Annotated in this window: 42 protein-coding genes and 1 pseudogene (2 of these 43 cut by a window edge); 20 read left to right on the forward strand and 23 right to left on the reverse strand. The window is 53.5% G+C overall.

The annotated features are described in order from the left end of the window. On the forward strand, positions 1-95 hold the 3' portion of the coding sequence (locus KOR42_RS09535) for a CDGSH iron-sulfur domain-containing protein (protein ID WP_146509147.1). The gene continues 178 nt to the left of window position 1, outside the view; the window shows 95 of its 273 coding nt (coding positions 179-273); the start codon falls outside the window, past its left edge; its stop codon occupies positions 93-95. A gap of 36 nt (positions 96-131) precedes the next feature. Here the strand turns inward: KOR42_RS09535 and dtd are convergent, their stop codons facing one another. From dtd to KOR42_RS09550, 3 genes are all read right to left on the reverse strand, one after another. Then, complete coding sequence (gene dtd / locus KOR42_RS09540; RefSeq protein WP_146509149.1) at positions 132-599, reverse strand: D-aminoacyl-tRNA deacylase; 468 nt, start codon at positions 597-599, stop codon at positions 132-134. 153 nt (positions 600-752) lie between these two features. Then, the gene (locus tag KOR42_RS09545; protein WP_146509152.1) at positions 753-1,673 is read right to left on the reverse strand and encodes a phosphate acyltransferase; all 921 of its coding nucleotides are present in this window, start codon (positions 1,671-1,673) and stop codon (positions 753-755) included. 140 nt (positions 1,674-1,813) lie between these two features. Next, complete coding sequence (locus KOR42_RS09550) at positions 1,814-5,170, reverse strand: PVC-type heme-binding CxxCH protein (RefSeq protein WP_146509154.1); 3,357 nt, start codon at positions 5,168-5,170, stop codon at positions 1,814-1,816. A gap of 397 nt (positions 5,171-5,567) precedes the next feature. On the opposite strand from KOR42_RS09550, the gene KOR42_RS09555 reads away from it, so the two are divergent. After that, complete coding sequence (locus tag KOR42_RS09555) at positions 5,568-7,133, forward strand: cation:proton antiporter (protein WP_146509156.1); 1,566 nt, start codon at positions 5,568-5,570, stop codon at positions 7,131-7,133. A 57-nt stretch (positions 7,134-7,190) separates the two neighbouring features. Here the strand turns inward: KOR42_RS09555 and KOR42_RS09560 are convergent, their stop codons facing one another. Further along, on the reverse strand, positions 7,191-8,156 hold the full coding sequence (locus tag KOR42_RS09560) for a cell division protein FtsQ/DivIB (protein WP_146509158.1): 966 nt from the start codon (positions 8,154-8,156) through the stop codon (positions 7,191-7,193). 129 nt (positions 8,157-8,285) lie between these two features. Beyond that, complete coding sequence (locus tag KOR42_RS09565) at positions 8,286-9,251, reverse strand: D-alanine--D-alanine ligase family protein (RefSeq protein WP_146509160.1); 966 nt, start codon at positions 9,249-9,251, stop codon at positions 8,286-8,288. Between the two features lie 273 nt (positions 9,252-9,524). Here KOR42_RS09565 and KOR42_RS09570 point away from each other — a divergent pair, with 273 nt between their 5' ends. From KOR42_RS09570 to KOR42_RS09600, 7 genes are all read left to right on the forward strand, one after another. After that, the gene (locus KOR42_RS09570; RefSeq protein ID WP_231740822.1) at positions 9,525-10,376 is read left to right on the forward strand and encodes a hypothetical protein; all 852 of its coding nucleotides are present in this window, start codon (positions 9,525-9,527) and stop codon (positions 10,374-10,376) included. Between the two features lie 47 nt (positions 10,377-10,423). After that, on the forward strand, positions 10,424-11,071 hold the full coding sequence (locus KOR42_RS09575) for a MotA/TolQ/ExbB proton channel family protein (RefSeq protein ID WP_146509164.1): 648 nt from the start codon (positions 10,424-10,426) through the stop codon (positions 11,069-11,071). 109 nt (positions 11,072-11,180) lie between these two features. Continuing rightward, positions 11,181-11,627: an ExbD/TolR family protein gene (locus KOR42_RS09580; RefSeq protein WP_146509165.1), complete on the forward strand. Its 447-nt coding sequence runs from the start codon at positions 11,181-11,183 to the stop codon at positions 11,625-11,627. Between the two features lie 22 nt (positions 11,628-11,649). Then, positions 11,650-12,363, forward strand: coding sequence for a biopolymer transporter ExbD (locus KOR42_RS09585; RefSeq protein ID WP_146509167.1), 714 nt, complete (start codon positions 11,650-11,652; stop codon positions 12,361-12,363). Positions 12,364-12,527: 164 nt separating this feature from the next. Beyond that, positions 12,528-16,184 (forward strand): outer membrane protein assembly factor BamB family protein, encoded by a 3,657-nt coding sequence (locus KOR42_RS09590; protein ID WP_146509169.1) that lies wholly within the window; start codon positions 12,528-12,530, stop codon positions 16,182-16,184. A gap of 49 nt (positions 16,185-16,233) precedes the next feature. Continuing rightward, a complete protein-coding gene (locus KOR42_RS09595) occupies positions 16,234-18,630 on the forward strand; it encodes an ABC transporter substrate-binding protein (RefSeq protein ID WP_231740823.1) in 2,397 nt (798 codons plus the stop codon). Next, positions 18,627-20,243 carry a hypothetical protein gene (locus tag KOR42_RS09600; protein ID WP_146509173.1) on the forward strand — a complete coding sequence of 539 codons (1,617 nt, stop codon included), beginning with the start codon at positions 18,627-18,629 and terminating at the stop codon, positions 20,241-20,243. Before KOR42_RS09595 ends, KOR42_RS09600 begins: the two co-directional genes overlap by 4 nt. 93 nt (positions 20,244-20,336) lie before the next feature. Here the strand turns inward: KOR42_RS09600 and larC are convergent, their stop codons facing one another. The 5 genes from larC to aroE all read right to left on the reverse strand — a co-directional run bounded on the left by larC (position 20,337) and on the right by aroE (position 26,021). After that, positions 20,337-21,659, reverse strand: coding sequence for a nickel pincer cofactor biosynthesis protein LarC (gene larC / locus KOR42_RS09605; RefSeq protein ID WP_146509175.1), 1,323 nt, complete (start codon positions 21,657-21,659; stop codon positions 20,337-20,339). Positions 21,660-21,802: 143 nt separating this feature from the next. After that, entirely contained in the window at positions 21,803-22,216 is a 414-nt protein-coding gene (locus KOR42_RS09610) for an acyl-CoA thioesterase (protein ID WP_146509177.1), read from the reverse strand. Between the two features lie 185 nt (positions 22,217-22,401). Next, positions 22,402-22,914, reverse strand: a complete 513-nt coding sequence (locus tag KOR42_RS09615; RefSeq protein ID WP_146509178.1) for a hypothetical protein — start codon at positions 22,912-22,914, stop codon at positions 22,402-22,404. 100 nt (positions 22,915-23,014) lie between these two features. Further along, the gene (locus KOR42_RS09620; RefSeq protein WP_146509180.1) at positions 23,015-24,457 is read right to left on the reverse strand and encodes an efflux RND transporter periplasmic adaptor subunit; all 1,443 of its coding nucleotides are present in this window, start codon (positions 24,455-24,457) and stop codon (positions 23,015-23,017) included. Beyond that, on the reverse strand, positions 24,444-26,021 hold the full coding sequence (gene aroE, locus KOR42_RS09625; protein WP_146509182.1) for a shikimate dehydrogenase: 1,578 nt from the start codon (positions 26,019-26,021) through the stop codon (positions 24,444-24,446). Before aroE ends, KOR42_RS09620 begins: the two co-directional genes overlap by 14 nt. Before the next feature lie 513 nt (positions 26,022-26,534). Here aroE and KOR42_RS09630 point away from each other — a divergent pair. The 4 genes from KOR42_RS09630 to KOR42_RS09645 all read left to right on the forward strand — a co-directional run bounded on the left by KOR42_RS09630 (position 26,535) and on the right by KOR42_RS09645 (position 31,076). Next, positions 26,535-27,848: a DNA-directed RNA polymerase subunit alpha C-terminal domain-containing protein gene (locus KOR42_RS09630; protein WP_231740824.1), complete on the forward strand. Its 1,314-nt coding sequence runs from the start codon at positions 26,535-26,537 to the stop codon at positions 27,846-27,848. Positions 27,849-28,092: 244 nt separating this feature from the next. Then, the gene (gene mqnE, locus KOR42_RS09635; RefSeq protein WP_146509184.1) at positions 28,093-29,217 is read left to right on the forward strand and encodes an aminofutalosine synthase MqnE; all 1,125 of its coding nucleotides are present in this window, start codon (positions 28,093-28,095) and stop codon (positions 29,215-29,217) included. Between the two features lie 93 nt (positions 29,218-29,310). Next, positions 29,311-29,907 carry a LutC/YkgG family protein gene (locus KOR42_RS09640; protein WP_146509185.1) on the forward strand — a complete coding sequence of 199 codons (597 nt, stop codon included), beginning with the start codon at positions 29,311-29,313 and terminating at the stop codon, positions 29,905-29,907. Beyond that, on the forward strand, positions 29,904-31,076 hold the full coding sequence (locus tag KOR42_RS09645; protein WP_146509187.1) for an aminotransferase class V-fold PLP-dependent enzyme: 1,173 nt from the start codon (positions 29,904-29,906) through the stop codon (positions 31,074-31,076). The genes KOR42_RS09640 and KOR42_RS09645 overlap by 4 nt, the downstream gene beginning before the upstream one ends. A 208-nt stretch (positions 31,077-31,284) precedes the next feature. Here the strand turns inward: KOR42_RS09645 and hisS are convergent. From hisS to KOR42_RS09660, 3 genes and pseudogenes are all read right to left on the reverse strand, one after another. Next, positions 31,285-32,526 (reverse strand): annotated as a pseudogene (gene hisS / locus KOR42_RS09650) (histidine--tRNA ligase); the annotation flags it as partial. 156 nt (positions 32,527-32,682) lie between these two features. Beyond that, a complete protein-coding gene (locus KOR42_RS09655; protein WP_231740826.1) occupies positions 32,683-33,132 on the reverse strand; it encodes a YkgJ family cysteine cluster protein in 450 nt (149 codons plus the stop codon). Positions 33,133-33,523: 391 nt separating this feature from the next. Then, a complete protein-coding gene (locus KOR42_RS09660; protein ID WP_197441016.1) occupies positions 33,524-34,018 on the reverse strand; it encodes a hypothetical protein in 495 nt (164 codons plus the stop codon). Between the two features lie 555 nt (positions 34,019-34,573). On the opposite strand from KOR42_RS09660, the gene KOR42_RS09665 reads away from it, so the two are divergent. Continuing rightward, positions 34,574-37,051, forward strand: a complete 2,478-nt coding sequence (locus KOR42_RS09665) for a helicase HerA domain-containing protein (protein ID WP_146509191.1) — start codon at positions 34,574-34,576, stop codon at positions 37,049-37,051. A 17-nt stretch (positions 37,052-37,068) separates the two neighbouring features. On the opposite strand, the gene KOR42_RS09670 is transcribed toward KOR42_RS09665, so the two are convergent. Beyond that, the gene (locus KOR42_RS09670; RefSeq protein WP_146509193.1) at positions 37,069-37,422 is read right to left on the reverse strand and encodes a hypothetical protein; all 354 of its coding nucleotides are present in this window, start codon (positions 37,420-37,422) and stop codon (positions 37,069-37,071) included. Between the two features lie 111 nt (positions 37,423-37,533). Further along, positions 37,534-37,665: a hypothetical protein gene (locus KOR42_RS27645; RefSeq protein ID WP_261342042.1), complete on the reverse strand. Its 132-nt coding sequence runs from the start codon at positions 37,663-37,665 to the stop codon at positions 37,534-37,536. Positions 37,666-38,218: 553 nt separating this feature from the next. Between KOR42_RS27645 and KOR42_RS09675 the strand changes: the two genes are divergently transcribed. From KOR42_RS09675 to KOR42_RS09685, 3 genes are all read left to right on the forward strand, one after another. Next, entirely contained in the window at positions 38,219-38,959 is a 741-nt protein-coding gene (locus tag KOR42_RS09675) for a hypothetical protein (RefSeq protein WP_146509195.1), read from the forward strand. Between the two features lie 145 nt (positions 38,960-39,104). Further along, complete coding sequence (locus tag KOR42_RS09680) at positions 39,105-40,895, forward strand: response regulator (protein WP_146509197.1); 1,791 nt, start codon at positions 39,105-39,107, stop codon at positions 40,893-40,895. Positions 40,896-41,174: 279 nt separating this feature from the next. Then, the gene (locus KOR42_RS09685; RefSeq protein ID WP_146509199.1) at positions 41,175-42,119 is read left to right on the forward strand and encodes a hypothetical protein; all 945 of its coding nucleotides are present in this window, start codon (positions 41,175-41,177) and stop codon (positions 42,117-42,119) included. A 45-nt stretch (positions 42,120-42,164) separates the two neighbouring features. Here the strand turns inward: KOR42_RS09685 and KOR42_RS09690 are convergent, their stop codons facing one another. Continuing rightward, positions 42,165-43,097 (reverse strand): bifunctional riboflavin kinase/FAD synthetase, encoded by a 933-nt coding sequence (locus KOR42_RS09690; RefSeq protein WP_146509200.1) that lies wholly within the window; start codon positions 43,095-43,097, stop codon positions 42,165-42,167. Positions 43,098-43,399: 302 nt separating this feature from the next. Here KOR42_RS09690 and KOR42_RS09695 point away from each other — a divergent pair, with 302 nt between their 5' ends. Then, positions 43,400-44,977 carry a sensor histidine kinase gene (locus KOR42_RS09695; RefSeq protein ID WP_146509203.1) on the forward strand — a complete coding sequence of 526 codons (1,578 nt, stop codon included), beginning with the start codon at positions 43,400-43,402 and terminating at the stop codon, positions 44,975-44,977. Between the two features lie 162 nt (positions 44,978-45,139). Here the strand turns inward: KOR42_RS09695 and KOR42_RS09700 are convergent, their stop codons facing one another. Further along, positions 45,140-47,959, reverse strand: coding sequence for a 2-oxoglutarate dehydrogenase E1 component (locus KOR42_RS09700; protein WP_146509205.1), 2,820 nt, complete (start codon positions 47,957-47,959; stop codon positions 45,140-45,142). A 457-nt stretch (positions 47,960-48,416) separates the two neighbouring features. Here KOR42_RS09700 and KOR42_RS09705 point away from each other — a divergent pair, with 457 nt between their 5' ends. After that, positions 48,417-49,445: a dihydrodipicolinate synthase family protein gene (locus KOR42_RS09705; protein ID WP_146509207.1), complete on the forward strand. Its 1,029-nt coding sequence runs from the start codon at positions 48,417-48,419 to the stop codon at positions 49,443-49,445. 157 nt (positions 49,446-49,602) lie between these two features. Continuing rightward, positions 49,603-49,965 (forward strand): 2Fe-2S iron-sulfur cluster-binding protein, encoded by a 363-nt coding sequence (locus KOR42_RS09710; RefSeq protein WP_146509209.1) that lies wholly within the window; start codon positions 49,603-49,605, stop codon positions 49,963-49,965. Between the two features lie 105 nt (positions 49,966-50,070). Here the strand turns inward: KOR42_RS09710 and KOR42_RS09715 are convergent, their stop codons facing one another. The 6 genes from KOR42_RS09715 to KOR42_RS09740 form a co-directional block, all read right to left on the reverse strand. Further along, a complete protein-coding gene (locus tag KOR42_RS09715) occupies positions 50,071-51,399 on the reverse strand; it encodes a TolC family protein (protein WP_146509211.1) in 1,329 nt (442 codons plus the stop codon). 499 nt (positions 51,400-51,898) lie between these two features. Then, on the reverse strand, positions 51,899-52,624 hold the full coding sequence (locus KOR42_RS09720) for a P-loop NTPase family protein (RefSeq protein WP_197441020.1): 726 nt from the start codon (positions 52,622-52,624) through the stop codon (positions 51,899-51,901). Then, positions 52,624-52,941 (reverse strand): hypothetical protein, encoded by a 318-nt coding sequence (locus KOR42_RS09725; RefSeq protein WP_146509213.1) that lies wholly within the window; start codon positions 52,939-52,941, stop codon positions 52,624-52,626. Before KOR42_RS09725 ends, KOR42_RS09720 begins: the two co-directional genes overlap by 1 nt. A 1-nt stretch (position 52,942) precedes the next feature. Continuing rightward, a complete protein-coding gene (locus KOR42_RS09730) occupies positions 52,943-53,908 on the reverse strand; it encodes a metallophosphoesterase (protein WP_146509215.1) in 966 nt (321 codons plus the stop codon). Beyond that, entirely contained in the window at positions 53,908-55,353 is a 1,446-nt protein-coding gene (locus KOR42_RS09735; protein ID WP_146509217.1) for an AAA family ATPase, read from the reverse strand. Before KOR42_RS09735 ends, KOR42_RS09730 begins: the two co-directional genes overlap by 1 nt. Before the next feature lie 411 nt (positions 55,354-55,764). Next, a protein-coding gene (locus KOR42_RS09740; RefSeq protein WP_146509218.1) for a right-handed parallel beta-helix repeat-containing protein crosses the window boundary here: on the reverse strand, positions 55,765-57,671 show its end. It continues 6,802 nt past the right edge of the window; the window shows 1,907 of its 8,709 coding nt (coding positions 6,803-8,709); its start codon lies beyond the right edge, outside the window — the gene reads right to left on this strand; its stop codon occupies positions 55,765-55,767.

The following is a 57,671-nucleotide window of genomic DNA, read 5'->3' on the forward strand; positions in this document are numbered from 1 at the left end:
AAGAAGACTGCTCTGTGATGATGTGCATGTGCAAGAAAACGGGGAATACGCCACGTTGTGACGGTGCTCACAAGCATCTCCCGCCGGAAGCTTAAGTCACTGGGAAACGCTCGCAGAGGGTTTTGATCAACTCAAAACCCTTTCGAGCTGTCCAGCAACAGCGTCACCGGGCCATCGTTCACAAGCTCGACTTGCATTTGCGCCTGGAACTGTCCGGATTCGACTCGAACACCGGTGCTTTCGAGACGTTTGAGAAATGTCTCATACAGCGGCTTTGCACTCTCAGGGGACGCAGCTGCCACAAAACTCGGGCGGCGTCCTTTTCGGCAATCTCCATATAGCGTGAACTGACTGATCACCAGCATCTCCCCACCAGTTTCTTCTATCGAGCGATTCATCTTTCCGTCATCGTCCTCGAAGACTCGCAGCCCGACGAGTTTATTCACGATGTAATCAAGATCGTCGCTTGTATCTTCGGAAGAGATTCCGACAAGAACGACGAATCCGCTACCGATCCGCCCTGAGACGAACGACGTCGCGTTCTCTTCATCAATCACCGTGACTTGTGCCGAACTGACTCGCTGAACCACCGCGCGCATTTCTTCTCCGCTACAAAATTCTGATTCCCGAAAACAATGGTGATGAACTCGCGGAAGCTCACAGCTTCACTCGCCTGCGCGGGTCAGCATCAACTCCAACGGACTTGCCTGTTCGTGGCTGTTCGTGCTTGCGAGCCCCTCTCGAAAACGGCTCTATCGGAGAGAACGGACACCCGCTTCACAAACATGAAGAGCGTAGGCGATCGAATTGAGGCGTGTTTCAACCGTATCGGCTCGCGACATGAACACAACAGGATGAGACGTCCCGGTGAGAATTCCCCCGAACTGGCAATCCGAAGTGTACATCATGCCCTTCACCGTCAGGTTGGCACTCAGCAGATTCGGAAAGACCATCGCGTCGACACATCCGGTCACCTCTCCGTCGATCCCCTTCTTGTTGCTCGCGTCTCTCGAATACGCCAGATCGAACGAAAGTGGCCCCTGAACAAGGCAATCACCGAAAGCTCCCTGATTGGCCTTCTCGACGAGTTCCTGCGCAACCACTGTCTCCGGCATCGACGGAACGACTTTTTCCGACGCAGCCATCAAAGCGACCTTCGCTTTGGGTTCGCCAAGTCGCTTCGAAATTTCGACAACACTTCGGATCAGATCTTCGAGTTGCTCTGAAGTCGGAGTGATCGAAATCCCGGTATCGGTCATCAAAAAACAGCGATTGTCCCGGAGAATTTCCATCAGCACAACCTGTCCGATGGTGTGTCCCGTTCGGAGTCCATTCTCTTTGTCGAGCACGGCTTTCATCAGATGCGGAGTCGAAATCTGCCCTTTCATGAGAAACGCAGCCCGTCCGGAAGTGACTTCGTTCACGGCAACCGCAGCGGAATCCGCAGCGTCTTCCAGAATAACGAACGGCTCAAGGTCGACTTCGATCGCGTCCGCACGTTCCTGAATCTGTTCACGATCTCCCGTCAGAATCGGGTGGACCCATCCGCGTCGGCGAGCGAGTTCGAGCGCCTGAATGACCGTTGCATCAGCCCCACCCGCTGCGACAACTCCAACTGGTGACGGAAGTTGATCGGCAGCCGAGAAAAGATCCTGAAAACTTGAGAGAGGCATTCTAAAAGACCTGTCTGAGAGATGTGTAACTTGAGCCTCAACCATTTTCATGGCCGTTCGAACTCACACGAATCGCTTTCCTGAGCGAGGAGATGCCTGCAGCTTCGGCAATCCATGGAGCGTCATTTCATCGGACTCTATTACTCGGACTCAGTTGCGTTTGAAGAAACGGTTCTTCTCCCACCGAGACTCTGCAAGTACGTATAAAGATGCGAAAGATCGTCATCGGAAAGATCCTTCAAGAGACCTTCCGGCATCAGTGACTGGCTGAGTCGACGGCGAACTTCGATGTCTTCGGTTTCGATCCGATACGTCCGGTTGTTCGAATCTCTGAGAACCAAACCATCCACAGATTCGTAAACAATCAGTCCAGTGTGAATCTTCCCGTTGACCGTTGCGATTTGAGTTGTCTGATATCGCGGAGAAACATCCAGATGCGGAAACGCAATCGCAGTAAACAAATCCTCACGAGAAAATCGCCCAGCTACTCCGCTGAGATCCGGACCGAGTGCACTTCGACCACCATGACACTGAATACAACCGCGTCCCCGGAAGAGTTTCTCGCCCGCCAGCGGGCTTCCTGAAGACCAGTCAATCGATGCCAGACGATCCTTCAACTCCTCCAGGCCGAGTTCTTCAGTCCCTGAACGCGAGGCGAACTCTTCGGGAAATTTCTTGGCGACGAACTCAGTCCAGGCCGCAATCTCCTCGGGCTGAGAATCTCCGTCCTTCCCCATGGCGTAATTGAAATTCATTCCATGATTTCTTCGCAGGAGTTCCACGATCTGGTCGCGAATCTGCCGTTCGACCCCACTGTCACCAAGCTGACGAAGAGCACGAACCAGCTCAACGTTTTCCGCCGGGTCCTGAGTTGGGGACAACAGTCCGAGAGAAGAAATACACTCTTGCAACGTCTCTTCACTCGCAGAATCAAGACTCTCGTAGAAATACTTCCGGTCAGCCTCAGTCGGATTGATGGACAGGCAGGAAATCACCGCAGAGCGGAGCGCGAAGTCCGAATACATTTCGCGAATTAACTCATGATCCTCCTTGTTGGGTGACTCCGACAAGAGAAACAGAACGTCGCTGTTCCACGGATAGTCGGGATCTTCACGAATGGTTTTCGAGAAGACTTGAATCGTCTCGCCGAACAGCTGAGGAGGAAACTGGCTCAAGAACTGGACATGCCCCGGATGGCCAAACCCGGGAGTGGCCAGAATCGCTTCGGGTAACTGACGATCCGGTTGGACGAGATTGGTGTAAATTTCAAGTGTTCGGTCTGCCCAGTTCGTATCTTGACGCAATTGAAGTCGATCAATTTTGTGATCGACATTGACGAGACATTTCGCAATCTGGAGACGCTGGTCACTTGTCCTTGGCACAGGCATCCGCGAAAGAACGATCAGTCGATGCAAATCTTCCACCGGATCGGAGTCATCCGTCAGTCGACTCAGCAAACGAGCAAAGAGTAGTTCACTGTTCGCAGAAACGATCGACATCGTTCGTTCAAGTTCACGATCGAGAAGCGGACTTCCGGTCGGATAGACCTTTTCAAGAGCCTTGACGATTTTCGATGTCTGCTCCGTCGATGATCTCAAATCTTGAGGCGATGCGTACCCATCGAAGACCGGAGCAATCTCCGGAGAATCAGGCACAAGATCTCCCAGCCCTAACTGAAGAACCCGAACCGCTTCGAGTTTCAATTCGTTGGACCGCGTCGATTGAAGGATCTGAAGAGCAATGTCGATGGGGTATTCATGAACCCCGTCATTGTTGAGGGCGAATGCGGCCGCGACGGGAATCGCTGCACTCCAACCTTTCGCAAATCCCTTGGCAGCCATCGCTCGAGATGTTTCCGGACGACATTTGACCAGCAACCGCATCGCTGTCTGTCGAACGTATCGATCGGGATGGGCAAGTTGTTCGCCGAGCGCGTCGACATACGAATCAAACACATTCTCTCCGGCTCCAATCAGCGCTTCCATTGCAGCTCGGACAACCTGAGGATTCGAATCTCCGAGATACCAGACAAGATCACGAACGCTGGGTGAAGCAGTTTCCGAACGGCCAACGGACCAGACAGCCCGAGCACGGATCACGGGATCCGGATCTGACGCGAGGCTGTAAAGCATGTCTCCATCGAGTCCCCCAAACTTCTCCGTGAGGATTTCGATTGCTCGAATCCGTTCTGGCTGCGGACGCTGTCGATCGAGCGCAGCATCAATAAACGGTTCGCTTGGAAGCTCAGCAACAAGCGGCTCCCAAATTCGGCGTGACCAGCTGCTCAACGGTTGAGGTGCCTGAAGGCAATGCTCGACACGTTTCGCTGCGCTGCCCGGGATCTCCGAGAGATATCGGAGCCCCGCTTCGGAAGATCGCTCCTTTGCGCGAATCCGATAAACCCCGCCACGAGTTCCCCGGCCTCCAACGCTGATGTACAAGGAACCATCCGGTCCCACTGCTGCATCTGTGGGAGCGAAGCCGTGTTGACCGATCGCACTCATGAAATCGATCGGTTCACTCGACCATGTCGACCCCGAAGGTTCGAGAGGCATTGCGAAGACACGTCCATAGGTCCAGTCCAACACGAAGAGAGCCCCCTGATACTCCTCGGGAAACTGAGAGTGGCGGTAACATTCAACTCCTGTCGGGGAGCCGCGTCCGAACTCGCCGACTGCGGGCGGCATGTCGAAGAACCAGTCGGGACGTTTCCAACTGCGTGTCAGCCAACCAGCATGAGAACCCGGCAACACATGAAACACCCGCGTCGGACGATACCACGGGAGACTGATGTCCCGTTCGCCGTCGCTGTCGAATGTGAAGACGTCGCCGGCAGCTCCAAAGTCGAAGTCGTAAGCGTTTCGAAATCCATCCGCATACACTTCTCCGGTGGAGAGATCGGGCTGAAATCGAAGCACCGCACCGGCCTGCGGATCCTGAACCGGAGTCGTCTCGAGTTTTATGTATCGTCGATCGATGTCAGCATTATTTCCGGCAATGACATACCACCATCCGTCCGGACCTTTGCGGATCGCATGCAGGTCATGTTCGCCACCAGTCTTGATCCGCCAGAACAGATCCGGTGGTCCATCCGCTCGATCGTCGCCATCGCGATCACGATAACGAATCAGTCCTCCTTCACCGGAACAGATCAAATCCCGCCCGGCGAAGTACATTCCCTGGACTCCCCGCTTGGGACCATCAACATAGAGCGATGCGTCATCAGCACGACCGTCGCCATCGGTATCGTGGAGAATCTTGATGTATCCAGCGCCTGACACGACGACTCGCCCAAACGAATCGACAGCCATTGAATAGATGTCGTGTGCGAGCTCGTCGTCCGCATAAAGCGTGACCTCAAACCCTTCGGGAACGCGAACTCCCAGCGACTCGTCGGCACTCGAAATTGAGAGATGTAACTGTGTCGTGAAGAGCCCTACCCCACACAGGAACAAGCATTTGCTCAACGTCGTTCGAAAGTAACCGCTTCGATCCATCAGAACTCTCGGATTGGAATTAGTTGAAGTGGAGCAGTAATTGCTTTGCCAAAGGCATTCTGTTCCTTGAAATCTCAATTGCCAAGGAGAGGCCGTTGCCTTAGTTCAGATTCCTGCTAATGTTCCGATCTTATCGGGAGTTTGGATTTTGCCGCAATGCGGGCTCGCTTCACACGCTGCCCCGGCAAAATACACAATTTGCACAAACAGAGAGCCGCGACCGTCGAGAAGGGGTCACTTCTTCGTCGACCTCTCGTTCCATTGTCAACACACCACACTCAGGAGCACAACTTTGTTCCGCCGAACTCAATCCCGAATCCGTCAACGTTCTCAGACTTCACTGAGTTCGGATCCTCTCGCACCGCCCAAAGCATCTCTTCGAAGAAACTGGTTGCTGATGGCCGTTGTTCTGGCTGCGGTGCCGGGACTTTTCCAGTTCATCAGCACCCCGACCGCGTTGGGCCAAGCTCCGAGTTCGGTTGTCGAGCAAGAATTAGCAACCCCTGATGCAACTTCTGACCAGAATGTCGAAGCGTCTTCGGACGAGTTTGAAGAAAGCCATTCGCCAGACGAAGGAGACGCTGCCGGAGAGCACGGAACTGAAGGGGAATCGCACGGGGAAGAACACGCCGAAGGAGAACACGGAGGCGGACACTCAAATGTCGCCGCCCCGCTGTTTGCCGCGATCGTCCTCATTCTCCTGCTCGCCAAAGTGGTCGGAGACCTGTTCGAAAGAGTCGGCATGCCTGCCGTTCTCGGAGAACTTTCCGTCGGAATTCTTCTCGGGAATATCGCCCTGATCACGACATCCTGGATCGGAGTCGATGGCTGGCACGGACTGGATTTCCTGCAAGCTCCGGAAGAACACTCCATCGGCGACGTTTACAGCACGGGTGCCGCGTTGAAGATGCTCGCAGAGATCGGCGTTGTGTTGCTGCTCTTCGAAGTCGGGCTCGAATCAAACGTCAAAGAGATGATGAAAGTTGGCGTCTCATCTCTGTTCGTCGCGATCCTCGGAGTCATCGCCCCCATGATTTTAGGAGTGGCAGTCGGCTGGTTTCTCCTGCAACACGAACCGTGGCAAGTCTCGCTGTTCCTCGGAGCTACACTCTGTGCGACCAGCGTCGGGATTACCGCTCGCGTTCTGAAAGATCTCGGACGGTCTCAGCAACGGGAGTCTCAAATCATTCTCGGAGCGGCCGTTGTCGACGATGTTCTGGGACTGATCATCTTGACAGTCGTATCCGGAATCATTGAGCAGGGCGATGCGTTCAATATTTCGAGCCTGATCGAGATTGTCGTCAAGTCCATTGGATTTCTCGCCGCTGCGATCCTGCTGGGAAGCCACCTGCTCGTGAAGCCGCTGTTTAAGGCTGCGAGCTTCCTTCGCGGTCATGGACTGCTCGTCTCGACCTCGCTCGTGATTTGCTTTGGCCTCGCGTTTCTGGCCAATCTCGTTGGCCTCGCACCAATCGTTGGAGCATTCGCCGCAGGTTTGATTCTTGAGAAAGCCCACTACCAGAATCTGGGCAAAAAAGAACATGTTGAACTCGAAGAGGCACTTGCCCCACTGACCGCGCTTCTCGTTCCAATCTTCTTTGTTCAAATGGGAATCATGGTCGACCTGTCGAGCTTCGGAAATTCCAGCGTCTGGATGCTGGCGGGAGCCATTACCGTCGCAGCTGTCATTGGCAAGCAGGTTTGCTCACTGGGTGTGGTCGAAAAGGGACTCAACAAAGTCGCCATCGGCCTCGGGATGATTCCTCGCGGCGAAGTCGGATTGATCTTCGCCAGCGTCGGTGCTGGCCTCATGGTGAAGGGTGAGAAAGTCGTCAGCGATGACACCTATTCCGCGATCATCGTAATGGTGATCATTACCACCATGGTGACGCCACCACTGCTGAAGTGGTCACTCTCCAAACCGTCCCCCGGAGCAGCGGACGGAGCGGCAGCCACTGAGTGATGATTCCCAACGAAAAGCAGGTTCTATCGCTGACTTGAGTCTTCCTCGGAAGCTCACTCAGCGATAGCGAAGCTCACCGAGCGGCTCGAGCGAAATGGCATCGAACAGACGAATGTCGATTCGATATGGCCCGTTCGGAGAATCAAAGTCTCCGAACCGCTCGATGTACTGTTCCATCCGACCAAGCTTTTGCTCAGCGGTCGGTTCAAGGTCATCAAATCCGATCGGTTTTCCCCACACAACGCGACTTCCCCCGACCGTGAGCAGTTCGAAAATCATCTCGTCCGGCTGAAGGTCTCGTGAATTCGGAGGAAGAATAATCCCCCGCAACTGGAAGTGATTCCAGTACACTTCCATGTTGTGTTTGGGAGTGAGAATCTCGGCGATCGTCGCTGCTGCTACCATCGCTGAGCCGGGCCACACATCCCCCGCTTCGGCAGATTCGGGGTCGACGGCATTCAAAATCCACGGAAACCGTGCGTAGTCATCTTCGGTGAAATCTTCGCGAGGAAGGATGACTCCCTCCACGTCAATTGCATAAATGTCCGTCGGAGTTCGCACGAAGGCGACCGGTTCTCGGTAGTCGATCAATGCCTGAATCGCGGGCTCATTGGTCAGTCGAACAAGCTGCGCCTTTCGGATCCACGGATGCCCAGCGAGTGCTTCGGAAACTTCGCGGCAGAGATTCGAATCCAGAAGCGATACGTTCTCAGTAAGCGAACTCTGTGCGAGGACGTCGTCAATCAATGTCGGCGGAACCCATTCATTCGGCGCATTGACGCGCATCTCATCGAGCGGGAATTGATATTCCTCAAGCTGCGAGAGATCGGGAAGCATCGCCGGTACACGCGGCGCCAGGACCGCAGACACAAGACCAATGGCCACAACCAGCAGAGTCACTGGTCGAAACACAAATTTCCGCAAGACAATTCCGATGAAAGACGGCTTTGGCGGCGCAGCTTCTTTGGCCGCTTTCCGCTTCGCCGGAGCTTTCTTCTTAGGTGTCTTGGCTGCAGTCGCCACGATTGTTTCCAGATACTTGAGTCAAAATTGAATGCAAACGCATCTTCTTGACTCTACACGCTGGAATGATCGGGGCAGAAAAACATGAAGAATCTTCACTGAAAAGCAGCTGGCACAACCAGACTCGCATCAGTCATGACTCTTAGGTTTAGTTTCCTGATTTGTGAAGCGAGTGAAAGCAGAGAGAATATTCCGCTCGCACAACTCTCCCAGATCCCATCCCAAAGCAGCTGCGGACATGGGGACGAGGCTGTGAGATGTCATTCCCGGAGAAGTATTGACCTCAAGAATCCAGCCCTGCCCAGCCTCGTCAGCGATTAAGTCGACGCGACAAACGCCGTGAGTCCCGAGCATTTCACACGCATTCTGACTGATCTCCGTGACATGTCGGGCGACGGGATTTTCGTCGACATTGATCACATTGTACCGAGTCGACTCATCCTCATATTTGGCTGAGTAGTCGAAAAACGGATGACTCGGCGCGATCTTGATCGGGGGAAGTGGAACGTGATCGAGAAACGGGACGGTCCATTCTTCTCCAATGATCGCTTTCTCCAGGATCACTGGGCATTCGTATTCACACGCAATTCCCCAGCCTTCGTACAAATTCTCGGGTGAGTACACGACCGAAACGCCCAAGCTGGAACCTTGCGCGTTTGGTTTCATGAATAGCGGAAACCCGATTTCAGAAGCAGCCTGAAGCACACTCGGCAGCTTCTCCTGATGATCGATCAGTCGAAATGGTGGAGTGGAAAGCCCTCGTTCAAGCAGGAAGTTTTTCGCCTGATCCTTATGAAAAGTGAGTTTCGAACACGCGGAGTCGCTGCCGGTGTACGGAATTTTCAATCGATCGAGCTCACTCTGCAAAGTTCCATCTTCGCCATACTCTCCATGAAGCATATTGAGGACGACCGGCTGTTCTGGCCAACTCATTTCTCCGAGAGAAACGTCTGCCGGATCGACTTCATGAACACTGTGGCCCCTTGCTCGCAAAGCATTCGCAGCGCATGCACCAGACTCGCAGCTGATCTCTCTCTCAGGGGATTCTCCTCCAGCAAGGACGACAATACTCACCTCCGTGGGAATACGATTCAAAGAGTGCTCCTCCTCAAAACTTCAATTTTGACGGTTCGGATGTTCAAGACGAGAAATCCGGTTGTTCTCGAAAGTGAAGGAATTGAGACCACGAACAACTGCCAGATGATGGCAACCATCAGAGAGATTGCATACTATCTTTGCAATAAGTGAGACGATAGAACGTCTTCTTCGGCTAAATCAGCTCTGAAAGTATCGCCTTATCTCATGCGATTTTCACCTCTCACTTCCACAATTTCGTCACCCGTTGCCTCCAACGTTCCTGAACCGGTCATGAAGTTAACCTTCTTCGACCGACTCAGTGCTGGAATGATTGCGTTCGTGCTCGGGCTCATTCTGGTCGTGATCGCGATTGTCATCTGGTGGGCAACGACTCGCCCTCCGAGGCAAACGTTTCTCGTCCCGATGGAGATGGTCGAAATCGCCGGAGGTGCTGAAGATGGGGCTCCCGACGAGACTCTGAAGGTCGAATCGCCCGAAGATCCGGCAGAAAACCCATCTCCCAACGAAGAAGTTCTCGACGAGCAGGAATTGACCGAAGTGGTCGACAATGTCGTCGAACTGGCCGATCAGGCCACACAACAAGCTCAGCAGGTCAATGCTGTCTCGACCGACGCATCCGGAACTCCGGGAAGTGCTGATGGAACGGGCCGCCGCGGATTAGGAAACGGCCCAGGAACGGGAGGAATTCCGAACGAACAGCGATGGTTCATTCGCTACTCCGACGAAGCTTCGATTTCTGAATACGCCAAACAACTCGATTATTTTGGAATTGAAATGGGCGCGCTGCTCCCCAGCGGACAACTCGTCCTGCTTTCTGGAATGAGCGGTACACCAAGAAAAGTGACCAAGTCTTCCGGAAAGGGAGAAACGCGTCTTTACATGACCTGGCAGGCAGGAAATCGAAAAGCTGCAGACGCTGAGCTGTTTAAGCGGGCGGGAGTGGACGTTTCTGATGCCATTCTCTTCCACTTCTATCCCAAGAAGACTGAACAGCTTTTGCTGCAGACTGAATACGAATATGCAAAACGGAACGCCAAAGAGATTCGACGAACCTACTTCGTCGTGACTCGAAAAGGTTCCGGGTACAATTTTGTTGTCACACGACAGACCTACTTGCGGTAACGTTCCCAGATCGTGACGATCGCAATTACTGAGTTGAAAGCAGGATTATGGAACTGATTCTGAGATGGTCAGGGCCGGTGATTTACATCGCCATGGCATTGGCTGCACTGTATGGGTTGTTCTGCGTGGTCTTGCTGATCCGCAAGATCAGTCAGAAGAGATTCTCCAGTCCGGCACGGTCGGCAGAGTTTCTCGAGGAAGTCCGCGATCGTCTTTATCGACGAGATTTCGACGGCATCGCCGAGCTCTGTGATTCGCCTCCATACTGGAGCAAAGCATTGGCTCAAATGATCCTGGTGGCATTGGCTCATCGCGATCGGGGTTTGTCGAAGCTGCGAGTCCTACTCGCTGAAAAGTACGAGCGTGACGTTCTCGCTGACCTGGAATATCGCTTTTCGTGGATCGGAACGATTGTCAAAACCGCTCCGATGCTGGGGCTGCTCGGAACCGTTTCGGGGATGATTCTGGCGTTCAAGAAAATCGCGGGTGCCTCAGAATCAGGTGTGAACCCAGCCGACCTCGCGGAAGACATCAGCTTCGCCCTGTTCACAACCGCCTGTGGTTTGATGATCGCCATTCCATTGACGATGCTGGCGTCGCTGGTGCAGGTTCGAAAAGGCAAAATGACCGACGCTGTTCAGGAAGACCTAAGTGAGTTTCTTCACGACCTCGAAAAGGTCATGGCGGAAGGTTAACCCTCGAAACAATGGTCGTTCGACAATTCCAACTGTCGAGCCCAGTCAGTGAAACGAAACCGTTCAACGGACACAATGATGGCTCTGATGTGTCGAGAAGGATGGCAAGGTGCCGGCAAATTTCTCCAAGAGTAAGCGAGTCGAGAGCGACGACGACGATCTGGATATCACTCCGATGATCGACGTGACGTTCCTGCTTTTGATCTTCTTCATGGTGACCTCCAACATGAAGAAGGCAGCGACGGTCCATATCCCCCCAGCGAGACACGGACAGGGAATCGCCCTTTCGAAATCCACGGTCCTGACAATCTTCAACACTGACGGAGACCCGGAAATTTATCTCTCCGACGGAACCAAAGAGAACGGTCCCGTGACACCCGAAGAGGTCACCGCCTACGTCAACGAGGGGATTTCTGAGGGAAAGATGAATGTGATTATCAAAGCCGACTCGGAACTGCCGTCGGGATATGTCGAAGAGGTCGCCCGAGCTGCGAATAATACAGAGAACGAGGCGGAACTGAAGTTTTACGTAGGCGTGATGGACAAAGACAACTAACCCGGATAGTTAAAGAGCACTTATGCCGATCCTGTTTCGATGCTCCCACTGTGGGCAGAAACTCAGCATTACCCGCCGAAAAGCGGGCAAGGTGATTACTTGTCCGGAGTGCGTGCATCGCGTGAAAGTTCCCGTCCCCGATGCACTCGAAACGGCTGCCAGCCCGATCGAAGAGGACGAACAGGCTGAGAAACTTCAAATCGTCCGAAACGAACAGGCAAGCCTCTCGCAAGAAGAGATTCGAAACGAGTGGGTTGAGCGAGCCAATCCCTGGATTGAGGATGAAGACGAGGAGGACGACGACTTCAGCCTGGGCGCCGTCGAACTCGAAGAATCGGGTCTCGATATGACGCCAATGGTCGACGTGACATTCCTGCTCCTCATCTTCTTCATGATCACAGCCTCGTTCAGCATGCAACGGTCGCTGGAAACTGCGCCCCCCGAACCGGATCAGGAAGGCGCCGCCCAATCGATCACCATGGAAGATCTCGAAGAAGAGTCTGTCGTTGTCGAGATCGACGAACAAAACAACATCCGGGTCGATGACGTCCCTGTCTCCGGAATCGGAGAATTGACGGACCTTCTCGGAGCGAAAATCAGTAACGAAGGCAAGACCGAGATGCTCATCGAAGCTCACGCGAATGCCACACATGGAATCGTCGTGGCCGTCACCGATGCCGGAATTGAAGTTGAGATGCAGCGAATCCGCCGAGCCTCGAAGAAAGGGGACGACTGATCACCGGACGGTTCCGTCCGTCAGTCATCACATTCCCCCGATTCCAAAGCCCGATGAAACTCGAATCCAAAGCAAAATCCGAAGTCTGAATTCAACGATCAAAAATGATAATCGAATCCGAATTCCTCATCGAATTCGGCTCTTCTGAGCAAGCAGGTTGATTGATGCCGTTTCTTGAAATCATTCATATGTCTGGCGATTCTGAGCGACGGGAACTGTCGAAACAGATCCCAGTCACCATCGGAAGCCACGCGTCTGCCGACATCACGATCGAAGAACCGGATGTCGAGATTCTGCACTGCCGAATCAGTTGGGGGAAGTCGGCGTTCGAAGCAGTTTCTCTGGGAACTGGCTCGATCGATGTCAACGGAACTCCGGTCAACAAGGCCGTTTTGAAAGACGGAGATGTCCTGAGATTCGGGTCAGTCGATCTTCGCTTTCATACCGAAGAAGAAGCCGACGTCGCTGGAGTTGGTGTCGATAGTGCCTCCTCACTGAAACCGTTGACGGAAGAAGTCGAAGTGAGACGAGAAAGAGAAGAACGTTCTCGACCAGCCAAGCCATCAGAAGATGTTGTTGATGATGTCGAAGAATTCGACGACGACGATTTCGATGGTTCCAACGAAGGTAGCCTCGCCGCCGGACTCGAGGCCCTCGCTGCCGAAAGCCGCAGTGGAGAGATCTCGTCCAAACCGAAGAAAAAATCCAAGTCATCGAAGTCATCACGCTCGTCCACGAAATCAAAGAGCCGAAGCAGTTCAAAGCCCGCAAGCACAGAGAAGTCTGCCCCCGTCAAACCGGTCAAAGCTGAGGCAAGTCCCCCTCCAGCTTCGGAACCGAAAGTTCCGGAACCTCAACCGGTCGTCAGTCGTGATGATGAAATGAGTCCTCGCCTCCGGGAAGCGATGCGTTCTTCCCGGCAACGTCGTCCCGGTGAAGAAGATCCGCTGCGTTCTCCACTCGTGCTCGGTCTCGCTGGCGGTGCAGTTGCATTGATGCTGACTGGAGCAATCTTCTACTTCATCGCGTTTCGTCAGACGACTCAACAGGAATTCGATCAGGCGAAAGCGGTCTACGACGAAGGCAAGTTTCAGAACGCGATCGCCGCATTCAACGAATTCATCCTCCTGCATCCTCGTGACGAACTCAGCGTGAAAGCGAAGGAGTTGCTGGGACTGGCGCGCGTCCGACAGCAGATCGAAAGCGCAACGCCCAAATTCCCCGAAGGACTCGATGTACTGCGAGTCTTCATCCGTGAAAACTCCGATCGAGAAGCGGATTTCGAAGCACTTCACCCGGAAATTGTCACGCACGCTCGAAAGATCTCGCTCGAAGCAGCAGTCGCTGCGGGAAGACAATTCAACGAAGATTTCCTCCGCATCTCGCGAGAAGCCCGGACGATCTTGAACACTTACTCGCCCAAAGATGCTCCGCCGACGGAAACGCTCAATCAAATCGAATCAGCACTTCGAGTTTCCGAAGCAGCGATTCTGCGAAACAACGTTTTCAAAGATCATGTCGACCGAATGGAAGCGGCTCTGAACACAGAAGGAGGAGAACCTTCTCCACTCGATGCGCTCAAAATCCGGCGTGATCTCATCGTTCGCTATCCCACGTCGAGCCCAACGGATCGGAATGGATTCGAGAACGACAAACAGGTGGTGGCTCTCTTCAATCGAGCACTCACCGCCGAAAAAGACAAAGTTGTCCCAATTGATGTCGAGCAGGAAGCGATCGTTGAAGATCGAACTCCCGAAGCCGATCTGCTTACGCTCGCGTTTCAGGGTCGGACGAAAATCGATGAAATCTCCGTCGGCAAGTCCGTCATCGCCCTTGCGAAAGACTGCCTGTACGGAGTCGACTTCGTTACGGGAGAACCCGTCTGGCGACGCGTCATCGGTCTCAACACTCCATTCTTCCCGATCGAAGAAGACAACCTCCCCAGCGTCATTTACTTCGATACCAATCACCTCGAACTGGTTCGGCTCCATCAAACGACTGGACAACTCATCTGGCGTCAGCGAATCGACGACTACGTCAGCAGTTCTCCGCTCATGGTCGACAACACCATCTATCTGTCGACAGATTCCGGTCGGTTAATTGCAATCGACCTCGAAAGCGGCCAGATGGTCGGAGAGCTTCAGTTCTCACAGCCCATTTCCGGAGCGGTCCAGCTTCGCGATGAACAACATCTGCTTGTCGCTGGCTACGAAGAAGTCCTCTACACCGTCTCTCAACGTCCATTCGAATGCACGAATGTCTCTTATCTGGGACAAGCTCCGGGATCTGTTGGGGCACCGCTGCTTCCAATGGGACCGTACATGCTGCTCATTGAAAACCGAACAGATTCGGCGACGCTCCATCTGCTGCTTGCGGAATCCGGAACAGAACCGATTATTGAAGTCGATTCCGCTCGCGTTTCAGGTCGTGTCATCGACGCCCCAGTGATTCGCGGTCGCGACCTGTTCGTCCCAGCGACAGGACAGAGAATCTACGCGTTCAACGTCTCTGACGATCCCGGTCAACCTCCATTGACAGCTGGCCCCGTCTTCGAAGGGGCCCGAATGGGTGACGTCAGCATGAGCCTTCTGACCGGTCCAAATGGTCAAGTTTGGATGGCGACAGATGCACTCAATCGATTGCAACTGACAACAGATTCGCTCCAGCCTGACGGAGATCCCATTTCTCCGGGACTGGCAACTCAACCGCTCAAAGCTCTGTCTGGATTCCTTCTCAACGGACGCAGCCGACCTTACACCTCGGCCGCAACGTTTACTCGCACAGATCGAGAATCACTGACAAGTGACTGGCAAATCGTTCTCGGCGGACGCCCGCTCGCTTCGACTGTTCGAGACAATGGAGCGTTCAACCTCGCGGTCGTCAACGAAGCTGGCCACGCCTTTCGCGTCGGAGATCGCCAGCTGTCGAGCGGTCCGTTTCTGACGAATGCATCTGTCCGACTTCCGCTTCATCCTGATCTCGTCACTCCGCTGATGGGGGCAGAGATGTCGAAGAATCGTATTGCCGTCGTCTGCGGAGATCCGGAACCTCGCTTGTGGATGATCAACGCCGCCGGGCAAATTGAGGGTTCACCTCAACTCAGCAAGCCGCTTCAAGCCCCGCCTTGTCCGCTGGGAGATCGCGTTGTCTTGCCGATTCCCGGAGCACTCGACTTTGCCCGCTTCTCCGGCCAGTCACGGATTCGCGGATTTCAGCTTCCGACAGGTGATGAATCGGAATGGGAAGATGTCGCCCCCATCAACGACGAAACCATCGTCGCTGTGTCCACCAACGGGACCGTTCGACTCCTGAAGATTCAGACATCGCCAAGCCCTCACCTTGCTGAAGTCGCCAAACTCGAATTAGGCAGTGATGTTTCCATTCCGGTCGCAACCACTGATTCGATGATTGCAGTCGCCGATGCCTCTCGGAAGTTATCGCTTCTCGACACCAACCGCCTCGATCCGATTGCAACCCGCCAGTTCTCTGACCCCATATCGACAACACCGGTCTTCATTGGGGACATCATTCTCATTCCACAGGGCGGAAAGTCACTCTTGGCAGCCACGACAACTGATCTGAGCGACGTCTTCACGATCCCAACCAACGGTGTTCCGCCGACCGGAGCTGTTGAAAAGGACTCAAAAGTTGTGATCACATTGCAGAACGGACAAGTGCTGTATGTCGATCTGAACAGCCATGAAGTCACAGCCCGGCAGTCTCTCGACGCCACGCTGAGCGATCCGCCATTCCTCGCGGAAGGAAGTGTGTTCGTCTTCTCGATTGATGGAACGCTTTACAAACTTCACGCCCCCTCGTGAGTCCAAAGCAACAGGACTTTCTCAGTTTGACCTCATGACTTGTTGGACAATGAAACATCTCCCATTCACTCTTTTGTTCTTGCTGATCATCTCCGGGATCTGCATTGCTCAGCCGGAAGAAGAGGAAACTCTTCCGACGCTGGAAGAGATGACGTTGCCCACCGCCGAGCAACTTCTCAACGACCCACCAAGAGACTGGGTCGTGTTGAACACAGGGGGCGTACTGGAAGTGGAATCGGTCAATCCGCGCCCCGACACAATCGCACTCCGTCTGGCAGAAATCGAAGCCAAAGAAGAGGAGCGGAGAAAACTTCCCGTTGAACGGAGAGACCGGCTGTCACGAGAAATTGATGACCTCAATCAATTTTACGTCTCTCTGCCCGATGTTCAGGGAAACCCGGAGTTCAAGTTTCCACTGCGACGAATTACGGAAATCATTCATCATGAAGATCTGATGATCCGCCGCATTCAGGAACTTCTCAAAGACGATGAAATCAATCCAGCGCTCGAGCTACTGACACGACTCCAGCGAACGCGCCCGGACTGGCCCGGCCTCGACGAAGTCTATGTCGACCTGCTTTTTGTCGACACCAGACAACGAGTGGACAAAGGGGATTACTCCTCCAGCTTGATGCTCATTGATGAGTTGCTCGAGAAGGACAAGACTTACGGAAGCATTCCCGAACTGGCCGGTCGGGCGATTTCCGGGCTGACACAATCTGCCATCGACCGCAACGACTACCTGTCCGCACAGTTCTATCTCAGCTGGCTGTCGAATCGATTCCCAGATCATGCTGTCTACAATCAGTTTGCGGGCGAACTCTCACAAAAAGTCCAATCCATCCTCGCCAGTGCAGACGCAGCCGCTCAGGCTGGAGAGCACCGCAAGGCAGCCAAACTCGTCGACGAAGCCGTCTCAATCTGGCCTCGAACACCCGGACTACGCGGACCTCATCGAGTCCACTCGGAACGATTTCAAAGACTGAAAGTCGGCGTCATCGACGCTCCCGGAGAGTGCCATGCCTACTTCATCGAAGGTCCGGCCGATTTACGAAAAGCTGAGCTCACCGAGTTGAACCTGTTCGAAGTCGACCGGCTTCGCGACGGAACAGCTTACTACTGGACTCGATTCTTCGATGAGTGGGAACCCACCGATCTCGGCCGCGAGATGCGATTCAAGCTGAAGCAATTCCGGCAGCCTTATGAAATGCAGGCCATTGTTTCGGTCACAGACATCGTGACGCATTTGATCAATCGCCTCGATCCGGATCATCCGAATTTCGACGAACGTCTCTCCGCGTACGTGAAATCAGTCGAAGTCATTTCACCAACGGAATTCTCACTAGCGTTCAAACGGGTTCCTCCACGCATCGAACCACTTCTGGCCCAGATCACTGTCGGCAATCTTGATGAAGAGGAAGCAATCGGTCCCATCACCGATCCCGGCGGCTTCCGAATGGTCGATGAAGCCGACGACCAGACAATCTATCTTCGCAAGCTGACTGAACCGGAAGGACTTCAAAAATATCACATCGCAGAGGTTCTCGAACAGAAATACGACTGCTACGAAAAAGCTGCGCAGGGACTGGTCCGCGGTGAAGTCTCGATGCTTCCAGAGCTTCCCGATCGAATCATTCGACGGATGCAGGCCGACGAAGCTTTCATGAAAAAGTTCTTCGTTTTGCAGTACATGATGCCTGAAACTCATGTCTTGCAATTCAACCCCGCAAGCACCGTTTTGCGCAACCGCGAACTTCGAACGGCACTCGCTTATGCCGTCAATCGCGAACGACTACTTCGCGAAGTCGTGCTCCAGGACCCGAAAATGGCTCACGGTCGCCTCGCCACCACACCGTTTTTCGCTTCCAATCCCGGAAGAAACCTGCTGGTGGAACCTCGTCGATACGACCTGTCTGCAGCAGTTGCGATGCTGCTTGCATCGAAGAAACAGCTCAAAGACGGAATCCCCCCTCTCACGATGATTGTCGCTCCGGGTCCAATCGAAGAGGAAGTGGCTCGTGAAATCGCTCGCGTCTGGAACAAGATCGGTTTGCAAGTGAATCTCGTTTACGCCCATGAACCAAAACCGGAATCGTGGGACATCCTCTATCGCCGGACTCAGATTCCCGAACCGCTGGTCCAAATGTGGCCATTTCTGTCGTTGCAGCCGCGAGCGAAACTGAGCGATCTCGATCATTACCCTGACTGGCTGAAACAGGAACTTGTTCAGCTCGACCGCACGAGTGACCAGAGCCGAGCGATTACCGCTCTGCAGACGCTCCACAGGCACTTATGGTACGACACATCCGTCTTTCCGCTTTGGGAGTTGGATCGGTTTGTCGTGATCCGAAAAAACGTGCAGGGATTCCCGCAACGCCCCCTTCACTGCTACGACCGCATTGACCGCTGGACGATTGATGCCTGGTACGAAACCGAGTTGCCATGAAACGATCAATAACAGAGATGAAAGCTCGAGGACTTGTTGTTGTCTGTAGTGGACTGATGTTGGCGATCTCGCTGTTCGGGAACGTACAGCGTGTTTCCGCACAGGATGCGGACGAGTCAGCCAAACAACAAACCGATTCCTCGGACAACGAGGAATCGACAAAAGCATCTGAGACTTCCGAACAAACAACTGTTGTTGTCCCTGCCCAACCGGCCCCCTGGATCCTGCGTCCTTACCGGATTCGTGTGATCGTGTCGGTCGGGCCGCACGCGAACTTGCGATTCGCCAACCAACCGATGTTTACGGATCGAGTCGAACGACTGATCTCGGCAGAAGTTCACAAGATGTGGGAAGTCGACGTCATCCACGCTGACGAAAAGACCTGGATCACCGAAGCACAGCTTGAATCTCTCGAAGAGTTCACTTCGGAAGCCTCTTCATCGGAAGCCGAAGCGGATGAATCTTCCGAGGCCGAAAAGACTCCGCCAACGGATGAATTCGACAAGACGATTCTGTGCACAATTTCCTCCTCGCCCGGTCGCTACGATGTCGCGACACGGGAATGGGACGAGAATTCTCAATCGCTGGGAAGTTTTCACTCAGCGACGATTCTCGATCATCGAGACCTGCAAGCCGAAGCAGCCCGGTTGATACTGGAGAGTTTTCGACCTCTTGCAGAACTTGAAACCATTGAAGACGAGAAGATCGAATTTCTGATTCGAGCGGGGGAACTGTTCGCAAGAAACCCGGAGATGATGCAATTTCAGCCGGGAGATTATCTGGTCCCGTATTTCCGCTATCTGGATCGCCAACGTGTTGTTCAACGCATTCAACCGATTCCATGGACTTACCTGAAAGTCGAATCAATCACTCGCAGCCGAATGCAGGTCTCGATGACGTCCGCATTTCGAGCCCCCATTGCTGGCTCCCGACGTCGCGTCGAAGTAATGGCGATGCGAATTCGTCCTCACCTGCCTGCGACCGAAGTTCTCATTTACCCGCGCGGAGACCGGCTCAATCCGTTGGTCGGCTTTCGGTGTGAAGTCATGAATCGACTCCCGACCGAAGAAGACAAAGTTGAGGACCGACTCAAGCTCCAGACCGATCGACGTGGCATCGTCACCATTCCGGCAGACCACGAAAACCCAGTTCAGTTCCTCTTCGTCTATAGCGGGGAAGCACTTCTGGCCCGAGTTCCACTCATCCCGGGTTATGAGCCGTTCCTGGAGATCGAGGTCCCGGACGATACTCATCGACTCAACGTGGAAGGTGAAGTCACTCTGCTCCAAAGCGAATTGATTGATGTCGTTGCCACGCGGGAAGTCCTCATGGCTCGGACTCGCGGAGCCGCGAAAAAGAAGGACTGGGAAAACGTCAGCAAGTTTCTCGTTCAGCTTCAGGAACTGCCGACTCTCGAAAATTTCCGCAACAGAATCGAAGGCCTTGAAGTTCGAGGCGTCTACGAAGCCCGGGCCGCTCACGATCGCGTGGCCGAAAGCCGTGTCAAAAGGCTGTGTCGAGGGATTCGTGAGTCCGCCGAGAAACACCTCGATCCATTCCGAATCGCAGAGTTCCGCCGACAGATGGACGAAGAACGTCGCAATAGCGGCTAAAGCATTGTCGGAACCGCATCGAACGAACACGGAAGTCGAACGCGGATCGAGTCGAAATGCTCACGCTTCAACCTCGACAGGAATGAGCGAGAATTACCCGTGATCATGCCCATGGTGGTCGTGATCATGGTCATGGCCGTGATGATCATGATCGTGGCTGTGATGGTCGCGATCGTGCGTCTTGTGATCACTGGCGGTCGCGGAACTCGAATGCGTGGGCGAAATACGCTCAGGACTCGATCCGATGCTTTGAGCATCAAAGGCTGTGATCGCGGATCGATAGACTTCGCGAATCGGCAGCGAATGCTCTTTCGCAATTCGGGCGCAGTCTTCGAATTCCGGGGAAAAGCTCGGAATTCCCGTTCGATGCCAGGCCACTTTTCCAAGGACCGGTCCCAGATCGGTGAGGACAGTGTGTGCCTGACGCGCGAGGGTTGATCTCAAGATTCGCTGCTGCCGGATTCCAAGCGTCCCGGTTTCAGCGAAAAGAATTTTTTCCAGCTTCTCCTGTTGCAGCGGATCCGCCAGCACGCAGAGCATCGTCGCTGGACGCCCTTTCTTCATTTGAATCGGGATCGAATAAACGTCCTTCGCCCCCGCTTCTAAAAGTCGCTGCATGGTATGGGCAATCACTTCGCCGCTGACGTCATCGAGATTGGTCTCGAGCAGACAGACTTCATCCGTTCCCGCCGGAACCGAAACTGTTCCGACGAACAGCCGCAGCAGATTCGCACGTGACTCAAAGTTCATCGTCCCTGCGCCGTAGCCGATCGATTGGATCGTCATCGACGGCAACGGGCCGAATTGATCAACAAGCGTTTTGACAATCGCAGCCCCGGTAGGAGTCGTCAGCTCAGCTTCGATCGGCACATCGACCAATGGAATACCCTTGAGAAGTTCCGCCGTACCGGGAGTGGGGACATCGCACAATCCGTGATCGATATTCACCTGACCTCGCCCTGGCGGAATGGGGCTGCAATGAATCTGATCACATCCGAGAAGATCAAAGCCGACGGCCGCACCCACGATGTCGACAATTGAATCGATGGCCCCCACTTCATGAAAGTGAATGCTCTCGACGTCAGTCCCGTGAACCTGAGCCTCTGCCTTTGCAACCTCCAGAAAAATCGACTGTGCGAGGCTTCGCTGTTTGTCTGAAAGACCGTCTGCCTGATTCAGAATTTCCACGATGTCGCTGTAATGCCGATGAGCATGCTGCTCGGGATGTTCAACGCGAATATGCCGGGCTCGAAAACAGCCCTTCATCACTTCGCTGACAATGAGATTGACGCCCGGAAGTCGGAGCGACTGAATTGCCGCCTGCAATTTCTCCTGATCGACCCCTGCGTCAATCAGCGCCGCCAGCGTCATGTCTCCGCTGATTCCAGTTCCGCACTGCAGGTAGGCAACTTTCATGGACGCACTCTGATGGCTTTTCGAATGAAGACGGTCTGGCTGTGGGCCCGATCATTTTCTCAATGTCTCCGCACACACCGGAACTCGTTTTTGAGTGAAAGCTGACCTTATCTGTGGTGCTTGCGAATCGCCAGCCACAACGATCACTCGATGAAGTCAGTGTTGCTGGAATCCGCGTAGAGGAGTTCGTTAGACATCCGCTGAATTTCGCCGTCTCGATTCAGACACGCCAGAACCGTCTTTCCGGTCGCCAGCAATTCTGCTCCCCGCAGAACTTCGTATTCGTGCTCGAGTTTGGCACCCGACATTCTTGTCACTCGAACTCGAAGCGTGAGAAGATCATCGTACTTCGCTGGCTTTTTGTACTTGCATTGAACATCGACAATGACAAGAAACAGGCCGCGTTCTTCCATTTGGCGGTAGTTGCCACCATTGGCTCGAAAGTACTCTGTGCGAGCCATTTCGAAATACTGGATGTAGTTCATGTGATGCAGCACGCCCATGGCGTCTGTTTCACAATAGCGAACACGGTTCTCCATCTCGAACCAATCAGACATCCTTGAATCCTCAGAGCGTGTTGCTCGGCCCTGCCTGCTCGATTTTCACTGCTCGACTTTAATTAGCTGAAATTGTCTGGCCGAAGTTCCGTGCTTCGTCATTGTGCGACGGAACATTCTTCACGTTCGACGGAGCAAGTCCGAATTTCTCGGGGAGAGCCCCCCAAGGCGACTCCCAGAAAGAATCACCCCTTGAAAGGACCTTGCTGCTTCGCCAACGCGATGATTTCTTCCGTCGAGGAAGGTGTTTCCCGGCTGGAACTCGCTGCCGGTTCACTCTTCTCTTCAGCGGCAGGCTGTTCGACGGGAGCCTCTTCGACAGGTGCGGGTTCGCTGGCAGGGGGTGCTGAAGCTTCTGCCTCGGCTCCGGCAGCTCCCTGCTTTCTTGCCATCTCGAGCGGACTCTGGCCAGATGCGGGCTTTTTCGGAACTGCACCGGCCTTCGGTTTCGCTTCGGCTGGCTTTTCCTTCTTCTTAGGAAGAGGAGCGTCAACGACTTTCAGAAAGCTCGGATCGATATCGTACCAGCTGATATCAACCGGTCCGTCAAACTGAACCAATGCACGACAGTTCATGTTGACTGTCTTCACTCGCCCAGTCAGGCCGACAAATCGACGTAACTCGGCAACTCCCTCATTGACTACAACGTACTTGTCAGTTAGTTGCCGCTTGAGAGCTTCCGCTTGATCAATCATCATCTGAGACGGTTCTTAGCAAAATGAAAGACGCCAAAAAGGCGAGTGAACAGGACAGGCAGATTCTCGATAACATGAAGTTCGAATTCAAGTTCAGACCGCATCATTCTGCGGAACTGGAATCGGACCCAGCCTCCTGCTGGCTGACTGCCACCTCTTCTGGGGCATTGCGATCAACGATTTGAAGATCCTGAAAGGGTGTGAGTCGCTCGGCTCCTTCGACGACCACGGTTGTTCCTGCGGTCAATGCTCCATCTAGAACTTCGATCTGGTCGCCAAACTGCTCGCCTTCACGGATCATCACAAGCTTGGCAACGGCCGAACCGGGAGCTTCACCAGGAGCCGCAACAACAACGCGTGAACCGGTTTCCGACCGAATGACCGCGTTTTTCGGAACGAGAACGGCTGTCCGCTCCGGCCCCTGGAAGGTCACGCGAGCGTACATCCCCTCGATCAGCACCGGTTGAGAACGACCGTGTTGCTCGATCAACATATTGGGAACAGCCACTTTCACCGGAAATGTTCGTGATCCCATTTCCCAATCACTTTGCGGGATAATGGAAGAAACCGTGCCGACCCAATCTTTCTTGACGGGAGTCTGAACGTCGACCGCAACCTCTGTTCCCAATTGAACATTGCGGATTTGACGCTGGTCGACCTGAGCAATCACAAAAACTTCTTCGAGGATTTCGGCAATTTTGACGACGGGATCGCCCTTCGAAAGCCATTCCCCATCTTCGGTATGCTCCTCGACAACGACACCATCAAAAGGGGCAATGGTTGTCCGTTTGCCTTTTTCTGCCCGAAGATACTCAACCTGCTTCACCTGGGCTTCATAGTTTGCCTTGAGCTGCATCTGCTTCTCGTCACGCTCTCCTTCTGCAATCAGCCTGTAGGCAGATTCGGCGGCAGTATACAATTCCGCAGTTCGACGAGCTTTCTCGGCAGCATTGTCGAAGTCGTCTTCATTCGCAGCCCCGCTTTTGTAGAGTTGCTGAAGTCGTTCGTACTTCTTGACTGCTGTGTCCCACTCAATTTTTGCGGCATTCATCATCGATTCAGCACGTCGAAGTTCCGCAGCTCGAGGTCCTTTGGACTCCTCCCATTCGTGCTTTCTGATCTCAGCAACCTTCTCCGCTTCTTCGATTCCAAGATTCGTCGTCGTCATGTTGAGAATTGACAGTTCTTGCCCCGCCTCAACGACGTCTCCTTCACGAACCAGCAAGCGATCGACCTTTCCGTCAGCCCCCGAAGCGACTTCACTGGTTCGCTTGGCAACGACTGTTCCCACCGCAATCGTCCGGGGAACGACCGACGTTTCGACGACCTCCTGGATGTAAACTCTTGCAGCAGGACGAGCACGGGCTTGCTGCTCTGCCTCGGCGCTCTGACCTTGCCCACAACCGAAAAGCGTCACCGTCGAAAGAATCAGCCCCAGCCAGACAAACACATGTCCCGGCCCTGCGGAATTCCGATTCCCCGGGTCCTCGCTGATCGCTCTGAACTCGAAACACGACGCACTCTGCTTCAATTCAGGATTGCTCATTGTTGTCTGCTGGTTTCTGAGGTGACTTGGTTGAAGTCTTTGCCGATTGCTCCGAGGGAGCTGCGTGGCCCTGTTCAGTTTTGACTCTCACCGGAGAAATACTCCGTCGAAGCGAGGTCCGCATTTGATCCAATGGAGCTTCAATTCCAGTGAAAGCCTTGAATTGCGCTGCAGCCTGACGGACAAACATCTCGATGCCACTGACTGTGTGACAAAGCCGCGTTTTTGCCTGTTTGAGCAACAACGTGTTTTCAGGATTGTAAATGGTATCAAAAACGACGACACCTTCGCGAAGCCAATGGCCATGGTAGGGAGACTCGTTCATATCCGGAAACATTCCGACCGGTGTGCAATTCACGACGACATCAACCCCCACGGATCCGCGATTTTCCCAGGTCACTGACTGACAGTTCAGATCCTCGGCGAGCTTGACTGCCCGTCCCTTTGATCGATTGGTAATCGTCACGACTGCTCCCTGACGCACCGCTCCCAGACCAATCGCTCGAGCCACACCCCCGGCTCCCAAAATCAGCACACGCTGTCCGTTCAGGCTGTTCTCACTTTTCATTTCGAGTCCAAGATGAATCGACTCAAGTGCGGCGTCATAGTCGGTGTTGCGAGCGAACCACTCACCATTCGACTGACGAATCAGAGTATTGGCAGCCCCGATTTCTTCTGCTGCTTCCTCGACTTGCGTTGCAAACTCCAACGCAGAGTGCTTGTGCGGAATTGTGACGCTATAGCCTTCGATCCCGAAGAATTCGTACTCCTTGACGAGTTCGTCAAAATCCTCGGCCGAGACTCGAAGCGGCACATACACCGAATTCAGCTTCGTCTTGATAAAAGCGAGATTGTGAAGCAATGGACTCCAACTGTGAGCAATCGGATCTCCGAGAACGGCATAAACTTTCGTGTCTTTGTCGATCGAATCGTACCGGTAGAGCTTCTTCATCTCATCAAATGAGAGTTGCCCCGGAGCCATTACTCGTTCTTTGTTGAAGGTCGCGTAGGTGAATGGAGCCCCATATTTCCCGCAGAGCACACGGCTGACGAGCCCCTGTTCTCCCATGCAAAAACCAACCGTCGGGACTTTGGCCGATTCGACAAGCTTCATCATGCGAACATTGTCGGCCGGGCTGTCTGCCATCGTCACAATTTTGACGATATCGGCATCGCACTCGCAAAGCTGCTTATGGATCTCTTCGAGATCGTCGGGAGTCTTCTCGAAGTCATGAAAACTGACGATCCGTTTGGTTTTTCCGTAGCGAGGAACCTTCTTCGCAATGTCGACTTCGAGGTCAACGTACTCAACACCAGCGACGATTCCCTCTCGAAGGATCTGCAACCGCTTTTCTTCGCTCCCGTCGAAGCGACCGCCATCCTGTGGACGACGGCATGTCAGAATCACTTCAGTGGGACGATCTTTGATGAGGCGATCGAGCCGGAGATTGCGGGGAATCCAGTCGACACGCAACTCGACCAACTCGGCACCGCGTTCAGCGAGCGCACGATGTTCCGCGATCATCATTTTATGACGCGTACGCCCCAGGCTGACACAGATCATTCCCCATCCTCTCTCTATCTGTTCGCCAATCAGACCACTTAGCCCCTTCGCTCGAAAGTGATCTCACCAACGGTTTGACAACATCTCTACGAATCTGCCATCTCTACGAACTCTGCCCTGACGCCATTTCCGGGCTGGCGGATGCTTCCGAGTTCCAATCTCCTGGGAAACAACACAAGCAGCCTGTGTTTCAATGCCCACGAAAACCGTGTTCCATCCTTCGGAATTTTCGCGACTCATTCCGTTCTCGCACGCTGACGATTTTCGGAACCCCTGAAACGGGAAGAGCAAAGTCTAAGCAACAGTTGATCCATAAGAAAGTTGACGGATTGAGTATCCATCAGGAATTCAGCGTTCTTCGAGAGAGTTGAGTCACAACCGGACAGCCCCTCACATCAACGCACGCTGATCCAAACTGGGGAGAGATTGAACTGTGCCGAATCGTTGCTAAACTAAGCGGTTCGGTGAGATTTCCTCGCGTTTTCCATCCCGCTTGAAGAAGAGACTCGAACATTGACCGCGACGATCCAAAATTATGACTTTCTCGGAACGCTTCGCGATTCGTCCCCTCTGTCGCGAGACCATTTGAATCAAATGCTCTCAGCCGCAGTCGGATCGGGATCCGCTGATTTCCGGAAGGCGATCGAACAAGTTACTGAAGAAGCACAAAACAATCCAGCTCTTCGCGTTCGCGCCGGAATTGGGCAATTTCTTCTCGGCAGCCCAAAAGAATCGGAAAAAATCCTAACCGGGACTGATGAAGGAATTGGTCGATATTTTCTCGCTCAGGCGCTGCTTTCGCAAGGGCGATACGAAGATGCAGCCAACGAATTCGAGCAGGCAGCAAAGCTCGGATACCATCCCGTCGAATCCATTCTGCGACGCGCTGGTGCACTTCGCCGAATGGGAAAGATGGAAGATGCGGAAGAATTGATCCGAAGCACCGGAGCAGAAGGGGCTCGACTGGCAGAATACTCCTATCAGATGGGATGTATTCTCGCAGACCGTGGAGACACTTTCGGCGCGATCGAGTACTTCGAACGTGCCGTCGACATGGATCACCACCACCAGCGAGCACTGTTTGCACTGGCTGTCCAGAACAGCCGACACGGCGACGACGAAGAAGCGATTCAACTCTACGAACGCTGCCTGTCTCGTCCTCCGTATTTGCGAAGTGCCCTTCTCAACCTGGGACTGCTTTACGAAGACAAAGAAAACTACGCGGCAGCACAATACTGCTTCGAACGCGTTCTCAAATACGACCCAGGCAACGAACGTGCGGTCTTGTACCTCAAGGATATTGAGGCGACAAGCAACATGTACTACGACGAAGAGTCGCTCAAGGAACAACAAAAGCTCGAGCAACTTCTCAGTCGTCCGGTCACCGATTTCGAACTTTCAGTCCGTAGCCGGAACTGTCTGGCGACAATGGGAATCGACACGCTGGGCCAATTGACAGAAATCAGCGAACAGGAACTCCTCTCCGGGAAAAACTTCGGAGAGACCTCCTTGCTGGAAGTTCGCGAACTGATGGCGCAGCATAACCTGTCGATTGGACAGTATCTCCACGAAAAACAGCGCGAGCCCGCATTCGATCAACGGGATCTGTCACCGGAAGAACAAGCAGCTGTTCAAACTCCAATTGGAGACTTGAACCTGTCGGTTCGAAGCCGCAAGTGCATGACTCGTCTCGGAATCACAACTATCGGAGAGTTGTTGATGCGAACTCCGGACGAACTTCTGTCGGCCAAGAACTTCGGCGTGACGTCACTCAACGAGATTCGAAACAAGCTGTCGGAAATGAATCTCAAACTCCGCAACGATTAGTTGTCGATGAAATTCTTCGGGAAGCTGCCGAATCCATTTCGGTGCTTCCCGTTTCAATTTTCAGATTGTTTTCGCTGCACGAAGATTCTTCGGTCCGGATTCACTATTTTGGGAATCGTTCGTTAGGCGACGAGGAATCAATCGGTTGAATCCGAGACAGGCATGCTCACGTTGCAAGCGATGTATTCCGTGAGAGCCTTGCCTCACACTCAACTGCAATCGCTTAAGATGTGGCCGGAGATCCATGACTAATTCGATCACAATTGACACCATTCGTCAGAAAGTGAACGCTGGCGAACGGCTCACATTCGAAGATGGCCTCTTTCTCGAACAGGAAGTCGATCTTCTGACTCTGGGCTCTCTTGCTCATCAGGTGCGGACTGCCCGTCACGGCAACGCCGCCTACTACAACACCAACATTCACCTCAATCCCACGAATGTCTGTGTGTACCGATGCAAATTCTGCGCATTTCGGTCTGACCTCAAAGACGACAAAGCCTACGTCTTCAGCGACGAAATGATTCGGGATCGCGTGCTCGAAGCCAAATCTCAGGGCGCGACAGAGATTCATGTTGTCGGGGGCCTTCACCACCTGAAGAAGTTTGACTGGTACGTCGATGTCGTGAGGGTGATCCATGAGACGTGGCCGGAGATTCACATCAAAGCCTGGACCGGTGTCGAAATCAGCTGGTTCGCGCATCTGACCAAGAAGCCCTATGAGTGGATTCTCCAACAGATGATCGACGCCGGACTCGGAAGCCTTCCGGGCGGAGGGGCTGAGATTTTCGACGAGCAGGTTCGCTCACAGATTTGCGAACACAAAGCGGATGCCCAAAGCTGGCTGGACATTCATCGGGCTGCCCATCAACTGGGACTCCGTTCTAACGCCACCATGCTGTATGGGCACGTCGAGGAAGCTCATCATCGAATCGATCACCTGTGCAAGTTGCGGGACCTGCAAGACGAAACACACGGATTCCAGACGTTCATCCCGCTGGCGTTTCATCCTGAAAACACGAAGATGGATAACATCTCGAAGCCAACCGGTCACCAGGATCTGAAGACGATCGCCATCTCCCGATTGATGCTCGACAACTTTGACCACATCAAAGCGTACTGGATTATGCTGGGAGAGCAGACCGCACAAGTTGCTCTTGGCTTCGGTGCTGACGACCTCGACGGGACCGTCGTCCATGAATTGATTTACCATGACGCAGGAGCAAAGACTCCCGAAGGTCTCTCGGTGACGAAGCTTCACAGCTTGATTCGTGAAGCAGGATGCGAACCGGTTGAGCGGGACACTCTTTACCGTCGAGTCATTCGCAACGGAGCGGAGTGGAAGGTCGAGGAGCCGATCCTGATCGCTTGATCGATCGACCGCAATTTTCTTCCGCCACCGCGAATTCGTGACCTTCAGTTCGAAACAAGCTCATAACCTTGCAACCTTGAGGCCTCGAAAATCATGAGTTCGCGAGAGCAGATTCTCACGCAAATCCGGAAGTACCTCCCTCAGTCAACCGAGCTTCCCGATCACCAGGGTGAGTGGACCGAGTATCCCGATCCGTTTGAGGAATTCAAAACAGTCCTGGAAGGAGTCGGTGGCGTCTGCGAAATCGTCCAGTCGGTCAATGATATTCCGGGGCGACTTGCCGAACTGAACGCTGCCGAGTTGACCGTGGTGTCATGCGTTCCGGACGTCTTTGAAGATCGTTTTGACCTCAATACGATTTCTGATCCGCACGACTTGCAAGATGTCGACTGGGCGATCTTGCCCGGGGAACTGGCTGTTGCAGAGAACGCTGCCATCTGGGTCACAGACAAAAACGTCCCGCATCGAGTGCTCTATTTTCTGTCCCAGTATCTCGTCCTCGTCGTCCCGCGCTCTCAACTCGTCAACAATATGCACGAGGCTTACGAGAAGATCGATCCTTCCGGCCGAGCGTTCGGAACGTTCATCTCGGGGCCCTCGAAAACGGCGGACATTGAACAGTCACTCGTCAAGGGAGCCCATGGAGCCCGAACGTTGACGGTCTTCTTCGTCGAGGATCTTGAGTCATGATGGAGCCGAAGAAACGCCTCTATCTCGACAATGCTGCAACAAGTTTTCCGAAGCCGGAACCGGTCCATCTTGCAAGCGACCGCTATTCACGCAGCGTAGGCTGCGCCGTTGGAAGATCAGCAACTGGCAAAGGACAGGAAGTCCAGCGAACCGTTGACCGCTGCCGGTTGCGCGTCTCGAATCTTCTGGACATCGGTTCCCCGGATCGTGTTGTTTTCACGCTGAATGGAACCGACTCGCTGAATCTGGCACTGCACGGGCTCGTGAAACCGGGAGACCATGTTGTCACAACCCACTGGGAACACAACTCTGTTCTCCGCCCGCTCAACTTTCTCGAGAAACAAATTGGGATTTCGGTTCAATTCGTCAACAGTGACGAAGCCGGACGCGTTGACCTGTCACACCTGAAAACCTTGCTTCAGCAACGGCCACGCATCCTCTGTCTGACACATGCTTCGAACGTGACCGGGGTCTTACAACCTGTTGAACAGATCGCTGAACTTACGAGAGAAAGCCAGACTCTCATCCTTCTCGATGCCGCTCAATCCGTCGGACATCTCCCGGTCTCCCTGTCGAAACTCGGGGTCGACATTCTCGCTTGCCCCGGTCACAAAGGATTACTGGGACCGTTGGGAACCGGCGTTCTTGCTTTTCGCGAAGGAATGGAAGAGCTCATCGACTCGGTGCGGCAAGGAGGAACCGGAACAACCAGCAACGAGGCGGAACAACCCGATTCCCTGCCGGAAAAGTACGAGCCGGGAAATCACAACGCTCCCGGGCTGTTCGGGCTCGATGCAGCGATTGAGTGGATCGAAGACAAGGGGATCGACTGGATTCGAAATCACGAACAGAATTTGACCGAGCAGTTATGCGCCGGGCTCCGGGGAATCCCGCAAATTGAGCCAGCCCTCGAAACAGAAACTCAGAATCGCGTCGGCGTCGTCAGTTGCAATCTCAAATCACTCGACCCCCAAACATTCTGCTCGCTTCTCGATGAACACTTCGGAATCGAAACGCGAGCAGGTCTTCATTGTGCTCCGAAAGCTCACCAAGCTTTGGGAACTCTGGAGCGAGGAGGAACGGTCCGCTTCAGCTTCAGTCCATTCAACACGACTGAAGAGATTGACTACACATTGGAATCGATCGCTCAAGTTGCTTCAGCAGTCTGACAAAGCACGCCCTCTTTGAGTGAGAGACTCTCATTTGCCTCACTCACTTCGCTCTATCACGAACGAGCTTGCCACTTGTCTCGGCAAGACTCGTCCGCAAACTGATCGGCGATTTCGTCAGCTATCGACTCAAGATTCCATGAAGTGAAGCTGCCAGGTCAGCATCGGCGACTTCTGTTTGCGTTCCCAGTTCGAGATCTTTGACGTTCCAGACTTGTTGTTCGAATTCGCGAGAACCCGCGATAACGACAACCCGGAACCCTTTGCGATTCGCGTACTGGAACTGTTTCTGGATCTTTCGAGCCTGAGGATAAACCTCTGCGGAAATGCCAGCACTTCGCAACCGGCGACCCAGCGCGAGGTATTCTGCCATCTTCTCACCGTCAAACATCGCCACCAGCACTTGAGCGGGTGTCGAAGCAGTCTTCACCAGCCCGAGTTCATCCATCGCCGCCAAGAGACGATCCAATCCGAGACTTGCCCCCACTCCGGGAAGCTTTTCCTTCGTGAACAGCCCCGCCAAGTTGTCGTATCGACCTCCTGAACAGACGCTGCCGATGCCCGGAAGATCCGAGAGAAAGGTTTCGTAAATCGTCCCGGTGTAATAATCCAACCCGCGAGCGATCGAGACATCCAAAGCAATTCGATCGTCTTCGATTCCAACCTTTCGACAGGTCTCAAAGAGTTCTTTCAAGCTCGTCAGTCCCACCTGCCCGCGCTCATTGTCACCAATCAGACTCTCCGCATCAGAAAGAATGGACGCAGGCGTTCCGCTTAGCTGCGCGAATTCCAGAATCTGCTCGGCGGTCGCTTTTTCGATTCCGACCCCGTCCACCATTTCGGCAATGACTTTGTCAGCTCCGATCTTCGCCAACTTGTCGAGTGCCCGAAGAATTCCGACCGATTTGTCGACGACGGAATGCCGATCGAGCAGGCCATTGAGAAGTTGACGGTGATTCACTCGAATCGTGAACCCGGTGAAGCCGATGGCTTCCATCAGATCGTGAATCACGAACAGTGTTTCGATATCGCTGGCGTTGGAGTCGGTCCCGATCGTGTCGAAGTCACACTGGATAAACTCCCGATATCGTCCTTTCTGCGGCTTCTCAGCACGCCAGACAGTTCCGATGTGATACCGCTTGAACGGAGTTCCCAATTGGCCGATGTGCTGGGCAGCGAACCGAGCGAACGGAATCGTCAGATCAAAACGCATGGCGACATCGCGTTCGCCTTGATCCTGGAACCGGAACATCTGCTTGTCGGTTTCGTCACTCCCCTTTCCCAGAAGGATCTCGCTGTATTCGAGCGCGGGGGTATCGATCGGGCTGAAGCCGAAGCTTCGATAAACGCGTCGGGCGATCCCCATTAACTGCTCCCGAGCCAGCATGGTGTCGGGAAGGGAATCACGAAAGCCTTTGAGCGTCTGCGGTTTGATAAGCGAGTCGGACACGGTCTTGCTACACAGTTGGAAACAGAGGAAAGGCTGGTCGAGACCAGCCGGAAACGACAGCTTACTGATTCATCAGGAATCGAAGTACTGTCAAGGATTTGGATTCGAAAGGGTCGCTTCGATTCGAAGGCGTCTTCAGAACAAGAACTTCAGAAGCTACCCCAGAACTGGAAGGACGACTTCTCTGGCAGACATTGGTTCCGACGAGAATGTTCGCCCCTGACTGGCTGGCAAAACGGCCTGAGCGTATTCCCAAATCTGTTCGGGAGTTTCGAAGAACTTGTCGTACAGGGCGTCGTCTTCGTATTCACAGTTGTCTGTCGTGTAGTCACGGCAAATCTGTGGGCGATCTTCATAAATTCCGCAGCGATGATCTTCCTGCAGGTGTTTGCAGTCGGCATAGACCATCAGATACCACGTTCCATCTTCAACGAAAATGGCAACCCGGCCATGCAAGAGAAACCAGCGCAGGTAGTCGTAGTCCTGCCGTTTCTTGGGTGTATCAATCGGAAACGCGAAGTAGCGGCAGCACTTGGCAGTGCAGTAGGAACAGAGGACTTCCCCCTTCTTGAGATCTTCGCGACGTTTTTTCTTGGGATTGGCCACTTCGCGGCACTCCATCTTCCACAGCGGACATTCAAGACAGTCAGAGCCCGAACCGACTGACCGGATTTCAACGAGAACACGATAACCGTTCACCGCCTCCGAATGCGAGCAATAGCCGGTCTCAATGCCGAATTCGTTCCGATTGCCACCTGAAAGAGGCTGAAGCGAGAAAGAACTCGCTGTAGAAAATCACAAAGACCTGCAGTCGCCTAAATGCAGGTCTTTGTGATCAAGAGTGACCCAGACAAGGTCGCGCTCTGTTTTCTGAATTGTGTTCGATCAACCGACTCGAGCAAGTTGCTCTTTCCTGTGCACTCGCTTGTGCTGTTTCGTTCAGCAAAAAGGCTGTGTTTGCTCGTGCGAGTGAGTTCAATCCAAATCTGAAGATGCTCTAAACGAGTTCAACACGTCCGTCGGGATAATGCCTCATCGCTGGACCGACTGCCATCGGAGGACTGGTGTGAAGTTGTAGCTTCACAACAGATGACTGAACTTCACCGATCACCGTCAGAAACGACAGGTCAACGGAATCGGCGGTCATCAAGTCCTGTCTGGGAAAAGCGTTCCAATGGATGCTCTCCACAGAATCGAAACAATCGGAAAGCCCTTTCATATCAAAACGAAAGTTGACAGCTTTGAGTTGTCCGTCGTCCGCTCCTCCCACTGTTTCGTTCTGTCCAAGGAACATGGACACTTCCCACCCCGTCTCGGCTTGCGTGCACTCATATCCAACACGAGCAACACCGCTGAACGGTTCAAAGAGTGCCGATACCTGATCGACGAACCCTGCGAACCAGTGCGGAATGATGGCTTTTCGCTTTTCCGAATTTTTCTTGAGTTCTAACTGTCTCAACAGATGTCGAACTGCCAAATACGATCGACTCAACCCAGGATCTCCTGCCAAACTCAGGCCGCTGTCGCCATGCGTGATAGCGAACAACATTTTCCAACCGTGCCGATTTCGAGACCCACTAAGAGTATTTCCCTGGTCCTTCTCCGTGTCCTGTTGGTCTTGTCTATCGAGAGTTTATGACGCGTGGTCCCATCGATTTAACGAAGTTGGTCGGTGATCGGTTTCATCAAGTCATCGTGCGCCGAAAGTGCGGACAATTGCGCGCGGACAATGCGCCCATTGCCGATTAGAAGCATTTCACGATTCGATCCCGTTCTGACTGACACATTGGTTTCTTCGAACAGTCGTCCTCACATCACCCAACTCAAGCGAACCGACTCGGGAAACAGACTTTCGATCACTTCACAACGATCGCAATCTTGTTTCGAAGTGGCGCTCTTCGCTACGGTTTCGCAAGTCAGGCACCTCATTCCGGTCCTAACAAACAAACCGTCGGTCGTTTCTTCCCTCGAGACTGCACACTTCACCCGTGCAAGAGAGGACATCACAGACGCCGATCCGTTTCCGCAGCGACGAAAGACATATGACATGTTTGACTACGAGCAGCTTGGAGCATTCTACCTCGGCCGGGAATACGAACTGGAAACGTCGTCGCTGCAAGACGACTTCGTCATGTACGACGCGAAAGATCTCACGACGCATGCCGTCATCGTGGGAATGACGGGAAGCGGAAAGACCGGTCTCGGAGTGACTCTTCTCGAAGAAGCCGCCATCGATGGAATCCCCGCACTGATCATCGATCCAAAAGGAGACATGGGGAACCTGCTGCTCAACTTTCCGAATCTCGCAGCCGAAGACTTTCTCCCCTGGATCGACAAGGACGCCGCCAGCCGAGCTGGCAGAACGCCGGAAGAGTATGCTGCGGACAAGGCAGAACAATGGAAGTCCGGACTCGCAGGCTGGGATCAACAGCCCGAGCGAATCCAAATGCTTCGCGATGCCGCTGAAGTGGCGATCTTCACACCCGGAAGTGATGCAGGGATTCCGATCTCGGTTCTCAAATCTTTTGACGCTCCGCCAGAACAGGTTCGAGAGAGTCAAGACATCATGCGGGAGCGTGTCTCAACGGCGGTCTCCGGCTTGCTGACCCTTCTGGGAGTGGACGCCGATCCGATTCAAAGCCGCGAGCACATTCTCCTTTCCAATATCCTTGACTCGGCATGGCGAGACGGGCGAAATCTCAACCTTCCGGCACTGATTGGTGAGATTCAAAAACCGCCGTTCGACAAAATCGGTGTGATGGACCTCGAGACCATTTTCCCGGCGAAGGATCGTCTTCAACTGGCAATGACGATCAACAACATTCTGGCGTCGCCTTCGTTCGCTGCCTGGACACACGGCGAGCCGATGAACATTCAGAACCTCTTGTACAACGACGAAGGCAAACCTCGGCTGGCGATTTTGTCGATCGCACATCTCAACGATCAGGAACGCATGTTCTTCGTCACGTTGCTGCTGAACGAACTGGTTTCATGGATGAGGGCCCAACCGGGTACATCGAGCCTTCGAGCAATTCTCTACATGGACGAAGTCTTCGGATATCTTCCCCCAACAGCGAATCCGCCGTCGAAGATTCCGATGTTAACGCTGTTGAAACAGGCCCGGGCTTTCGGAGTCGGGCTGATTCTCTCCACGCAGAATCCTGTCGACCTCGACTACAAAGCCCTCTCCAACGCGGGGACATGGTTTCTGGGGCGACTTCAGACACAAAGAGATCAACAGCGAGTTCTGGACGGACTCGAGGGTGCCTCAGCTTCTGCTGGTGTCCTCTTTGATCGGAAGAAAATCGAGCAAACTCTCTCAGGAGTCGGAAGCCGCGTCTTTCTGATGAACAACGTCCACGAAGATCATCCCGTCCTCATGCAAACCCGATGGGTCCTTTCTTATCTGAGTGGTCCCATGACGCGGAAGCAGATTTCCGACCTGATGACTCCGTTCAAGGAACAACAAGCCGAAGATCAGTCCGAACCCGACAAGCAAGAGGTCGCCCCGGAACCGGTCATTGATTCGCGGTACGACACACTCAAGCCGATCCTCCCTCCGGACATCAAAGAGTTCCATATTTCAGTTCGCAGAGACGTCCCCCGGGATGCAGAAATCGTTTACACCCCCGCATTGCTCGCTCAGGGAACGGTTCATTACGTCGACTCGAAGTCGGATGTCGATTGCTGGAGGGACGTCAGTTGCGTTGTCCCACTAAGTGAATCCGTTTCCGTGCCGCGTGATCCGTGGGACAGCGGGACTCTGATCGCGGACCACGATTTTGAATTCGATTCCCGCGCGGCCGACGGAGTTCGGTATGCCGCCACACCTAAGTCGTGCAGTCGCAAAACTTCTTACAGAAGCTGGTGCGCCTCTTACAAGACTTACCTTTACCGGGAACAGCGACTTCAACTGCTGTTCTGCGACGATCTCGATACTTACTCGAAACCGGAAGATCGAGAAGGGGACTTTCGCGCACAAATTCGTCAGCTCGCCAGAGAAAAACGCGACCTCGAAATCGCCAAGTTGCGCAAGAAGTATGAATCGAAAATGCAAACTCTGAACGAGAGAATCCGGAAAGCGGAGCATCGGGTTGAAGAAGAGAAAGAACAGGCCGACTCCGCAACGGTTTCTGCTGCCGTCTCCATCGGGACATCGATTCTCGGTGCTCTGTTCGGACGGAAAACCTTCAGTAGCACGAACGTATCGCGTGCGGGGACAAGCATGCGGTCCGCCTCACGGGCTGCGAATCAGCGGGGAGATATCCGAAGAGCTCAGGCAGAAGTCGACAAGCTGGAACAGGACTTCCATGACCTTGAAGCTGAGCTGAATGAACAACTGGACGAGATTCGCAAAGAATTCTCCGACGAGGAAATCGAGATCGAAGAGTATCTCATCAAACCTCGAAAGAGCGACATTTCGGCCGAACCGGTCGCGGTCATCTGGATACCGCACACGATCTCATCGGATCACACACTCGTCCCCGCCAGTGATCCGTGGACAGAGTCGAATTCGCCAAGCTGACGATGGAAGACCCTGCTCTATGGAGCAAATGGATACTGCGGGCCGGTCAGATCGATCTCTTCTTCGCGACTGCCAGTGAGGAAGTCCGAGATCCGTCGCAACCGGAGTTTGCCAGTCGAATTGTCTGGCGAATTCGATGCGACTCCGGATGAAACAGTCGACGTTGCAGCCCGTTTCGTTTCGGTGTTCTTGACGAAATGAGTTTGCGATGGATCAACTTTGGCACTGGTCGACCGACGAGGAAGGAGATCGAACCCGAAGAATGGCATCGGAGAATTGCTGTTCATCTGGAACCAGGTATGTCCAACCGTACAGCCAGACAGGAACATCGATCCCAAAGCGATCAGGCAAATCGAACGCGACCTCTTCATGACTCTTTCTCTCGTAAGTTGCTCTCGTCAGTGCACTCGCTGCGACAGGTGGACAGAGTCCTCATCCAGTTTGCTCGTGTGGATTTGCGAAGACCATTCCGACAAAAGCTCTTATTCTTCGGACTGAGCAGGGAGTCCGGAAGACCCCGGAAAAATCGAAACGGACTGCAGTGCCTGACATCCCGAAGAGATCAAGGGAAGGACAACAAGGATCGCGGCAGCAATCGTTTTGATTCTGTTCATCTCCACTTCCTGCGGTTGCGATGAAAAGGAATTCATTCGAAATCGCGATCTTCTTGATCGCAAGGACCTGAGGTGATCCGGGACTTGACCACGCACGAGGAGTCGCCCTCGTTGCAGTCATTCGGGAATCCGGGGGACCGGAAAGATAACAATTCCGCGGTTGACGCCTAAACCCCAAAGTCCTGCAACGCGATGCTTCGCCCGCCGATCTGTCGATCTTGCCGAAACTTTGAGGTCTGCTTCAAACCTGCGTCCAGGAAGTCTCATCGAGGCCTGATTTCCACTGAGAGACCTGTTGCGTAACCGCATCACGATGCTTTTTGGCGACACCGCGTCGATTTCGATTCGAGCCGCATTTCCGAGGAGGCGAAATCCCCTAAGGGTTTTCCTGTAAGTAGATAGCGAAGATTCTCGTTCGTTTTTCTCCTCTCATCAGAGGCCGGAAAACGCATTTTTTACTCACTGGAATCAAGATTGCGTTTCCGCAAATTGCATCGAAGACGCTTCGAAGCGGCGATCCATCAATTTGCCTCAGAGACATGAAGTTCCGTCAATGAATCTCCGAACCATTGCAGATTTTACAGTTCTCCTCGCTCACCGAGGTCGGCAACTCGCAAGCCCCCCGCTGACAACCGATCTCGGTGAGCGTCTCGTACTGGCGAACTTGATTGACTCACTGACAGCTCAGTGGAAGCAAAACCTTCGGACGACTCTCAGTTCTGACTCCGTAGAGAGTGAGACAGCCAAAAGGCTCTGTGAAGACCTGCTGGTCCTCGAATTCTGTCTTCGTGTGACATGTTCTGAAATGCTCTCATCCGAGTCTTTGGAACTGCCCGGAATCGAACACGGAGACCATCCTCTCTGGCTTGGCCCTCTGAAGAGCGTGGTCGAAGAGTCTCTCCTCGCTGCTCGACAGCATCTCAGTGAATCCGATCATCTGCTGATCCTCAAACTTCAGCGACGCCTCAGCGTATGGACCGACCAACTCCTGGCGACGCGAGGAAGTACATTCTGGTCGGAACACTTCGTTCACGATGCAGCTCGCTACGAACAGTTCCTTCAGGATCGGAATCTGCCTGAAAGCGGGGAGTCGGCCAAACTCCGCGAAGCACTCGAGAGAGCAGCTTGCCAGATGATCGTGCCCAATCGCGTGTGCGATTCTCACTCTCCGAAAGCCGAGATCATGAGTCTGCTCAAGTCGCTTTCGAAGCTGGTTTCCTGGGATCAACGATCAAGTGAGGACTTGTCAACACGTACTCGACGCCGAATCATTGATCAGTCGCGTTGTGCGTGATTTTGGAACGAGTTGCCAAACAGAAAACTCGATCCAAAGTTCCCATGAACTGCGTCTGATTTCAGGAATATTTTGAAACTCGGAGTGATTCCGATGGTCACCAGTCTAGACTCAAACAGAATCGACCGATACAACCGATAGGAGAGTGATTGACGTATCTCTCAAGATCGACGCTTCCTGTCGTATCGCATTACCGTTTGGGTGGACTGTTTCGATGGAAGTTGGGGCATCCGTGTCCGAGCAACCTGAACTTCTGATTCTCTCCGATGGCGAGTCCCCCATGTCTTCGGTAGCGCCGGGATTGTTCTCGCACTACCGCCTGACCGAGGTAAACAGTGTGGCTGAAGCAATCAGTCGGCTGACGGGTCCGAATCCACCCGAGTATTGTCTGGTCCCTGGCCATTCCAACACAATCTCAGAAACGATCGATTGTGCCTCGCTTCTGGCACAACTTCCCGACGCCGTCTTGAAGATCGATCAATACGAGCAAATCGTGTGGGCCAATCGGGCTGCCCATCGACTTCTCAATATCCCCGCCAATGGAGAAGCTTCTCTTCCAAAGTTGTTCGAGTTGTGGAATCAGGCACAAATCGTCGGTCCCGATTTCTGCCCAGTCAATTCGGTGATGGCGACGGGAAAACGAGCGAAGACAACCGTCCGGCTCGACGAGAAATCATTCTTTGAATTCACAGTGACCCCCATTCCGGGAAATTCCCCTTCGGGCGGAAAACTGCTTCTGGCCACTCTTCGAGAGACATCGGACGAAGTTCTTCAACAGCAAAAGCTCGACGCAGTGCATCAGGCCGGGCTTGATCTTGGCGATCTCGACAGAGAAGACGTTCTTGATCTGTCGACGTATGAACGGGTCGAACTTCTCAAATCCAAGTTACTGTATTACACGCAAGAACTCCTCGAGTTCGACACCGTTGAGATCCGGATTGTCGATCAGGAGTCCGGCCTTCTGAAACCACTGCTCGATTTCGGAATGGACCCAACCGCAGCAACTCGCGAACTGTTGGCCAGTCCGCAAGGAAACGGAGTGACCGGTTTCGTCGCTTCGACCGGAAAGAGTTACCTGTGCGAGGATACGACGAATGACCCGCTCTATCTTCCGGGAGCGGCTGGTGCGAAAAGCTCTCTAACGGTTCCACTCATCCGGCACGATCTGATTCTCGGGACCTTCAACGTGGAAAGCCCTCACCCGGGAGCCTTCACAGCGACAGACCTTCGCTTTGTCGAATTGTTCTGCCGGGAAGTTGCGATCGCATTGAACACGCTCGAACTTCTGGAAGTCGAGAAGGAAACGTCGATTGCAGCCAGCACGAAGCGGATGCTTTGCGAAGTTGCGGACCCCGTCGACGAAATTCTTTCCGACACATCCTGGATGTTCGAACGATTCAGCGCAGGCGACTCAGAAACATGCGACCGAATTCGGCGGATCTTGAATCATACTCAAGACATCCGAAAACTGATTCGCGACAACAGCATGATCTGCAACACCGAAAGTGTCCGCACACCGAGACTCGGCAATGCCCATCCGCATCTGATCGGAAAGAGAGTTCTCGTTGTCGACATGGACGTCGAAGTTCGAAAGAGTGCTCACGAAATCATGGAGCAGTACGACATGACCGTCGATGCGGTTCGGACTGCTGATGAAGCTCTCCGAATGGTTCGGACGTTCGCTTATCATGTCGTCATCGCCGACAAGAGCCCGCCCGATATGAAGGGCTCCGAAATGTTCCGCTCCCTGCGGGAGATTCACGAGCATCTTCCCATCATGCTGATGACCGGATTCGGCTACGACGGCGAACACACGCTCGTCAAATGTCGAGAAATGGGAATGCGAAAAACGCTCTACAAGCCGTTTATCGTTGACCAGTTGATCAAGTCGATTGAAGACGCCATCTCCAATTCGACCGGCTCCGTCACGCTTTAAAGCAGCTTGCGAAGCTCTCTTCCTGAAATTGGCTGAGCGATCGCGATATTCATCGAATGAAACAAGTTCGAGCGGGTGCAGAGCAACCACGGAAATGGTCTAATTGCGGTTCTCAATCTGTTTTCGAACTCATAAGTGTTTCGATCAATCGCTCGATTCTCGATCAATCGAAGCACTTTGATCGTTCTTCGCCACGATTGGGCAAACTCTGAAACAATCGCCCGGCATCTCCTCGAAGGCGGTTCGACAAACTTTCAACTCCTCATCGGAAATTGACTGATGACCACAGATCGACCCCAATTCATTTCATGCGATCCAGTAACCGGACTTCCAGCAACGGCCCCTTCTTCAGACGCGGAATCCACTTCGCTCTGGGCTCTCGGATCTCCCCATCATCAGAAACTCGTCGAAGAGATCCCAACGGCGGTCCTCGAATCAGCGATCCAGAGTCAAGAAATCACACTCATCCCCATCGGAGCAGAAGGGGTCTGGACATGGTTTCGCCTTCCCCGAGTTCTGGCCCCCCTCATCGGGCCAGTCACGAATAACGCTCTCATTCTCGTTCCGCAAAATTCCAGTCAGCTCCTCCAGAGTGAGAACCTTTGGGAAGAGACGCTGACTGTCGGTGAATCGTTTGTTGTTGTCGATGCAATTCGTCCGAACCAGTTTCTGGCTACGGAGCTGCCAGAACTTGCTCCCTTGCGCCGGCGGATTCCAAAATGGCTTCGAAGTAACATCTCAACTTTTCGGCCAGTTCACATGGTCTCAGCTCCGGACGAACATGCGATTCGGGCCGGACTGCTTCAAATCCACGATGAACTCGAACCGAGCCACATTGAATCCCAGAATTGCGAGGGCGATGGGGTTCATGTCGCGGGCGACTACTGGCATGGAATCATGCACCGTCGCGAGCCCGACTATCACAACTCCAAATACTGGTTCCGGCGTGTCGGCGAGCACCCCTGCTACCCTCAACTTGCAGAAATCGCCTGCGACATCTTTGACAGTGAAGACGGCATTGAATCCGACGAATGGAAAGTCAAGATTGCCGGTTCACGATGGGATGCCAACGCATTCGTCGACTTGTGCAAACACTGTTCTCGCTCAGCAGGAACCCCATTGGAAGTTGCAGCCCGGCGCATTCAATGGTTCGAAATGATCCTGCTTCTCCGCCAAACTTACGCTGACTGCACAGGGCAAAGTCCGATGGATTTCCCCATCTGAAATCGATGCGAGTGATGAGACGAATCGGGGAGCCGCCGAAACTGGTTAATCCCCAAGAGTCTTGCAGACGACTTCTTTCGTGGCAGCGACATCGTTGCGAATCTGCTCTTCAAGCTGTTCGCGTCCCTCGAAAGTGACCTGACCCCGAAGTCGATCCAGAAACTTCAGCGTCAGCATCGATGAATACAGATCCTTCTGGAAGCCGATCAAATGGGCTTCCACCTTCTTCTCATCTCCGGAGAACGTCGGATTTCGGCCGACACTCACCGCGGCAGGAAAATCTCCATCCTCTGTGGTCGCCACGCAGGCGTAAACACCTTCTCCAGGGATGATCGTTTCAATTTCCGTCAGATTGGCTGTCGGAAATCCGATTTGACGTCCTCGCTGCTCTCCGTGAGTCACTCTCCCCTGAAGTTGATACGGACGCCCCAGTTGGAAATTGGCGTCAACAATCTCTCCGCTGGCCAGTGACTTCCGAATCGAACTGGACGAAACCATTTTCTCGCCCAACAACTCAGGCTGGATGACGAGCAACTCGATAGAATGTTGCTGACACTCCGCCCGAAGCGTCTCGATCGATCCGGTCCGCATCTTTCCATAGAAAAAGTTGGGCCCCTCGACCATTCCGCGAGCGTTCAACTGCTCGAGAATCACGCGACGAAAAAACTCGTCCGGGGTCAAGCTCAACAGTCCCATATCCGTCGGGTACGCGATCACGTGATCCACTCCGCATTCGTGAATCAACCGTGACTTCTCTTCGAGGGTCGACAATCGAGGCGGCTCTTGATCGGGTCGGAGCAGTCGGATCGGATGAGGTTCGAACGTCATCACGACACTGGGAAGCGACGCTTCACGGGCCTGTTCGATCAACGCTTTCAGAAGCTGTTGATGGCCGAGATGAACGCCATCGAAATTTCCGATCGAGACGAAGCCGCCACAGGCGGGATGAGAATCAGCGAATCCGCGAAACAATGTCATAACGACCGGGGGAACTGCTCGGTTGGGAACAAAAACTGATATCGGAAGACATCTATTGAATCCTCCAAAGAACGGCACTCGAACGTGTTCGACTCCTGGAAGATACGATCATCGACTGGCATTGTACGGGTTTGCGCGAGCAAGGCGAGTTCAGCGTTTGAAATCTCGCTCACAGAATTTTTGGATTCCGATTGACCTGCTGAGAACGGAAAAGGGGTATTGAATCCGAAAATAACGTGATACAATTCCGCGAGCAGATCACCGGACGATATCTACGAACTGCGAAACGGAAGGACCCAATCGTGCTGTTGACGAATTCGATGCGCCGCAAGCTGGGCATCAACCTGGCTTTGGTGGTGCTGATGCTCCTCCTCTTCTCGGTCAGCAGCCTCCTGGGAATCGTCTCCTACAGGCGGATGGTGAGTGATCTCGCATTGAGTATCACCAACATCCCGCGACGCGACGAGTTAGTCGCCACGCTCACTTCGCTCGTCAAACCGCTGCAAGCCCCCATTCCTGGGCCGACAGCTCCGGTTTCCTCTCAAATCGACGCAGCCAAAGCACAATACCGCCACTTCGGACAGGTTTTCAGCGATGTCGAAGAACGCGTCGCCAACTTTCAGCAGCAGTGCCACAACTTGCCCGAAAGCCTGCGGCCGAGCTATCCCGAGGAGAGTTCGTACAACTCAATGTTTCTCACCGTCAAAAATCGGCTCGCCCAATTGCGGTCAGAACAGGACTTCGTCTTCGATCCGAGACTTCGCGCGGAATTCCATCACGATGTGATTCGAACCGTTGCGGAGCTAACTTCGATTGCCGAAAAACTCCCGGACCCGTCAAACCGACTCGGAGAACGACTCAAAGAAGCCAGCGAAGATTACAAGTTTCACTTCCGGATGGTCATGGCCACGGGACTCATCTCGCTGGCCCTCTTTTCACTTCTCAGCTACTGGACCTGGAAGTGGATTTTCGCCCCGATCCATCGACTGACCGTCGGAGTGGACAAAATTTCCAGCGGCGATTACGGCTTTCGGCTGCAGGTCGACACAACTTGTGAACTGTCTCAGATGGGACAAACGTTCAACAAGATGGCTGCCAAAATCGAACAAGACCAGCGAGACAAAGAACGCGAAATCGCCGAGCGAAGCAAACAACTGGTGCAGTCAGAACGACTCGCTGGGGCAGGGTTTCTCGCTTCGGGTGTGGCCCACGAAATCAACAATCCACTCACCGTGATCATGACCGCTGCCAGTGGTCTCGACCGACGCTTGACCGATGATGTCCTCAGTTCGATGTCCGACAAAGACCGAAAACGCGTCCACGACTACCTTCAGTTGATTCAGTCCGAGACGGAACGCTGCGAACGAATCACTAAGAAGCTGCTTGATTTTTCTTATGGAAGCGGCGACGAGCGGAATCTCTATGATGTCGTGGCTGTCGCTCAGGAAGTGGCTTCCATGGTCGGCCATCTCAGCAAATATCAGGATCGAACCGTCACTGTGAATCGAACGGAACCGTTACACGCCTGGGTGAATGGACCTGAAATCAAGCAGGTTGTTCTGAATCTCGTGGCAAACGGTTTGGATGCCTGCAGCTCTGGCGGTCGCGTTGATATTTCGATTGAAGAACTCGTCGACGATGTCCAAATCACGATCGCCGACAATGGAAGCGGAATGTCTCCAGAGCAACGCCAAAAGATCTTCGAGCCGTTTTTTACGACCAAGGAGATCGGAAAAGGAACCGGTCTCGGGCTCTCGATCACACACCGGATCGTTGCCGATCACTACGGAACTCTCGAAGTTGCCAGCGACGGGCCGGGACAAGGATCGACATTCACTCTCAGGCTCCCCAAACGGGAAGCACGTTCAAGCGCTGCTTAGAGCAAGTTGCACTTTCTTGTGCACTCGCTTAATGCACTGGCCTGAACGCATTTCATTCAATGGATGCGAGGAAACCGCCTCGATCGTGCGAACTCACGATCCAATTCTCGACGAAAACCAAGTCAGAAACTCCAGCGGAGATCCTGGCTCAGTCAATATGCTTTACTCGTCGATCTGGAAAGCCGCCTTGAGAAGTTGGTCCTGCTCAAACTTATGTGTTCGTGACGATCCCGTCGCAGGGCTGGCCGAAGCTGGTCGGCTGATTCGCTCGAACGGAAAACGTTTCAGGAAATGCTCTCCGAACCGGATTCGGAGAAAGCCCCACGCTCCCATGTTCGATGGTTCCTCCTGGACCCAGGCGACAGGAGTTCCATCAGCAATTGGGGCCAGAAGTTCGCGAATCCACTTCGTTGGGAATGGATACAACTGCTCGATCCGGACGATCATCGAATGTTTGTCCCCGATCTCCGCCCGACGTTCAATCAAGTCGTAATAGATTTTTCCGCTACAAAGAAGGATCTGTTTCACATCCTCAGGCTTGGGAGCTTCAGGATCGGGCAGAACGCTCCGGAATCGTCCTTCTGAAAGATCATCGAGGGACGAAACACACGCTTTGTGTCGAAGCAAACTCTTCGGAGTCATCACGATGAGAGGCTTTTTCCACTTTCGGAGAACCTGTCGACGAAGCAAATGGAAGAACTGTGCCGGAGTCGTCGGCTGGCAGACTTGAATATTGTCTTCGGCAGCCAGATTGAGGAACCGTTCCAGGCGAGCACTCGAGTGCTCCGGTCCCTGTCCTTCAAACCCATGCGGAAGAAGCATCACAAGACCACTCAGCCGGTCCCATTTGTCCTCCGCACTGGCGATGAACTGATCAATGATCACCTGAGCTGCGTTGACGAAATCGCCAAACTGTGCTTCCCAAACGACAAGACCTTCTGGACAGTCCAGGCTGTAACCGTATTCAAATCCGACAACGCCAGCCTCAGAAAGCGGGCTGTTGTGGAGATTCACATATCCGCGTTCGTTGATGATATTATTGAACGAGACGAATGCGTCGCCCGTTTCATGATCATAGAGCACTGCATGCCGGTGACTGAACGTTCCGCGACGGACATCTTGCCCACTCATTCTGAATGGTCGGTGTTCATCGAGGATCGAAGCGATAGCGAGGACTTCAGCACATCCCCAGTCGAGCGGCTGTTCTCCATCAGCCATCGCTCTACGTGCTTCAAGAATTCGTTGAGCTTTAGGATGCGGTCGGAAGCCCTCGGGAAGCTCAATGAGCCGATGGATTAACTGGCTCATCTTGTCTCGATCCATCCCGGTGATCGGAGAATCGGCTTCTTTCGCGGGACCACCGTGATAACCAGCCCAGATCCCGCCCCAGTGATCGACGCATCGAATAAAGTCGTCGCGGCGGGCCTCTGCCAACTCTGTTTCGAGTCGTTCGCGACGATCCTTTTCGATTTTCTCCGCTTCTTCTCGCGTCACTCCACGCAAGTTCAGCAAGCTGTTCATGTACCCTTCAAAGACTGTCGGGTGCTTGCGAATCTCTTTGTACATCACAGGTTGGGTGAATGACGGCTCATCACCTTCGTTGTGTCCCCGTCGTCGATAGCAATACATATCGATGACAACATCACGCTTGAACTTCTTGCGGAAGTCGAGTGCCAGATTGACGACCTGTGCGACAGCTTCGGGATCTTCTCCATTCACATGGAAAATCGGAATCTGCAGCATCTTTGCGATGTCAGTCGCATAAGTTGTTGACCGTCCCTCGCGCGGGGTCGTCGTGAATCCAACTTGATTGTTCACGATAATATGGATCGTCCCGCCGGTGCGATATCCTGCGAGTTCGCTGAGATTCAACGTCTCCTGAACAATGCCTTCCCCAGCGAATGCCGCATCCCCGTGAATCAGGATGACCGCCCCAAGTTCCCGTTTGAAATCGCGTGCCCGGTCCATCTTGGCTCTCATTCGCCCCTGAGCGACAGTATTCACAAACTCGAGGTGACTCGGATTAAAGCAAAGCGACAGGTGAACATTTTTCCCGAGCGAAGTTTCCCAGTTCCAACTGTAGCCGAGATGGTATTTCACATCGCCCCGACCGATTTGAAGCTCCGGATCCGCATCATCAAATTCTCGGAAGATGACGCGCGGACTCTTCCCCATAATGTTGGCAAGGACGTTGAGTCGACCGCGGTGTGCCATCCCGATGACAATTTCACGAACGCCCTGATTGCCGGCCTTCTCGATCGCCATATCGAGAAGAGGAATCAAACTCTCTGCCCCTTCGAGTGAAAAACTCTTGGCCCCCACAAATTTTCGAGCCAGAAACTCTTCGAAGACGACAGCATCCGCCAACCGCTGAAGAATTCGCAACTGCTCTGTGCGTTCGAGCTTAATGCGATTCCCGGTTTCTTCCATTCGCTGCGCGAGCCACAGACGCACTTGCAGACTATCGATATGAAAGTACTGAGCACCGATGCTTCGACAGTAGGTCTGTTTCAGCCAGTTGATGATTCCTCTTAATGTCCGCGTCGCTGGTCCGCCAACCCAGGACGTCGAGACTTCTCGGTCGAAATCGTCTTCGCCGAATCCGTAAAATGCAGGGTCCAATTCCGGTGGACTGGGACGCTCCGAACCGAGCGGGTCAACGGAAGCAAGAATGTGACCACGAACGCGGTAGTTCCGAATCAACTGGTCGAGACGTTCCTGACGGGCTGCTTCGTCCAGTTTCCCTGCCGGTCCCTGATAGGGAATATCCGTCCCGAGTCCCGGAGGATTGAACATCGATCTCGACGGAAACGGACTGGAAGACGTCCAGCCACCGCTGAGTCGATCATCTCCATTCTTGAGAGAATCGAAATACTCTCGCCATTCCACGTCGACCGAATTCGGATCGAGGAGATAACTTGAGAAGAGATCTTCGACGAAGGACAGGTTTTGGCTGCCGACGGAAACAGGTTGCGAACTCACGATGAACGCTCCAAATGGAGTCTGCAAAGGCTAAGCGAGCACTGCAGCGATTTTGGCCGCAGGTTTCTTAAATTCAATGCCGACATCAAACAAAAGAGATTGATTTTTCGGAATGAAGTTCAGGCCGAACGAGGGAGGCACAAAAGGGACATTCCGAATGACCATCACAGGACGAAAATAACTTGAAGACGACTCAGACCACTTCGTGTGGTCGAACGAACGGATTGCATGCACATTCACAGTAGCGGCACTTGTCCCGGAGATGGCTCCGGGCCTTTGCGAATCGGATTGAACAGGAGAACAGTCATCGAGTTCGTGATGTGTTCCGACAGAAATCGGGACCACTCCGCTCAGACAATCTTCTCACCGTAACGGTTCACCCCGACATTCGAAATGTGTTTGCTCGTAGGATTTCGTAAACCTTATTCAGAAAACTGCTCTAATTTCGGCGACCACTATGCATCCACAGCGACTTTCCGGAATTTTCACTCCCAATCTGGTTCCATTCGACTCGAACCAGAATATTAACGAAGCCGAGTTGCGCCGATATGTCGACTGGCTCATCGAACGAGGAGTTCACGGTCTCTATCCGAATGGTTCGACCGGGGAATTTACTCGATTCACCCCCGAAGAACGAAGACGGATTGTCAAGATTATCGCCGATCAGAACCGTGGACGGGTTCCCATTCTGGCAGGAGCGGCCGAAGCCAACGTCCGCGAAACAATCAAAGCGTGTGAATACTACTCCGATCTTGGAGTCCGCGCGGTCGCGATTGTCGCACCTTTCTACTACAAGCTGAGTCCTTCTTCCGTCTATGCGTATTTCCGCGAAATCGGCCAGAATACTCCGATCGATGTGACTCTCTACAACATTCCGATGTTCGCGAGTCCGATCGACGTTCCGACAGTCCAGCGGCTCAGCGAGGAATGTCCTCGAATTGTCGCGATCAAAGATTCTTCCGGAGAAATCCCTCACATGATCCGCATGATTCAGGCGGTCCGCCCGAATCGACCGGAATTCAGTTTCCTGACAGGCTGGGACGCCGCATTGATGCCGATGCTCCTCGTCGGCTGCGACGGCGGCACAAATGCTTCAAGCGGAGTTGTCCCTGAAGTCACACGAAAACTCTACGACCTGACAGTCTCTGGCCAAATCGAAGCTGCTCGGGAAATCCAGTACGACCTCGTCACTCTCTTCGACACGATGATTTATCAGGCCGAATTCCCCGAAGGATTCCGGGCAGCTGTCGAATTGCGTGGATTCCAGATGGGAAGAGGACGGCAACCGATGTCGACCGAACAACTGGAGGACCTGTCAACGCTTTCCAACACGCTCCAATGCCTGCTTTCTCAACATGGATTCACCGATCAGCCCGTGGGAGGCTGTCCCATTCCGCCCGGTGAGTCCTCCGCAAACGGTTCAGACGTCGGACAAATCGTGGGAACCGTTGTCGCAGAATTGAAAAGACGCGGCCTGATTTCGTGACGAAAGAACGCGAATTCTGCCAGTCGATCCTGTCGTCACTCCTAAATTCTGGAACGGCTTTGAATCGACTGGCATCTTCACGAATCTGACACTAACATCGCCGCTTGCATTTGGTCGTTTTCGTATTCCTTCACAGCTGCGGGACTGGTTCAGGATCATGCCCACCGTTACGTTCAAGAACCTGAAGAACAAGAAGATTGTCGTTCCAGAAGGTTCCAATCTGCGTCGTGAAGCCCATAAGAACGGCATTCCAATGCATTCTGGGGTTCACCAATATCTGAATTGCCACGGAAACGGCATGTGCGGCAGCTGCCGCGTGATCGTCAAGTCGGGCAGCGAACACCTGAAGCGAAAAACATGGTGGGAAAAAATCCTGCTCCTGCTCAACCCAATGTGGTTGTTCGCTCGGATTGGTCACGAACAAGACATGACCCTCGCCTGCCAGACACGCGTGAATGGCGATTGCGAGATCGAATCGACTCCACCGATGAACTGGAGCGGCGAGGAATTCTGGGTCTAACCCACTCGCACAGCTTCCGTCTCGTCACCCGAACTCGTTCCGTTGGATGACCGACACGCTGGCTCGCGAAAATCGCTTCCATTGCAGTTGAAACAGACTGATCGCTTATTGAGTGGTCAGTGCGTTGGTCAGCAATCCGTTCTCAATAAGAGAAACCGCCTGCCAGGCATCTTTGCGAGCTGTATTCAGCGAGAGCAAGACCTCAACGTACGACTGTTGCGCCGTTAAGAGCCCGAGATAGGACATCTCTCCACTTTTATAGAGTGTCTGAGCTGTCTCCAGATTCTCTTGAGAAAGTGGAAGAAGCTCGTTTTCGATCTGCTTCAGTGTCTGTACTGCGACTCCGTATTCTCGAAACGCTTCCACAAACTGTTCTCTTAGTGCCAGTTCGAGGCGTTTCGCTCGGAAGCTCGCCTGCACATAGTCGGCACACGCTGCTGCGACACGACCGGAATTTCGATTGTTGACCGGCAGCTCAAAACCAAACTGCAAATTCACGATCGTGTCGTAAGACGAATTGTCATACTGGACGCCGACTTGCGACTGGAGATTGGGAATCGGCTCGACCTGTTCACGCTGCACAGCCCACTGATGCCGGACCATTTCCGCCCGGGCTGTTTCAATCGCTGGGTGCCTGGCAATCGCTTTCGGAAGTTCGACTTCGAAGTTGAGATCCGGAACCGCTTCACTCAGCGAACCATCAACATGATCGAGATTGATCGGCTCGCCTCCCATCACCACTTCAAGAGCCCGCTTGGCTGCCAGGACCTGCGTCCCGGCATTCTGATGTCGAAGTTCGTTCTCTTTCAAACGAAGCTGTGCCTGAAGCAACTCACCTCGCCCAACCTGACCCGCCTGGACAAGCTGCTCAGTCAGAGAAACACCATCCTGAAGAATTGCTTCCATCACATGGAGAATTTCTTCCCGCTTTCTGGCTGCAAGCAGGTCATAAAACCGCTGGCGAACATCTCCGATCACACGAAGTCGCTGCACTTCAGTTTGCCAGCGAGCGGTCTCGACTTCCCATCCCCCGATTTGCCCGTTCAGCCCGAGCTTGTTCGCGGTGACAAACTCCTGCGAGTAATACACTCCCTGCATTCCGGCTCGTCCGTTGTCACCGATCTCCGAAGCCTGATATCCGACAGTCGGATTGGGCTTACGAGTTGAATTCCATCGCAACCCACGGAATCGATCCACAGTCGAACTTTTCTCGTGAATCGAAGGATGATGCTGAAGCGCAAGGGAAACCGCGTGATCCAACGTCAATGCGCCAGCGCGATCGGCTTCACTCCCCGGAGTCTCAACTTGATCATCAAGTGGCGGAATCGGGACGGCCAGATTCATCGCAATGTCATCGCCCCAGCAACTGCTGCCAATGGTCAATAATACGATCAGGCAATGAAACCGGTTCGTTCTCACGAATGACCTTCCCACGATATCGAATCCTTCGCGATGAGAGCATTTTCTGTTTTGGTGTGCACTCACTCGCACGAGCAAACTCAGCCTTTTAGCTGATGAAAAAGCTCAAGCGAGTGCACAGGAAAGAGCAACTTGCTCTAGCTGAAGACGACTGGCGACACCTTGCCTTTCGGGAGCAAAGGCCGCGGAGCCACTCGTTGAGAGCGAGACTCTTCAGATTGCATCGGTTGTATCAGTGCAATCAGCTGGTCCAATTCCCCGAATGCGAAGACTTCTGCCGACTGAATTCCACAATCGTTCGGCTTAACAAGACTTCACAAAATAGAGAAGACAGGAAGCATCGAGAGAGTTTTGAAGTCGATGTGCTCGAGACCAGAAGACACCCGAAAGTGAATCGCACCGGATCTGCGTGCGGAGCGAGGCTGCTCGACTCATTCTGCAGTTGCCTGTTGAGTTGCCTTGTGAAGATCGCGATCAGGAATTTAAGCCGATTTCTGAAGATTGGCTCAAGAATTCAGAACTCCTCCGAGTCGTCCTGTCCCGTTGTCCCGTCCGGATGCCCCGGCGACAGTGCGACTTCTTCCGCCTGAATGGCTCCATGCTGATCGAGTGACAAGCGATAGACTTTGTCCGCGTACTGCTCGAAACTCTCCGGGTCGTGATGACTGATCATCAGGACCTGAAATCCCAAAGCTTGCCCCGCCTCGTAAACCATTTTCACAAGCCTGGGAACGAGATCCGGACGCAGCCAGCAGTCCTGCTCGTCAAGCACCAGAAACCGCCTGTGCTCCTTCTGATCGAGGGTCATCATCGCAAACATTCGCAGCCCGACACTTAATATGTTCGCGACAGAACCTCCCTGCCCGTTCATGATGCTCTCTTCGTTTCCTTCGCGTTCGATGTAGAAATCGACAGAGGCTTTTCCCCGTTTGAAATCGGACCGAGCCCGGAAGCAAACTGCCTGATCCAGAATCTCCTGAAGGGCGATCGTCAGTTTCTCTTGAACCAGACCGAGCATCTTGTCAAACAATTGCTGGTTCAATGCTTCAAGGGCCGCTGTCACATCGTCGGAGAGTTCGAGAACGCGATTCACGTCCTGAAGCTGCTCGCTGACCTGTTTCGATCGTCGTTCGGTTTCGCTCCGCCGATCGATCAGGCGATCGACACGACGCCGAATGCCTTGAAGCACCTTGCTGTCAGAAGGCCCGTCGTCTTCGAAATTTGAAATGTGTGATTCCATTACTCGCTCGCGTCCGCGTCACTCACCCCCAAGGAACGCTCCGAATCGGTTTCAACCTTCGCAAGATCGGTTTCGATCCCTTCGAGCAGTGTCTGGTAGTCTCGCCGCTTTCGTTCGTTCTCAGCGGTGAGTTCCTCGAGCTTGCTGCGAAGTTCTTCGAGATCGTCTGTGCCGTACTTCTCAAGTGCCTCCTTCTTCAGCTTCTGGAGTTCACTTTGAGCGTTGGTCAGGTTCGTTTGCGTTGCGATCTTCTTCTCATGCAGAACCTGGTAGCGACTCTGAAGTTCTTCGATCGTCTGTTGATCCGTATCTGCCATTTCACTTCTCTCCCTCTGTCACAGCCTTCGCGAGATCCATAATCTCTTCTGCCACCTGTGGACTGAATTGTTTGACGTTCGATTCCAGAAATTCGATCAACCCGGCCCCGTCGTCGGTTCGACGCGCCTGCAGTTCGGCGAGACCAGACACGAATGCTGACCGAGTCTCGTTGCCAACCGCTTCAATCACCGCTTCGTGGAAAACTTCCTCGAATGGTTCATGAGGAATTGCGATTCTTTCCAGGTGATACTCAGCCTCATCAAGACGCAGCTCCAGAACCGATGGAACGTGCTCGCGACAAGCATCACTTCGTGATCTTCGACTGATGTTACCGGGGGTGATCCACGACGTTCCCCCCTTGACGACTGTCTCCAGATTCCGATGGATATGCCCATTGATAATCAAGTCGATCCCATCAATCGACCGCGGTTTGACTCGCCCCTCATCGTACCCGGGAATGAGGATATCGTGGTGCGTGACCCACACAACAACCGGGCTTCCATCCGCTTTCATCCTCTCGCAGTGCGGAGCGGAATCGAATGTCTTCGGAATTTTCTGTCGGTAAGACGAACCGGCAATCACCAACGGTCGACCTGCGACCTTACCAACCCATGGCTCGTCTCCGCTGATCAGTTTGAGATGTCCGGAATTGACAAGAAGGCTGAGCGAGTCATCGTCAGTCAACTCGGGTTGATAGTGAACATCATGGTTCCCGTAAACCGTGAGAATTTCGCCGGTGAGCAGTTGGAAAAGTTGGTTCAGCAACCAGTTCGAGTTGTCTCGAGGCTTATCGAACAAGTCGCCCAACAGAACCGGAATGAGCTTGTTCTCACGCGCATAATCCAACGACCAGCGAAGCTTCTCCAGAATGACTTCGGGATAATTGTCCTTCCGAAAACCGGGCTGTCGGCTTTCGAGATGCGGATCCCCGATGAATAACGCCCCGTTCCATTCTTCGATCGACATCATCCCCTCCCCAAGCTGTGAGCCTGACGAATGGCCTTTTCCGGATCGATATTCCCTCCACAAACAGGACACGTCTGATCAAGCGCCAGATCGTGAATGGACGCTTCAACGACACCCATCTGATCCTCGATTTCAACCATCTTCGCATTGAGTTCTTCGGCGCGCGTCTGCTGTTCTTCCAACTTCGAAATGATCTCACAGATGCTGTCGACGGTCGGAATTTCCGGAGGAGACGCAAGCTCCTGAAATTGTTCCTGCCGGGCCAACTCGAGATCAACTCTTTCGACCGCAGTGGTCATTCTCTCGACAACTGCCCGCAAGTCATCACAGGAGGTCCACTTCGGGGGTTCAAGATCTCCGATCGAGCTCAATTGAGCTTCACTGGCAAGACATCGGCGATCGGCATCTTCAATGCTTTGAATCAGTTGATTGAGTCGTTCGGTGTCTTCAAGGCGGGGTGGTCCATCGAGCTGGTTGAGGCACTCCCGGGTCGACTCGTGGCGTTGAATCGAGAATTCAAGCTTCTCGCAAGAACTCAGGACGTGACTCAGTGTGTCGACATCAAAGAGTTCCGGCGGAGATGTCAGCGGACTGAGGGAATCAAGCTGTCCGCCATGCAGAACCAGCTTCTGAGAAATCGTTGCCAACCCAACGGTCAACTCGTCGAGTCGACTCGTCTCTTCCAGCTTCGGCGGTGTTTCAAGTTTATGAAGGACACTCGCTCTTCGTGAGTGAAACTCCGATTCGGTCTGGGCGTGAGCGATTTCATCGACAAGTTCCGTGAAGGAATCCGCTTCTGCCTGACTTTCAAGCCATTGTGAATAAAGCTTCTCGACTTCGACGGTTCGCTCTTCAATCAACAACGCGGGCTTGAGAACTTCCAACTGCAGCGTGCAGTCTTCGAGTTCTTTCTCCAACCGTCCCTTATCTTTCTTGGCGAATCGGACGCGGTCCTGATGAACCTGCTGCATCTCAAGAAGACGGCTCACATCCGAAGAGGATGCGAAAAACTGTGCCGCTGATGAGCCGGTTTTATCGAGCAGGAAAATCGGAGACTTCTGAGCCCCGAAGTGAATGTCGAAGGCTTCGTTTCCGTCGTTGTTGACCTTGCCAAGCCTCAACGCAGTGTTCAGTTCCTCGGACCCTCCGCCCGCCCGAATTCGGTCGAAGCGTTGACCATCAATCACATAGTGCGAGGAAGTCTTGCTTCGCGACCACGTCACTTCGTGACCGTCGTCCGTTGTGATCGTCACTGAACACGATTTCGCTCCATGACGGATCGCGTAATTCGACCCGCGCGTGTTGTCGCACAACAACTGCAGCGCAGCCACGATCGCACTCTTGCCGACATTATTCGGCCCGGTCAACACCGTCAGCCCCTCCGCCGGTTCAATGACGGTGTGCCGATGCGACATGAAATCGGTCAACTCGATGCGAGTGATCATGAAACAACCTGTACTTGCGTCCACTCCCAAAGACGATACTCAACAGCCCGATGAACTTCCAGAGATCAGCCCGAGAAGCTTTGGCATTTTCGCGACCTGATCAGCCTCGAACGGCATGCCCGGTCCATCCAGTCACCATCTTAGCGTTGAGACACCGGACATCGAAGTGGCCAAGTGTTCTCGTCGTCACGGAGTGAACGGTTGCCCTTTCTTTGAACGCAGCCCTTTGAAGACTACATAAAAAAACCGCTGTGCCGTCCAGATTGACGACACAGCGGTCCGAGTCTTTTTCAGAGTCTTGTTAGCGGTTAGAGCATTCTCTGTTTTGATGTGCACTCACTCGCACGAGCAAACTCAGCCTTTGAACTGATGAAAGAGTTCAAGCGAGTGCACCGGAAAGAGCAACTTGCTCTAGAAGCTACCCCATCCGAATGGGAGTTCGCCGATTCCGGCTCCAAGATTCACGGTATCGCCGAAGCTGTCCCCGTTGTTGAATCCTGCAGTCGTTGAACCTGCTGAGACTCGGAATGTGCTGTCACCGACGCCTGAGTACAGGAATGTGTCGGAAGCACCTGTCGCTGCTGGAATCGCAAACGCTCCGGAGCGAGAAGCCAGTCGTTGTGCATTTCGCAAGCGAGTTCCGCTTGTGAACGGTCCAACAGTCGGCTGAGTATCTGTTCGCGACTTGAAGACCGATTCGTCGTTGTTGAACGATGCACCCGCCCGGACGATGTCGATGTCATCCCCGGTGTTTCCGGTGAAGACGAGATCGATTCGGGAAAGTGGATCTTGAACGAAACTGGTCACGTTGAAGGTCGCAGCATCCCAGGTTCCAGCTGTTGTCGCTGGAGTTGTCGTTGAGACGAACGATTCGATGAGAACATCTGAACCGGGTTGACCGATGAACGAGCTGTTCGTCACGTTGGCCAGAACTCCACCACGTCCAGTCAAGTTGCCGGCTCCGTCGCTGACGAATCCACCATTGTTGCTGAAGTCAGTGGTCGCTCCACTGGTTCCGATTCGCATGACCAAACCGCTTCCGGAGAATCCGCTGTTCAACCCATTGTCCATGACAATGTTGTTGTCGAAGTCAAATTCCAGAATTGGGTTCGCCATCGGATCGCCAGCAGCAGCCATGGCAGCTGTCGCGAGTGCGTCAGCGGACTGTGCCAGGTCGGCGGTGTTCACAACGTAAACACCTTCGAGGTTGTTCCCCTCAACGAGGCTGTTGGTGATGGCCACGTCTGCTGTGGTTGTGCCACGAACCAGCAGGTCGATTCCACGTCCACCGTTTTCACGGAAGGTGTTGTCGTCGAGGTTCGCGGTCAGGTTTTGACCCGGTTCGGAAATCATCTGGAGAGCGTCTCCCCCGTTCATTTCCAACATGTTGTTGGAGATTGTGTGAGTTCCACCAACAATTGACACTCCCTTGTCTGCATTGAGACTCATGGTGTTGTCTGTGATGGTGTGTGTTCCTCCGACAAGAACAACTCCGTCGGCATCGTTCGAATCAATCGAGTTCCCCGAGATCGTCGAGTCCACTCCGACGAGGTTCGTGATACCGTTCGTTCCGTTGCCATCGATCGAGTTGTTGAGAATGTCAATTCGGCCTCCGGTGTTGCCCACCAGAATTCCGCTTTGTCCATTTCCGTCGATCGTGCTTCCGGAGACGAGAACGTCCCGACCGGTGTTCTGGGTTCGAAGTCCGTTTCCGGCGTTGTTGCTGATGTTCATGTCCACGAACTCGAAGTTCACGTCCACATTCATCGCGGTGATTCCGTCTCCGTTGTTACCCGAAGTCGATCCACCAGTGATCGTGATCGTTTCACCAGGGTTCAGTGATTCCGCGTTGAAGCGGATTCCGCCCAGCTCATTGTTATCGATCACGTTGTCTTCAAACGTCAGTTGATGCGTGGCGTTGACATCAATTCCGTAACCCCCGTTGAAGAGGATATCGTTGTCGATAAAGTCCGCTTCAATTGATGGAGCATCATCCATCGACACGGTGACCTGATTCAGCTCAACACCGTCTCCGCCGTTGTTTTCGATCTGGTTGTCTGCAACGAGAGCGTCGATGGTTGCATCGAATTGAGCTTCCATTGCCAGACCGCGACCGACGTTCTGAGACATGATGTTCTGAACAATCGAGAACTCATCTGTCATGTCACCCTGTGAAGCGACAATGTCGATCCCGTCACTCAGGTTCGAGTTGAAGACAGAGTTGGTGATTGTCACATTGTCGACGACAGCTGATCCGAATCGCTCGAACCGAAGTCCGTCGACATTGTTCAGCGTCGAATCGACATTCTGAATCGTTG

The sequence above is a fragment of the Thalassoglobus neptunius genome (genome assembly GCF_007859735.1).
In the GTDB taxonomy this organism is placed as follows: Bacteria; Planctomycetota; Planctomycetia; order Planctomycetales; family Planctomycetaceae; genus Thalassoglobus; species Thalassoglobus neptunius.

Coding starts and splice junctions, on each gene's coding strand:
- dtd (WP_146509149.1), bottom strand. CDS start 599: ATGCGCGCGGTGGTTCAGCGAGTCAGTTCGGCACAAGTCACGGTGATT.
- KOR42_RS09545 (WP_146509152.1), bottom strand. CDS start 1,673: ATGCCTCTCTCAAGTTTTCAGGATCTTTTCTCGGCTGCCGATCAACTT.
- KOR42_RS09550 (WP_146509154.1), bottom strand. CDS start 5,170: ATGGATCGAAGCGGTTACTTTCGAACGACGTTGAGCAAATGCTTGTTC.
- KOR42_RS09555 (WP_146509156.1), top strand. CDS start 5,568: ATGGCCGTTGTTCTGGCTGCGGTGCCGGGACTTTTCCAGTTCATCAGC.
- KOR42_RS09570 (WP_231740822.1), top strand. CDS start 9,525: ATGAAGTTAACCTTCTTCGACCGACTCAGTGCTGGAATGATTGCGTTC.
- KOR42_RS09575 (WP_146509164.1), top strand. CDS start 10,424: ATGGAACTGATTCTGAGATGGTCAGGGCCGGTGATTTACATCGCCATG.
- KOR42_RS09585 (WP_146509167.1), top strand. CDS start 11,650: ATGCCGATCCTGTTTCGATGCTCCCACTGTGGGCAGAAACTCAGCATT.
- KOR42_RS09590 (WP_146509169.1), top strand. CDS start 12,528: ATGCCGTTTCTTGAAATCATTCATATGTCTGGCGATTCTGAGCGACGG.
- KOR42_RS09595 (WP_231740823.1), top strand. CDS start 16,234: ATGAAACATCTCCCATTCACTCTTTTGTTCTTGCTGATCATCTCCGGG.
- KOR42_RS09600 (WP_146509173.1), top strand. CDS start 18,627: ATGAAACGATCAATAACAGAGATGAAAGCTCGAGGACTTGTTGTTGTC.
- larC (WP_146509175.1), bottom strand. CDS start 21,659: ATGAAAGTTGCCTACCTGCAGTGCGGAACTGGAATCAGCGGAGACATG.
- KOR42_RS09610 (WP_146509177.1), bottom strand. CDS start 22,216: ATGTCTGATTGGTTCGAGATGGAGAACCGTGTTCGCTATTGTGAAACA.
- KOR42_RS09615 (WP_146509178.1), bottom strand. CDS start 22,914: ATGATGATTGATCAAGCGGAAGCTCTCAAGCGGCAACTAACTGACAAG.
- KOR42_RS09620 (WP_146509180.1), bottom strand. CDS start 24,457: ATGAGCAATCCTGAATTGAAGCAGAGTGCGTCGTGTTTCGAGTTCAGA.
- aroE (WP_146509182.1), bottom strand. CDS start 26,021: ATGATCTGTGTCAGCCTGGGGCGTACGCGTCATAAAATGATGATCGCG.
- mqnE (WP_146509184.1), top strand. CDS start 28,093: ATGACTAATTCGATCACAATTGACACCATTCGTCAGAAAGTGAACGCT.
- KOR42_RS09640 (WP_146509185.1), top strand. CDS start 29,311: ATGAGTTCGCGAGAGCAGATTCTCACGCAAATCCGGAAGTACCTCCCT.
- KOR42_RS09645 (WP_146509187.1), top strand. CDS start 29,904: ATGATGGAGCCGAAGAAACGCCTCTATCTCGACAATGCTGCAACAAGT.
- KOR42_RS09665 (WP_146509191.1), top strand. CDS start 34,574: ATGTTTGACTACGAGCAGCTTGGAGCATTCTACCTCGGCCGGGAATAC.
- KOR42_RS09670 (WP_146509193.1), bottom strand. CDS start 37,422: ATGAAGAGGTCGCGTTCGATTTGCCTGATCGCTTTGGGATCGATGTTC.
- KOR42_RS27645 (WP_261342042.1), bottom strand. CDS start 37,665: ATGAACAGAATCAAAACGATTGCTGCCGCGATCCTTGTTGTCCTTCCC.
- KOR42_RS09675 (WP_146509195.1), top strand. CDS start 38,219: ATGAATCTCCGAACCATTGCAGATTTTACAGTTCTCCTCGCTCACCGA.
- KOR42_RS09685 (WP_146509199.1), top strand. CDS start 41,175: ATGACCACAGATCGACCCCAATTCATTTCATGCGATCCAGTAACCGGA.
- KOR42_RS09690 (WP_146509200.1), bottom strand. CDS start 43,097: ATGACATTGTTTCGCGGATTCGCTGATTCTCATCCCGCCTGTGGCGGC.
- KOR42_RS09705 (WP_146509207.1), top strand. CDS start 48,417: ATGCATCCACAGCGACTTTCCGGAATTTTCACTCCCAATCTGGTTCCA.
- KOR42_RS09710 (WP_146509209.1), top strand. CDS start 49,603: ATGCCCACCGTTACGTTCAAGAACCTGAAGAACAAGAAGATTGTCGTT.
- KOR42_RS09720 (WP_197441020.1), bottom strand. CDS start 52,624: ATGGAATCACACATTTCAAATTTCGAAGACGACGGGCCTTCTGACAGC.
- KOR42_RS09725 (WP_146509213.1), bottom strand. CDS start 52,941: ATGGCAGATACGGATCAACAGACGATCGAAGAACTTCAGAGTCGCTAC.
- KOR42_RS09730 (WP_146509215.1), bottom strand. CDS start 53,908: ATGTCGATCGAAGAATGGAACGGGGCGTTATTCATCGGGGATCCGCAT.
- KOR42_RS09735 (WP_146509217.1), bottom strand. CDS start 55,353: ATGATCACTCGCATCGAGTTGACCGATTTCATGTCGCATCGGCACACC.